47 protein-coding genes (1 of these 47 running past the window's edge) are annotated in these 57,671 nt (G+C 41.9%); 24 read left to right on the forward strand and 23 right to left on the reverse strand.

Annotated features, from left to right (window positions below):
- Positions 1–78: 78 nt before the first annotated feature.
- Positions 79–474, forward strand: a complete 396-nt coding sequence (locus V7K46_RS30660; RefSeq protein ID WP_335120018.1) for a hypothetical protein — start codon at positions 79–81, stop codon at positions 472–474.
- A 288-nt stretch (positions 475–762) separates the two neighbouring features.
- Here the strand turns inward: V7K46_RS30660 and crtR are convergent, their stop codons facing one another.
- On the reverse strand, positions 763–1,662 hold the full coding sequence (gene crtR, locus V7K46_RS30665) for a beta-carotene hydroxylase (protein WP_335120020.1): 900 nt from the start codon (positions 1,660–1,662) through the stop codon (positions 763–765).
- A 370-nt stretch (positions 1,663–2,032) separates the two neighbouring features.
- On the opposite strand from crtR, the gene pyk reads away from it, so the two are divergent.
- Entirely contained in the window at positions 2,033–3,802 is a 1,770-nt protein-coding gene (gene pyk / locus V7K46_RS30670; protein ID WP_335120022.1) for a pyruvate kinase, read from the forward strand.
- A gap of 50 nt (positions 3,803–3,852) precedes the next feature.
- On the opposite strand, the gene V7K46_RS30675 is transcribed toward pyk, so the two are convergent.
- Together V7K46_RS30675 and V7K46_RS30680 are read right to left on the reverse strand one after the other, a co-directional pair.
- Positions 3,853–5,634, reverse strand: a complete 1,782-nt coding sequence (locus tag V7K46_RS30675) for a M61 family metallopeptidase (protein WP_335120024.1) — start codon at positions 5,632–5,634, stop codon at positions 3,853–3,855.
- Between the two features lie 83 nt (positions 5,635–5,717).
- Positions 5,718–7,316, reverse strand: a complete 1,599-nt coding sequence (locus tag V7K46_RS30680) for a cellulase family glycosylhydrolase (protein WP_335120026.1) — start codon at positions 7,314–7,316, stop codon at positions 5,718–5,720.
- A gap of 572 nt (positions 7,317–7,888) precedes the next feature.
- Here V7K46_RS30680 and V7K46_RS30685 point away from each other — a divergent pair.
- Positions 7,889–8,683: a hypothetical protein gene (locus tag V7K46_RS30685; protein ID WP_335120028.1), complete on the forward strand. Its 795-nt coding sequence runs from the start codon at positions 7,889–7,891 to the stop codon at positions 8,681–8,683.
- A gap of 450 nt (positions 8,684–9,133) precedes the next feature.
- On the opposite strand, the gene V7K46_RS30690 is transcribed toward V7K46_RS30685, so the two are convergent.
- Positions 9,134–9,937 (reverse strand): hypothetical protein, encoded by an 804-nt coding sequence (locus V7K46_RS30690; protein WP_335120030.1) that lies wholly within the window; start codon positions 9,935–9,937, stop codon positions 9,134–9,136.
- Positions 9,938–10,257: 320 nt separating this feature from the next.
- On the opposite strand from V7K46_RS30690, the gene V7K46_RS30695 reads away from it, so the two are divergent.
- From V7K46_RS30695 to bcsA, 5 genes are all read left to right on the forward strand, one after another.
- On the forward strand, positions 10,258–11,928 hold the full coding sequence (locus tag V7K46_RS30695) for a porin (protein ID WP_335120032.1): 1,671 nt from the start codon (positions 10,258–10,260) through the stop codon (positions 11,926–11,928).
- Positions 11,925–14,282: a tetratricopeptide repeat protein gene (locus V7K46_RS30700; protein WP_335120034.1), complete on the forward strand. Its 2,358-nt coding sequence runs from the start codon at positions 11,925–11,927 to the stop codon at positions 14,280–14,282. The genes V7K46_RS30695 and V7K46_RS30700 overlap by 4 nt, the downstream gene beginning before the upstream one ends.
- Positions 14,283–14,407: 125 nt before the next feature.
- A complete protein-coding gene (locus V7K46_RS30705; RefSeq protein WP_335120036.1) occupies positions 14,408–15,667 on the forward strand; it encodes a glycosyl hydrolase family 8 in 1,260 nt (419 codons plus the stop codon).
- 182 nt (positions 15,668–15,849) lie between these two features.
- Entirely contained in the window at positions 15,850–18,189 is a 2,340-nt protein-coding gene (locus V7K46_RS30710) for a cellulose biosynthesis cyclic di-GMP-binding regulatory protein BcsB (RefSeq protein ID WP_335120038.1), read from the forward strand.
- A 51-nt stretch (positions 18,190–18,240) separates the two neighbouring features.
- Complete coding sequence (gene bcsA, locus V7K46_RS30715; RefSeq protein ID WP_335120040.1) at positions 18,241–20,853, forward strand: UDP-forming cellulose synthase catalytic subunit; 2,613 nt, start codon at positions 18,241–18,243, stop codon at positions 20,851–20,853.
- A gap of 385 nt (positions 20,854–21,238) precedes the next feature.
- Here bcsA and V7K46_RS30720 read toward each other — a convergent pair whose 3' ends face one another.
- The 4 genes from V7K46_RS30720 to V7K46_RS30735 form a co-directional block, all read right to left on the reverse strand.
- Positions 21,239–21,922: a Crp/Fnr family transcriptional regulator gene (locus V7K46_RS30720; protein WP_335120042.1), complete on the reverse strand. Its 684-nt coding sequence runs from the start codon at positions 21,920–21,922 to the stop codon at positions 21,239–21,241.
- Between the two features lie 717 nt (positions 21,923–22,639).
- A complete protein-coding gene (locus tag V7K46_RS30725; protein WP_335120044.1) occupies positions 22,640–23,827 on the reverse strand; it encodes a HetZ-related protein 2 in 1,188 nt (395 codons plus the stop codon).
- A gap of 865 nt (positions 23,828–24,692) precedes the next feature.
- Positions 24,693–25,043: a carbon dioxide-concentrating mechanism protein CcmK gene (locus V7K46_RS30730; protein ID WP_334792721.1), complete on the reverse strand. Its 351-nt coding sequence runs from the start codon at positions 25,041–25,043 to the stop codon at positions 24,693–24,695.
- Between the two features lie 85 nt (positions 25,044–25,128).
- Complete coding sequence (locus V7K46_RS30735; RefSeq protein WP_335120047.1) at positions 25,129–25,440, reverse strand: carbon dioxide-concentrating mechanism protein CcmK; 312 nt, start codon at positions 25,438–25,440, stop codon at positions 25,129–25,131.
- Positions 25,441–25,742: 302 nt separating this feature from the next.
- Between V7K46_RS30735 and V7K46_RS30740 the strand changes: the two genes are divergently transcribed.
- Positions 25,743–26,636 (forward strand): alpha/beta fold hydrolase, encoded by an 894-nt coding sequence (locus tag V7K46_RS30740; RefSeq protein ID WP_335120049.1) that lies wholly within the window; start codon positions 25,743–25,745, stop codon positions 26,634–26,636.
- A gap of 501 nt (positions 26,637–27,137) precedes the next feature.
- On the opposite strand, the gene V7K46_RS30745 is transcribed toward V7K46_RS30740, so the two are convergent.
- The gene (locus V7K46_RS30745; protein WP_335120051.1) at positions 27,138–27,878 is read right to left on the reverse strand and encodes a hypothetical protein; all 741 of its coding nucleotides are present in this window, start codon (positions 27,876–27,878) and stop codon (positions 27,138–27,140) included.
- Positions 27,878–28,510 (reverse strand): ParA family protein, encoded by a 633-nt coding sequence (locus tag V7K46_RS30750; protein WP_334868116.1) that lies wholly within the window; start codon positions 28,508–28,510, stop codon positions 27,878–27,880. The genes V7K46_RS30745 and V7K46_RS30750 overlap by 1 nt, the downstream gene beginning before the upstream one ends.
- 317 nt (positions 28,511–28,827) lie before the next feature.
- On the opposite strand from V7K46_RS30750, the gene V7K46_RS30755 reads away from it, so the two are divergent.
- The 5 genes from V7K46_RS30755 to V7K46_RS30775 all read left to right on the forward strand — a co-directional run bounded on the left by V7K46_RS30755 (position 28,828) and on the right by V7K46_RS30775 (position 33,560).
- Positions 28,828–30,210, forward strand: a complete 1,383-nt coding sequence (locus tag V7K46_RS30755) for a cytochrome P450 (protein ID WP_335120191.1) — start codon at positions 28,828–28,830, stop codon at positions 30,208–30,210.
- A gap of 454 nt (positions 30,211–30,664) precedes the next feature.
- Positions 30,665–31,297 carry a bifunctional 4-hydroxy-2-oxoglutarate aldolase/2-dehydro-3-deoxy-phosphogluconate aldolase gene (locus tag V7K46_RS30760; RefSeq protein WP_335120054.1) on the forward strand — a complete coding sequence of 211 codons (633 nt, stop codon included), beginning with the start codon at positions 30,665–30,667 and terminating at the stop codon, positions 31,295–31,297.
- A gap of 113 nt (positions 31,298–31,410) precedes the next feature.
- On the forward strand, positions 31,411–31,926 hold the full coding sequence (locus tag V7K46_RS30765) for a L,D-transpeptidase (RefSeq protein ID WP_335120056.1): 516 nt from the start codon (positions 31,411–31,413) through the stop codon (positions 31,924–31,926).
- A gap of 627 nt (positions 31,927–32,553) precedes the next feature.
- Positions 32,554–33,096, forward strand: coding sequence for a L,D-transpeptidase (locus V7K46_RS30770; RefSeq protein WP_335120058.1), 543 nt, complete (start codon positions 32,554–32,556; stop codon positions 33,094–33,096).
- Positions 33,097–33,293: 197 nt separating this feature from the next.
- Complete coding sequence (locus V7K46_RS30775) at positions 33,294–33,560, forward strand: hypothetical protein (RefSeq protein WP_335120060.1); 267 nt, start codon at positions 33,294–33,296, stop codon at positions 33,558–33,560.
- A 64-nt stretch (positions 33,561–33,624) separates the two neighbouring features.
- Here the strand turns inward: V7K46_RS30775 and V7K46_RS30780 are convergent, their stop codons facing one another.
- The 7 genes from V7K46_RS30780 to V7K46_RS30810 form a co-directional block, all read right to left on the reverse strand.
- Positions 33,625–35,223, reverse strand: coding sequence for an Hsp70 family protein (locus V7K46_RS30780; protein ID WP_335120062.1), 1,599 nt, complete (start codon positions 35,221–35,223; stop codon positions 33,625–33,627).
- Between the two features lie 650 nt (positions 35,224–35,873).
- Positions 35,874–36,296, reverse strand: a complete 423-nt coding sequence (locus tag V7K46_RS30785; protein ID WP_335120064.1) for a type II toxin-antitoxin system VapC family toxin — start codon at positions 36,294–36,296, stop codon at positions 35,874–35,876.
- A complete protein-coding gene (locus tag V7K46_RS30790) occupies positions 36,293–36,598 on the reverse strand; it encodes a hypothetical protein (RefSeq protein WP_335120066.1) in 306 nt (101 codons plus the stop codon). Before V7K46_RS30790 ends, V7K46_RS30785 begins: the two co-directional genes overlap by 4 nt.
- A 291-nt stretch (positions 36,599–36,889) precedes the next feature.
- Entirely contained in the window at positions 36,890–37,126 is a 237-nt protein-coding gene (locus V7K46_RS30795; RefSeq protein ID WP_335120068.1) for a hypothetical protein, read from the reverse strand.
- 205 nt (positions 37,127–37,331) lie between these two features.
- Positions 37,332–38,315 (reverse strand): polysaccharide deacetylase family protein, encoded by a 984-nt coding sequence (locus V7K46_RS30800; RefSeq protein WP_335120070.1) that lies wholly within the window; start codon positions 38,313–38,315, stop codon positions 37,332–37,334.
- Positions 38,316–38,648: 333 nt separating this feature from the next.
- Positions 38,649–39,539 (reverse strand): aspartoacylase, encoded by an 891-nt coding sequence (locus V7K46_RS30805; RefSeq protein ID WP_335120072.1) that lies wholly within the window; start codon positions 39,537–39,539, stop codon positions 38,649–38,651.
- Between the two features lie 111 nt (positions 39,540–39,650).
- Positions 39,651–40,712 (reverse strand): glutathione S-transferase family protein, encoded by a 1,062-nt coding sequence (locus tag V7K46_RS30810; protein WP_335120074.1) that lies wholly within the window; start codon positions 40,710–40,712, stop codon positions 39,651–39,653.
- Here V7K46_RS30810 and V7K46_RS30815 point away from each other — a divergent pair.
- From V7K46_RS30815 to V7K46_RS30825, 3 genes are all read left to right on the forward strand, one after another.
- Positions 40,711–40,917, forward strand: a complete 207-nt coding sequence (locus V7K46_RS30815) for a hypothetical protein (protein ID WP_335120076.1) — start codon at positions 40,711–40,713, stop codon at positions 40,915–40,917. The two genes, V7K46_RS30810 and V7K46_RS30815, sit on opposite strands and share 2 nt — an antisense overlap.
- 516 nt (positions 40,918–41,433) lie before the next feature.
- Positions 41,434–42,918 (forward strand): galactose oxidase-like domain-containing protein, encoded by a 1,485-nt coding sequence (locus V7K46_RS30820; protein WP_335120078.1) that lies wholly within the window; start codon positions 41,434–41,436, stop codon positions 42,916–42,918.
- A 214-nt stretch (positions 42,919–43,132) separates the two neighbouring features.
- A complete protein-coding gene (locus V7K46_RS30825) occupies positions 43,133–44,254 on the forward strand; it encodes a hypothetical protein (RefSeq protein WP_335120081.1) in 1,122 nt (373 codons plus the stop codon).
- A 138-nt stretch (positions 44,255–44,392) separates the two neighbouring features.
- On the opposite strand, the gene rbsK is transcribed toward V7K46_RS30825, so the two are convergent.
- The 4 genes from rbsK to V7K46_RS30845 all read right to left on the reverse strand — a co-directional run bounded on the left by rbsK (position 44,393) and on the right by V7K46_RS30845 (position 47,353).
- Entirely contained in the window at positions 44,393–45,325 is a 933-nt protein-coding gene (rbsK, locus tag V7K46_RS30830; RefSeq protein WP_335120083.1) for a ribokinase, read from the reverse strand.
- A gap of 157 nt (positions 45,326–45,482) precedes the next feature.
- Positions 45,483–46,025 carry a hypothetical protein gene (locus tag V7K46_RS30835; RefSeq protein WP_335120085.1) on the reverse strand — a complete coding sequence of 181 codons (543 nt, stop codon included), beginning with the start codon at positions 46,023–46,025 and terminating at the stop codon, positions 45,483–45,485.
- Positions 46,026–46,077: 52 nt separating this feature from the next.
- Positions 46,078–46,350 (reverse strand): hypothetical protein, encoded by a 273-nt coding sequence (locus tag V7K46_RS30840; protein ID WP_335120087.1) that lies wholly within the window; start codon positions 46,348–46,350, stop codon positions 46,078–46,080.
- Positions 46,351–46,630: 280 nt separating this feature from the next.
- Positions 46,631–47,353 carry a tetratricopeptide repeat protein gene (locus tag V7K46_RS30845; RefSeq protein ID WP_335120089.1) on the reverse strand — a complete coding sequence of 241 codons (723 nt, stop codon included), beginning with the start codon at positions 47,351–47,353 and terminating at the stop codon, positions 46,631–46,633.
- 215 nt (positions 47,354–47,568) lie between these two features.
- Between V7K46_RS30845 and V7K46_RS30850 the strand changes: the two genes are divergently transcribed.
- From V7K46_RS30850 to V7K46_RS30860, 3 genes are read left to right on the forward strand one after another with little or no spacing between them, the layout of a single operon-like run.
- Positions 47,569–48,330, forward strand: a complete 762-nt coding sequence (locus V7K46_RS30850) for a TIGR04255 family protein (protein ID WP_335120091.1) — start codon at positions 47,569–47,571, stop codon at positions 48,328–48,330.
- Positions 48,320–48,943, forward strand: coding sequence for a hypothetical protein (locus tag V7K46_RS30855; RefSeq protein WP_335120093.1), 624 nt, complete (start codon positions 48,320–48,322; stop codon positions 48,941–48,943). The genes V7K46_RS30850 and V7K46_RS30855 overlap by 11 nt, the downstream gene beginning before the upstream one ends.
- Positions 48,944–48,952: 9 nt before the next feature.
- Positions 48,953–49,411, forward strand: a complete 459-nt coding sequence (locus tag V7K46_RS30860; RefSeq protein WP_335120095.1) for a hypothetical protein — start codon at positions 48,953–48,955, stop codon at positions 49,409–49,411.
- Between the two features lie 207 nt (positions 49,412–49,618).
- On the opposite strand, the gene V7K46_RS30865 is transcribed toward V7K46_RS30860, so the two are convergent.
- Positions 49,619–50,926: an Nramp family divalent metal transporter gene (locus V7K46_RS30865; protein WP_335120097.1), complete on the reverse strand. Its 1,308-nt coding sequence runs from the start codon at positions 50,924–50,926 to the stop codon at positions 49,619–49,621.
- 255 nt (positions 50,927–51,181) lie between these two features.
- A complete protein-coding gene (locus V7K46_RS30870; RefSeq protein ID WP_335120099.1) occupies positions 51,182–52,864 on the reverse strand; it encodes a SulP family inorganic anion transporter in 1,683 nt (560 codons plus the stop codon).
- Between the two features lie 452 nt (positions 52,865–53,316).
- On the opposite strand from V7K46_RS30870, the gene V7K46_RS30875 reads away from it, so the two are divergent.
- The 4 genes from V7K46_RS30875 to V7K46_RS30890 all read left to right on the forward strand — a co-directional run.
- On the forward strand, positions 53,317–55,125 hold the full coding sequence (locus tag V7K46_RS30875; protein WP_335120101.1) for an ABC transporter ATP-binding protein: 1,809 nt from the start codon (positions 53,317–53,319) through the stop codon (positions 55,123–55,125).
- A 38-nt stretch (positions 55,126–55,163) separates the two neighbouring features.
- Complete coding sequence (ccmS, locus tag V7K46_RS30880; RefSeq protein ID WP_335120103.1) at positions 55,164–55,592, forward strand: beta-carboxysome assembly chaperone CcmS; 429 nt, start codon at positions 55,164–55,166, stop codon at positions 55,590–55,592.
- A gap of 52 nt (positions 55,593–55,644) precedes the next feature.
- Positions 55,645–56,205, forward strand: a complete 561-nt coding sequence (locus V7K46_RS30885; protein ID WP_335120105.1) for a shikimate kinase — start codon at positions 55,645–55,647, stop codon at positions 56,203–56,205.
- Positions 56,206–56,972: 767 nt separating this feature from the next.
- Positions 56,973–57,671: the 5' portion of a metallophosphoesterase gene (locus tag V7K46_RS30890; protein ID WP_335120107.1), read on the forward strand. It continues 132 nt past the right edge of the window; 699 of the gene's 831 nt are visible here — the first part of the coding sequence; the start codon lies at positions 56,973–56,975; the stop codon falls past the right edge of the window.

Raw genomic sequence — 57,671 nt, forward strand, 5'->3', positions numbered from 1 at the left:
AATTCGTAAACAACTCATTCAATTTGACTGTCTTCGAGATGCCATAGAAAATATTCTTCGCACAGCGTCCTAACCGTCTTGGCGATTGCTATATATGGTATTTCAACTGTTATTCTCTTAGCTTTGATGGGTTTTAGTGCGTTCTCGTCTTTGCCGATTGAAAAGAGTGTTTATGCTGCAACAACTTATTCTGCACCTTCGATTGAAACAGCGTCTGTCTCTACACCTGTTGTTGGTAAAACACCATCATACTCAGAACCTGATCTAACCGAGACATGGACTAACGTGAAAAGTGATCGGGCAGTTCAAGTTGCTGGTGTTCAAGCAATTAATCGGATTGTTCCGAACAATAAGTTTATGAAGCCTGTAGAAGCGAAAGGTGGTCAGCTAGTAATTGTTGGTATAAAGGTTAAAAATACAGGGGAAGAGTCTGGAGACGTAATGTGGACAAAGTTCCAGCTTCTTGACAGCTAAGGACGCAAATACAATGAAATTAAGAGTTTTGAGGAGAGCATTAGCGTCAATGCGTGGCTCAAGGAAAATGATGTAGAGGAAGCTGGAAGCCAAATGTTTCCAGGTGAAACGATTAAGACTGCCAAGATATATCGTGTTGCTTCTGATGCGTCTGATTTTAAGTTAGTAGTCAACGGCAAGCTGATTAGCATTAGCTAGAGAATAGGGCTAACAACTATCCACCCCAGTATTTCTATATGAGGTACTGGGGTGTTATCTACCGTCGTTGACTATATAATCCAAAATTATCTATTCTTTGTGGTGATCAAACCGAATTCCTAAAAAAATGTCATAAACAAATTCAAAAAAGTCCTTTTTTTGTAACAATCCTGAAGTTTGATAACATCCTTTTTTATCTAAAAGTGGCTTCATCACATAGTATGCAGGCTGGTAATTATACCAAGGAATAGAAGGCCACAGATGATGAATTAAGTGGTAATTCTGTCCCATAATCAAGATATTCAGAATTGGGTTAGGATAAACGCGAGCATTTTTCCAGCGATCGCGCTCCGCAAAAGGACGATGGGGCAAATAGTCAAAAAATAATCCCAGTGCTATTCCCACCACGAAAGCCGGTATAAACCAAAAATTGAGAATATAACCCAAAAAGTGGTATTGCACTGATATATAAACAATTACACCAACAATCAAGCGGCTGATGAACCATTCTAGTAGCTCATATTTACGCCACAATCGCCGTTGAAAGAAAAACACCTCGTGGTACAAAAACCGCACCGCAATCAGCCACAGCGGACCACCCGTAGAGACATAATGATCTGGGTCGTCCTTGGGATGGTTGACATGGCCATGATGCTGCAAATGCACCCGCGTAAACACTGGAAAAGCAAAAGCTAGCATCAATGCACTGCCATGCCCTAACATCGCATTCATTACCCGGTTGCGATGGGCAGATTGGTGACAAGCGTCGTGAATTACAGTCCCAGCACAATGCAAGGCAATAGTGTTAACACAAAAGCACAACCAGTGCGGCCATTCCCAAAGCCAGTAACCAAAGCTAGATAACACCAGCATTGCCACAGCTACGAAAAACAGCAGTAGCGTGCGATTGAAATCACCAGGAGGCGCTAAAAATTCCTTGGGTGGGATTGTCAGTGGCTTTTGTGCCTCCGATGCGATCTTCTCTAACATTGACTCCTTCTTAACCAAACATTACAAATATACGATAAAGATGAGGGAAGAATAAATTTTTGTAAAGTTTTGTATAGCAAGATTTATCTACAGCTTTGCATATCAGCAGATGAATAACGCTATGATTCCAGACAAAGCCTAGTCTTTACTGACAAGTAGGGGATGAAAATTCGCAAGAAGTTGATCGGATAAACTCCTTTGTCGGGAGGATGGATACAAGATTGATGTACTATATCTAGTCTATCCCACAGCGCCCACTCTCCCATAAACCCTCTCGAACTGCTTATATGTATTGATATAGCAGTGACTGAAAAGGAGATGCCACTCAAGTTACGATGACTTCCCAGATAGCTCCCTAACTTCAGCCCCTATGCAATTAAGAGATTCTCTGCGCCGGACAAAAATTGTCGCTACTATTGGCCCCGCCACTAGCAGTCCTGAAATGCTCAAGGCAATTATTGAAGCGGGAGCCACGACGCTGCGGCTAAACTTCTCCCACGGAACTCATGCCGACCATCAGCGTAGTATTCGCTTAATTCGGCAAACCGCCTTTGAACTAAATCAGCCAGTGGCTATTCTCCAAGACTTGCAGGGTCCAAAAATTCGCTTGGGGAAGTTTGACAACGGGTCTATAATTGTGGCAAAAGGCGATCGCTTCACCTTGACAAATCGTCCGGTGGTCGGTACGCATGAAATTAGCTGTGTCACCTATGATTATTTAGCCGAAGAAGTCCCAGTTGGCGCAAAAATCCTCCTCGATGATGGACGAGTAGAAATGGTTGTGGAGGAGATTAACCGGGACAAAGGTGATTTGCATTGTCGCATTACCGTGCCTGGAAAACTTTCTAATAATAAAGGTGTAAACTTTCCCGGCGTTTACCTGTCAATTAAAGCAATGACCGACAAAGACCGAGAGGATCTGATGTTTGGTCTAGATCAGGGTGTAGATTGGGTGGCACTTTCCTTTGTCCGCAATCCACAGGACATGATCGAAATTAAAGAGCTAATTTCCAGTACAGGCAAGCAAGTGCCAGTGGTTGCCAAAATTGAAAAGCATGAAGCCATCGAACAAATGGAGGCGGTTCTGGCTTTGTGTGATGGCGTCATGGTTGCCAGAGGCGATTTGGGCGTGGAATTGCCAGCGGAAGATGTCCCTGTACTCCAAAAGCGGCTAATTGCTACAGCAAATCGCTTGGGGATTCCCATCATCACCGCCACCCAGATGTTAGACAGCATGGTGAGCAATCCCCGTCCCACTCGCGCGGAAGTATCGGATGTGGCAAATGCGATTTTAGATGGCACAGATGCTGTAATGCTCTCCAATGAAACTGCTGTCGGCGACTATCCAGTAGAAGCCGTGGCGACGATGGCGCGGATTGCCGAGCGTATGGAGCAGGAGGAAGCCCAACACTCAAACCTACGTTCTTTGAGAGATACCCGGCGCTCCATTCCCAACGCTATTAGTCAAGCTGTAGGTCAAATTGCCGAACAATTAGGTGCAGCGGCAATCATGACGCTAACGCAAACTGGGGCAACAGCTCGCAATGTCTCTAAGTTCCGCCCCCAGACACCGATTTTGGCAGTGACGCCCCATGTGAATGTGGCGCGGCAGCTACAGATGGTGTGGGGAGTAAAACCGCTGTTGGTGCTAGGATTACCTTCCACTGGTCAGACATTTCAAGCTGCGATCAATGTGGCTCAGGAGCTTAAGTTACTGTCTGAGGGAGATTTGGTAGTAATGAGTGCTGGCACACTCCAGGGAATTTCCGGCTCTACAGATTTGATTAAAGTTGAGGTGGTGACGGCAATACTAGGTCACGGAATTGGACTGGGACAAGGTTCAGTGAGTGGTCGCGCCCGGGTGGCTAATACTGGCATGGATGTAAGTAACTTTAATCCCGGAGACATATTAGTTGCACCCCGCACTAGTGCCGATTTTGTCGAGGCAATTCGGAAAGCTGCCGGGATTATTACCGAAGAAGAAAGTCTCACAAGTCACGCAGCAGTCATTGGCTTGCGTCTCGGTGTGCCAGTGATTGTCGGCGTGAAGCAAGCAGCGCAGGTGATTCGGGATGGAGCGATTATAACGCTGGATCTGCAACGGGGTTTGATTTACTCTGGGGCGGTGAGAACGCCTTAGCACTGGGGACTGGGGACTGGGAAAAAATTTTCCTAATCCCTAATCCTTGATTAAACAGTTGCGATCGCTACCCCAAGCCATCCAGCAAAGTTTTGCTGCTGCATGGAGTCAGGATGCTCAACAGGTTTTACCTGATATCGAGTCGGACGTGGCAACGCGAGGGTGATGGAATAGATACGCAGTTCGTCTTGGTGGAAAACTGTGACTTCAATTGTATCGCTTGGTCGGTAATCTTTGAGGCGATCGCTTAAACTATTCCCCGTTACCTTAATCCCATCAATTGCTAACAACTCATCACCTGCATCAATTCCCCCTATTTGTGCAGGTGAACCAGTCTCTACAAACTTAATGATTTCCCGCCCGTTCTCTGTATTTATTCTCACACCCAAGTAAGGTTCTTCCTGCTGTTCAACTACCAACTCCAAGCCAAAAAGTTCTAAGTACTGATTCAAGGGCAAATCGTCAGTGCCATCAATATAGCGTTTAAAGAAATCAGTCAAATCGATTCCTGCAACAGATTCTATAACTTCCTGCAACTGTTCTGGGGTATAGCCAATTTCAGCTTGCCCAAATTGCTGCCACATTTTCAGCATTACGTCATCGAGGGAGCGCTGATTATCGTGAGTAGAGCGAATCAGTAAATCCAGCAATAACGATACCATTTCTCCTTTTAAATAGTAAGAAATTTGGGAATTACCGCTATTGGCATCCGGACGATAGAGTTTTATCCAGGCATCAAAACTCGACTCGGAAACGGGTTGTACCTTGCGCCCCGGTGTCGTCTCATATCTGGTAATTTCCTTGCCCAAGTTATTCAAATACGACTGAACATCAAAAATTCCTGCCCGCAAAGGAATTAACAAGTCGTAGTAACTAGTAGTACCCTCACAAAACCACAATGATGGTGTGTAGTTTTCTTGGTCGTAATCAAAAACCTCTAATGCTTTGGGGCGAATTCGCTTGACATTCCATAAGTGAAAGAACTCGTGTGCCACTAATTGGATAAAGCGATCGTACTTATCCTGAGCGCGAAACCCAAAACGCTGGTAAATTAAGGAGCAAGAGTCTTTATGCTCCAAACCGCCAAAAGCTTGGCTAAATAAATGTAGTAGAAACACGTATCGTTCATAGGGCAAACCGCCGAACATCTGCGCTTCTACTTGGACAATTTTTTGGATATCAGCAATCATCTGCTGGGCTTGGAAATTACCTTGCCCCCAGATTGCCAGTTCATGGGGTTTTCCTAAAACCTCAAATTTATACAATTGGTGGCGACCAATCTCAAAGGGAGTATCAACAAGAGTATCAAAATTGCCAGCCAAGAAAGTATTCGTTTCTTCAGCAACGGGTGGCAGGGCAGTAGTTACCTGCCATTCCAGGCGTGGCGGTACGATAGTGACGCGAATGGGTTGCTTCTCACAGCCTGGTATTCTAAAAAATAGTGCCGCACCGTTGAAATAACCGTGGGTGGCATCTAAGTGATTTGTCCGCACCGATAGCTCATTCGCAAAAATACGGTAACGTACAGTTAATTCTGAAACCCCCGTTTTGTCTACCTGCCAGTGATTTTTACTGATCTTGTGCCAAGGTAAAGGCTTATCCTCTGCAAAAGCCACAAAATCCTGTAAATTCTTAGCATATTCCCGAACTAAGTAGGAACCGGGTGTCCACACCGGTAGTTTTAAATCGAGAATCGGCGAGGGGTAATCGACAAGGTGTAAAGTCACCTCAAACAGATGGGTTTCTGGTTGAGACATTTCCACCTGGTAATGAATCGTCGGCCTGGTTTCCTGAACGTTAGTGTTGAGATGAGGTGCTGTTGCTTGAGTCATCTTGTGTGCTGAGTTAATAGTCAATGATTAATGGGATTGGTGATTTCTCCTATCATGACAAATTCGGCTTTTAATTTTTGAGTTCAAATCAAGACGGCGGTTATTTGCTGCGGCTGGTAGTCAGAACCAAGTTTATTGGCACAAAAGCCAGTATCCCGTACTTGATTTGGTTCAATTGTTTTTCCCCACTCCAAAGGAGCCACTAGATACTGTATCGCTCCTTGCTGCTTAAAATCTGCGTTCCAAGAGTTATTAATCTTAGCTTGATTCATCTGAAACGCCAGTTGCCAGTTGTTAACCTTGATATTGCCCTGATTTGTAATTTTGAACCTGACACAAAATCCGGTTTCCCAGTTGGAATAGATGTCAGTAGTAACTTTTAGTTGGGCAGCATCAGTAGGAGATGGAGAGACAGAAGGAATAAGAGTTGGGGAAACAGGAGGATTACTCGGTTGGTCTGGCTGTTGAAGTTGTACAGATGGAAGCAGTTGGGACAGTAATTGCTGCTTGGGTAGATCAACACTTTGCCAATCATCTAGTAAAATTCCGCCTGTATCACTACTATTAGGATTCCAACTCCAGTAAGTAAAGCTCAAGTTATTTTTTTGAATGTATTTCACTAACTCATTTTGCCAAATTCCTTCTTGGGAATTTAAGTCTACTTTCCGTCCCCCAAACTCCCCAATCAAGATGGGAGCAATATTTTCACTAGCGATATAGTTAAATCCTATTTGCCAGCGATCAATTAGATTTTGAGGGAAGTTAGAGGCAGAAAAGTAAGGCTGATTGTATACCCCAGCCCCGTACTCATGAGGAGAATAGACTAGCTTATGAGAACGAGATAAACGTATTGGGTAGCGTTTTACACCTTCTAGATTTCCACCATGCCAATGCTGTGGCAGTTTTTGACCGGGGACATTCTTTTCCACTCCTTCAACGACAATCAGCCAATTAGGATTAACACTGAGAATCGCATTGCCTGCGCGTTCTGCTGCTAATCGCCAGTCAGTATTGATGTTGTTATCACCCCAGCTAGCTTTGCCGTGAGGTTCATTTTTTAAGTCTGCACCAATAACGTTAGCTTGATTTTTGTATCTGATGGCTAACATTTTCCAAGTATCGATCCAGTCTGCTTCCGTAAAGCCGTCTCCATACCACAACTCTGGAATTTGCTGGTCGTTAAGGCGGTGGTTGTCGAGTAGAATTAGCAATCCTTGACGTTCTGCTTCCTGAATAAGTAAGTCCATTATCTCCAAGGGGGTTTTACCTTGAAGTTCTTTGTTGCTGCCAATTTCAAAGTCAATGCCACTTACATTAAGCGATCGCAATCCTGCCACAGAATAAGGTAACCGGATGAGGTTATATCCCAAGCTTTTAATCTGCGCCAGCATTTCTTTATAATCTCGTTTCCATAAACCGTCAGGGGCGTGCGTATCAGTCTCCATACCAAACCAGTTAACACCTCTGGGCAATACAACCTTGCCTTTCGCATCCACAATTCTTCTACCAATTGTTGAAAGTGGTAACTCTATTGGCGTCGCAGCCCTAGAAGCATCTAAATGAATACTAGCAGGTGCTTTAGTCAAAATAATTACTAAAAATACTATTAAACTTAGGGAAAATATCAGTAATTGCTTATGTAACCTCAATCTTCTTGGTTTATTTTTATGGATAACTTGCATACTATTACTTTTATAGGAGGACAATATCTAAGTCAAATTAACAGACAAATATCTAATGGTTTCTACAACAGAAGAATGTTTACAGTATCTTTACGTAATAAGTACTTTTGTAAATCTGATTTTTAGCTGACGATAAATATTCGTAGTCTGATTACAATGCATTTATTTTCCAGCTTTTTATATTACTTAATTAACCTTCCATACGTTTAACCATCCTAATAGTATTAGAGCAATATTTAGCTACTATTGTTTCTGTATTCGCAAAAATTGGATAGTGGAAGTCAAAAACGCTAAAATCTTTGACTGGTAATAGGTATAAATTTCTATCTATATTTTGCATTTCTCTTTATATAATCTGCGGTAGTTGCTTAGTTTACAAAAAGTTTACGTAATTTACTGACTTCTTCATGAGTTGTCTATTGAAAACATCTCGTATCGAGAATAACTTAGATATTAAGGCAGTACAGATATTGACTGACCGTAAAAACTCTATACAAGTTAGATGTGACAAGCGGTAATTAAATCTTCTGCAATCTATCCATAGCCTTTTATTTAACAAAAGTTTTCTGAATATGACACTTTCTGCACTGCAAAAATTCTTAGTACTACCTGCGATCGCTTCTCTAAGTGTATTTTCTTTAATGTCATTTCCCCTTGCTACATTAGGTGATAAGCAAATAGCCATCAAATTCCAGGAAGAACCTATTTTTGACGGAAAACTTAGAGATATCGCTATTCCTTACGTAGTTTTTGCAACTGTACTTAGTATAGGGTCTGGAGTTTCAGCACTTGCTTTCTGTGGTTGGCGAAATTCTTCTAACAAATCAGCAAAAATTCAGCAGGAATTATCTAATCTAGATATGCACTTACAGCAAAAGGAAGCATTACTAAAAGAATGGCAAGTTTCTGAGCCTCGGTTGCAAGTTTCTGGATTGAGCGCTTTTTTAGATGATGAGATGCCTTTTGATCAAGCCTTCAGTTCAAAAAGCGTAATAACTGCATCTCAACCTGTTGAAGCACAAATGCCGATGCACACACAGCTGATAAATCCTGTACCAGAGGTTACAACTAAACAAAATACTACCACCATGACAAATGTTGCTGCTACTTCTGCGTTTACATCTGCCCAAACTTTCCTTGGCTATGCTCAAGAAAATCCGAACAGTACCAAAGAAGTTGCTGCTGCTCGTGAAGTAAATCAAACAGTAATCATGCCATCCGAATTTGAAGATTTGCAAAAACAAATTAAAGAGATGATGTTACAAATGCAGGCAATGCAAGACAATTTGCAACTAACTCCTCAAGCAACAAATGCGGAAGTAGAATCCACAGCTAAATTTCAGATCTACTATAATACTGTTCTTTAAAATCTGCTCAAATCTGTTTATCAAAGTGTAAAAGCTGAAAAGAAACAGGTTTAATGTTCATTACCTACATGTTTGGGTCATAGACAAATAAAAAAGGCAAGGGATTAGAGAAGCAGAGGAGATAATTTAAAGCACTCAAGAGTATAAGAGTATAGAGCAGCCTTTAGGTATGAACTCCCTCTCTGTCTCTTTTGTGAAGCTTCTGAAATTGCCACAACTCTCTTAATGAGGACAAGTACTTTTATCTACAGACAATGCCCACTCAATTGGTGGTTATTGGGCAATTAATAATCTGGATGCCAGCGCTCATATTGAGGCTGGTATTCCAGTTTTTATCTATCAAAAAGAGAGTGATGGATGGCTACAGTACCCCGTCTCAAGTAGTAAGTAGGGTAGGGGTACATAGACATAGACAGGATTATTTTATAGGATTGATGCCCATTTTAATTTTCACCTGAGAAACTCTGAAGGAGTCAGATAGGCATTCGTTTGCCTATTTTTAACTGATGGAAGTAGGGTAGTTTTAGAAGCTATAGATTGCGGCGGGATTTGATATCGGTTTCCCCAACCACCATTTAAGTCTTCCGGTTGCGGACGAGGTGGTATTGTTTTCCCCATAGGTAGGGGTATTGTTAAGGTTTGGCTAACTTGTAAATATTTTTCACCTTCATTAGTAAAACGAATCAACTTGCTTTCAAGCTTTTCAAGCTTTTCAAGCTGTTGATTTTCTGATTTTAACTTTTGAGAGTTTTGATTATCTGGCTGTTCCCACTGACTAGCAGGATCGAAAATAGCTACAAATGTAACGCCATTTTCTGGAAACAGTCGTATTTGTGCTGGATTTGCTTGCCAGACTTCTTGAAAACTACCATCGGGTGAAACTTGCCACAGATTCAGCGCAGCCTCCCATTGTCCCTGTTTCACTTCCACAATTTGACGAGCCAGAATTGAACGGTTAGTATTCGTATCTGAGTTCAGCAAAGCTTCTGCTTGTACTGACACTGGACGCAAATAACGCACAGCAACCACTGTAATCTTGCTAGACTCAGGCAGATTGGTACTACCAACGACGTTGTATACACCTTTACCTGATATAGGTTGTACATTTCTAATTTCCATCCCCACCTTTTCTTGTGCTTTTTGAACACAGCCATAACTGGCAGCTAAAAGCATAAGGCAAATAGCTGCCTGGAGATTAGCAGTAGATAAAGCTTTAAATCTGGGGAAAATAGTCTTTAAATCAAGATTTTTCATGATAAGAAGCAATTTATTGGCGTATTTGCCAATAAATCATATTTTTACCTATTATGCCCAATTTATTTTCATAAATAACAAGTTTTCTCGACTCTTAATCGAATTAGTTGAAAATTACAAAATTTATTGTATGTAGTGGTTACTACTCATTTATTTTGCTAAAGTGGCGACATTCAATAACCTAAATATGTAGTTGTTACCCAACTAAGCTGATGAGGCAAACAGTATTCGATTGTTATAAATTTACTTTTTCAAGTCAGTACTACAAGGTTTATCCACTGCTTTGCACTGTCGTCATCTCGATTTGCTGGGTACTGGCAGTGAGCGAAAAGTCTTCAGCTCAGGTCAACCCATCTCAGCTACAGAGTAGCGACTACCAATTGGGCTTAACAGAACCACTATCAGTACCTAAATTACCTGTCAAGAAGAGTCAATCGCAGTCAGGGTCGCAAACATTGACTCCTCCACCCGTAACGACTGGTGTCGCAGTTGCACCGATCGCCAATCCAGTGGACAAAGTTGTGGAACCCAAACCAGTCAACGATCTCCAACAACTGGAGAGTGTCTTCATCCAGCAGCAGGTAACTGGAAAAGCCCCGGCAGCAGCACATAGTTCTGTTGCACCACGAGTGGCAGCAGGTGGAGACACTTCTGACCTTAATTTAGGATTGCAGGGACAGATAAACGACTCAAAGCCACCAATTAGCTCAGTTGTAACTCCACTGCCACCACTCGCCAACTCGTCTGCAACACAAGAATTCACTGCACCAGCAGCACCAACTTTTAATCAACTACTCAGTTCCCAAACAGCTCCCCTGCCGCCACTTCCCAACTTGCCTGCAACGCAAGAATTCACTGCACCGACAGCACCAATAGCACCAACAGCACCAACTTTTAATCAACAATTACTCAATCCACAGACAACACCATCAGTCCCTAGTCCAACTCCCACACCAAGCACAGCAGTATCAGTAACTACTCAACAACGCCGCCAGCTCACTAGCAGTAGTTTAAGGGAACCCTCTTTACAATTCCAAGGAGTTTATATCACCCAAGGCAGCGACACCACAGCCCGGGCGAGAGTCACGGGAGTCTACCCACTTTCTCCCCAAGCTTTGGTTGGGGCAACCCTAGACTTAACCAGCCAAGGCAGCAGCTTAGATGACTCCCGAAACGAGGGTTTGAATATCAACGAGCTTTATTTGGCGACTTCACTAGCAGGAGTACCTAATCTGCGGTTAGTGATCGGTCAACTAGATTTAACGTCTTATTTTGATAACAACAGTTTTGCTAAAGATGGGGCCAGTCAATTCTTTAATCCGGTGTTTCAAACCAACCCAGCACTGGCGGCGACAGGGATTAGTTCACGCACTGGTTTGTTAGCCGATTGGAGTGTCACCGACAATATTGAAGCCAAAGCAGCAGTCTTTTCGTCAGCAAATAAAATCGGTGAATTTTCTTTAGATGGATTTGCTGGAGAAATCGGCATCCGTTATGGCAATGCAATTATTCGTGGTACTTATGCCAGCGATCGCGACGCTGGTGTTCGTGATAGCTTCCTCGAAAGCTTTAGCATTCCCAGAGGTGACAATCAATTTGGCCCTGAAGCAAATGATCGCGAAGAAGCATATGGTGTCAACGCCGAAGTCTTTATTCCCAATCTGAAATTAGGTTTGTTTGGGCGCTATGGTCGTTACGAAAATCGCACTTTAGGAGAGGGTGCAAATACTTACGTTTTGGGAGCTAGTTTCTTGGATCTGTTTACCCCAGATGACAAACTAGGAATAGCTTATGGACTTCCTCTCTCTAACGATCGCCTCCGTCGTGGAGACCGTCCAGATGTATTAGAAATGTTCTATGATTTTAAATTTATTTCCAATTTCCGGATAGGCTTTTCGGTTCAGGCACGTGATGATTTTTCCGAAACAGTCTTCGGGATCAGGGTGAAATCAGAATTTGATGTCACTCCCAGAGGGAGAATTGCTCAATGAGTCAAAACAATATAAATAAAAGGCAAAAGGCAAAAGCTAAAAAAATTAAATATCGTTCTCTTTTTATTTGTTCATTTTTCCTTTTTACTTACTTATTAACTGTGCCGCCTTTGGGCAGCATTGCCCCTGCTCAAGCACAGAACTTATCAGCATCGGCACAAAAAGGTTTTGCATTATTAAAAAAAGGCTGGATTAATGATGCGATCGCAGCCTTCCAGCAAGCCCTCAAAAGTCAACCGCAATCTTCGCCAGTTAGGTTAGGACTAGCGATCGCTTATCGCAAGGCCGGACGTATTCCTGAAGCTTGGAGTGCTTATCAACAAGTACTGGCGGTAGACCCTAACAACCAACTAGCTTTAAAGACAGTTGGTCTACTGGCTACTTATCGTTCTGAGTGGAACTTAAAAGGAATTGAGGCTCTAACAACTTTATTAGAGTTAAATCCTAATGACTCAGAAGGTCGTGGTTACCGTGCTCTACTCTACTCCTATCAAGGACGATTAACCGAGTCCCTGGCAGACTACGAAATTGCGCTGAACAACAACCCCACACCAGAGGCAGTCGTTGGTGCGGCTCAAACTTATAGTTACAGTGGGGATTTTCCGAAAGCACTGGAGTTATTTAACCGCTATCGCTCCACTGGCAAAGCCATTACAGGATATGCAGCAGTAGCCTACGGTCGCACCTTACGAGAAACAGGCAATCCTGGAGGAGCAGTACAGGTGTTAGAAGCGCAGTTACAGCGCTCCAATAAACTTGACTCAATGGGGATTGAAACTCGTAAAGAACTGGCTGTAGCATACCTTGTCAATCAACAACAAGCCCAAGCGTTGGCGGTCTTAGATGTATTACAGGGAAGGCCAGATGCGATTTTGCCCTTAGCGCGATCGCTCAATGAAATTCGCAAGTACACCAATAATCCTACCCTCACCCAGCAAGTTTTTAATCTCTACAGTCAAGCCCTCCAAACCGATCCCAACCCTTCGCCCAAACTACTGCGGGAAGTCGCTGATGTCTTTAGTGGATTTCCAGAAGGAAGACAAACAGCACTGCAATTGTATCAACGGGTGGCATTAGAATTTCCCAACGATCAAAGTTTGTTAGTCCAGCAACTAGCTTTGGAAAATCAGTTAGGTTTACTCGGTAAAAATGACTTGAGACAGCGTTTAGCGACAGTAATGCAATCATTGCCGAGCGATCGCGTGCAGTTGCAACAGCTAGCTAATGCCTTAGTGAATATTGATCTTCCCGATCCGGAATTTTTACCTGTGTACCAAAATCTTTTACAAATGGGGGTTAACGTACCGTTTTTGAATTTCCGGGTGGCACAAATGTATGTGCAGCACCAAGACTTGAATGGCGCAAGGCTTGCCTTGGCAGCTTACACAGCTACCCCCGCAGGTGCTAAAGACCTCGCACCCCAGTTGCTAGCAGCAGAAATTGAGCGTCGTGAGGGTAGTCTGGAAGCTAGTGCCCAGCGTTACCAAGCTGTGCTTGCTAGCAAGCCAAATAGTAGCGATATTATTAATGCTGCTTTGGGCGGACTGGCTGGAGTGCGACTGCAACAAAAGCGTTTTGATGAGGCTGTGACAGTTTATGACCAATTGATAGCTCGCAATCCTCAAAATTTGTCGATTCAACTAGGGCGTGCTAGTATCGCCTATCAAGCCAAGCGAATCTCCCAACCAGAAGCAGAGGCAGTTCTCAACAATTGGTTAGCTACACAACCTGCAACCAATACTCCTCCAGAACTATACAGTTTGTTAGAAGCGTTGCCTGCTGATCCACAAAGAGAAGCTTTATATAGTTACCTATTAGAAACTGACCCTACTTCCATACCATTACAACTGCGCTTGTTACAAGTGATAGCAAAACGTAATCCAGCCCAAGCACAAGCACGGATGAAGCAGTTGATTGCTCGTATTCCCAACACTCCTGACTCATCCCAGTTGCAGGCAGAGTTGGCTCGATCTGTAGGTGATTTGAATTTGGCTAGCAGTACCTATCAGAATATTTTGGCGCAGCAACCAGATAACATCGATGCCCTAGCGGCTTTAGGCGGAATTCGCTTTGAACAGCGCCGCTTTGAATCGGCACAGGAGATTTATGCTCAAGTGTTGGCACAAAAACCGGAAGACAAAGACGCACGCCGCGCCCTGGCTGGATTGAATGCGATTTTAGATCAGCCTTTGACAGCATTAGCACAGCTAGAACGATTGCAACTAGAAACAGCCGCCGAAGGAGGAACCGATAGTGATGCATCTCGGCAAATACAGCAAATTCAAACAGACTTTTTGCTCCGACGAGGATTTCAACCCCCTTGGCAAGACTATCAACGTCGAAACAGGAATTAGCGATCGCTTAAATTTCTTCATGAAAGTTAATTTTGAACAACTACAAGGGAACAATAAGGGCAGGAAAATGGTACTTTCACACTCTCCCTATCGGCTAATATTTTACAAATCAAACTGTTCTTAGGATGTGGCACTTCCCAAGAGTGGCAGCTATTGCCAGCCTAATTGGTTTATCTGCCTGTGTCTCTAGTTACTGGGCAGCAAAACCCAAAACACCGGATGATCGAACTCCGGTAGCAAACGTCCCCACTGAAGGTAGTAGTCAAAATCTCACTGGATTGTTAACTGATCTTCCTGAATCCACCCCCAACCGGGAATTACTAGCTCAAAGCTGGGATAACTACCGCCAAAGATTTATTCAGTCAGACGGACGGGTGATTGATTACGAAGCAAGCGATCGCTCAACTAGTGAAGGTCAAGCCTATGCTTTGCTACGAGCAGTACTTATTAATGATCCGGCAACTTTTGCCCGGACTTTAAACTGGTCAGAAAATAACCTCCAGCGCCAAGCGGGTGGTAAAGGCACAGATAGTTTGTGGGCTTGGAAATGGGGACGAAAGAAAGATGGTAACTGGGGTATCATCGACACCAACTTTGCCAGTGATGGAGATATAGATGCGATTACTGCCCTAATTTTGGCATCACGGCGTTGGCATCGACCCGAATACTTGGAACTGGCAAAACTTAAACTGCAAGATTTATGGAACCTGTCCACCATCTCAGAACCACAAGGTAAGCGCTACCTGTTACCAGGGCCTGTGGCTGCATTTGTCCCGAATGCATCTACCTTTTACCTGAATCCCTCTTATTTTGCTCCTTATGCTTTTCGCATCTTTGCACAAGTTGACCCCCAACATGATTGGTTGAGTTTGGTAGACAGCAGCTATCAAGTGCTAGAAAATTCGGCAAAGCTTTCTAGCGTGGGTTTACCCAGTGACTGGGTAGCTCTAAATACCAAAACAGGACAATGCCAAATCCTCCCAGCATCTAGTACTCTCAAGAGTTTGTATGGCTTTGATGCCTATCGAGTCTGGTGGCGTTTGTCGTTAGATGCTGCCTGGTTCAACTCACCCCAAGCGCAACGCTATCTAGCGACATCCACTCAGCACCTGCAAAAACTGTGGAGTAAACAATCGAGTCTACCAGCACGCATTGATCTCCAAGGGAAACCATTAGTGGATTACGAAGCTACATCCCAATACGCTATGTTGTATGCCGCCATGCAGTTGGTAGAACCAGGAATAGCTCAAGAACTGCTTGTAAAAAAAATACTGCCTGAATACAAACAGGGAATTTGGGGAGACCAATCTGCTTATTATACCCAGAATTTGGCTTGGTTAGGATTGCTACCTCCAAAGACAATTCCCCAGCGACTGCTTAAATGACATTGCCTGACACTGAGTTAGAGCACAGGCTTCCCAAATAAGCTTTACTCTCAGCAGACTGACTCTGGTTGATTTCGTTTAAAAAATCCGATGGGAGGATTTTTAAGTTCTAAAAGCAACTAATTAATTGTGCTTTGTACGTAAATATTTTGAGTAAATTAACACTAAAATCACGCTCTACCATGAAGCAGTTGTTTCATCTTTCCCAACTTAGTAAAAAAGCAATTATTGTTACTTCGTGCTTTTTTTTGTTTCCTAATTCATTATTCAGCGCTCAAGCTCAAACCAAAGGCGATCTGCAACAGCAAGTAACTTTATTAGCTCAAGCAACGACATCAGAAAATAGTAGTAAAGCAGACTTAAAAGCTCCTAGTGCCAAGAACCTGGCAACTTACATCCTAGAATTTAATCGTAGTCCGATTGTGGGCAACCGAATGCGCTTGCGTGGGGTCTACTCAGAAGGTCGTCTTGCCTTTACTCGTCCTCGTGGCTGGAAACTAGATCGGGGTAAGGTACAAGCTTTAATCCGTTTTCAACACTCACCAGCACTGTATGCCAATCGCTCCAACCTGACTGTGCTAGTCAATGGCACCAGTGTCGGTAGCGTACCACTCAACCGCAAAGAGTCCCAAGTAGGTCAAGTACTGTTCAATATCCCACCAAAGCTGATTCAAGACTATAACGAACTCATATTGGTGGCACAGCAGAATAACACCCTCGAATGTAGCGACCCTAGTAGCCCCGACTTATGGACAGAGATTCTGCCAGATTCTAAATTAATCTTGAACTATGAACGGCAGCCGACTCCCCTGAATTTCAGCCGCTATCCTTATCCTTTCTTTGACGAACTCGGCTTAGAAACTAACCAAATTGCTTACTTGCAACCGAGTCAAGTTAATCAATCCTGGTTGACAGCAGCAGCTCGTTTACAAGCGGCATTGGGGAGAATCGCAGATTTTCGCCCGATTCAGACGAGCTTGGTGTCTGATGTTGCAAGTGTGAAGGCAAACGATCGCTTGGTAATCATTGGGACTCCAAATGAGCAACCATCTCTAAATACTTGGAAGAATTTGCCCCTGAAAATCATCAGTAATCAAATTATTGATCGTGATAACAACCCTGTACCAGATGAAACAGGGGTGTTAATGATCACTAAAACTGAAAAGAGCGGGGTTCCAGTTTTAATTGCCACTGGCAACAGCACAAAAGCTGTGGAAAAGGCAACCCAATTTTTATCACAGCCAGACTTGCTCAAAATAGGGACTGGTCAGGTAGTTTTCGTCAATACTCTCAAAGAAGGTTTGACACCAGGACTCCGCCAGTGGCCTCGTTATTTGCCAGAGCAAAATTCTTTTAAACTGGGCGACATCAAAACCCAGGTAAATGGTGAGCCGTTTAGTGATGTTACTGTACGGGGCATGGGAGCACCGCCAATTGAAGTTGATTTTCGCGCTTTACCAGATGATAGGTTTGTTCGGGGTAGTTCCATGAATCTGGTGTACAGCTACGGGCCGCAGGTTAATCCTAGAACTTCTGCGATCGAAGTTTTACTGGATGGAGTTTTCATTGGTGGGGCCCGTCTTGATTCTGAGTCGGGAGAAACTCACAAAAACCTCAAAGTCAATTTGCCGGAAAACTTGGTCAAACCTAACTCGAAACTACAAGTTTTTTTCCGGATGAATCCTAGAGAACCGTTTGACAAACAGAACTGTCTTCAGCCACCAGATCAACAACTTACAGGCACGGTGCATTCTGATACTAGCTTCGACCTGAAACGGGAAATCTCTACACAACTACCAGACTTGAACCTGCTGAAATTCGGTTTTCCCTTTGCTGCACCACAGGATTTGTCCCAGACGGCGATTGTAGTCCCACAAATCCCCTCGAAGACAGATGTTTTAACCTTGCTAGCCTTTAGCGAACGCTTAGGAAGGCTCAGTCAAGCAGATGCCGTCAAACTAGAAGTTTACACGCCAGATGCCTTGCCGACAAAAGTCCGTAAAAATGACCATTTGGTAGGAATTGGAACGCGAGAAGAGTTTCCTTTTCCTGAAGTGTTTAATTCCAGTGGCTTTAACTTGAGTCAGGCATTTTCCCGCTCTTCTGCCTATGCTGTGGTTCAGACCCCACAGGACACACAAGGCATGATTAAGCAAATTATCTCTCCTTGGAACAGCGATCGCGTCGTTCTGGCTTTAACATCTCAAACTGAAACTGGTTTAGAGCGAGTGCGACAAGTCCTCAATCAAGATCCGTGGTTCTTTCAACTCAAAAAGGATACGGTGCTAATTAGTAGCGATCAAAAAGACCCAGTTTCCTACGATGCTGATGCCTATCAACTACAGTTTTTCCAAAGCGCCCCGAACACTCGTCGTTGGGAAAATACTAGTCTCCTCAGTAAGGCATCACGCTTTTTACAAGAAAATTGGCTATTGCTACCTGTAGGCATTTTGAGTATCTCTCTAGTTCTTTACGGCATTGTTCAGTTGTATCTGAAGCGGCTAACTGCTGACAAAAAGTAGACTCTTTCGGTTAAATATCGCCAATTTTAAATTTCAAAATTTAGATCCAAAATGTCTTCTTCCCCAGATATATCGTCTCGTAAATCACGCGATCGCCAGCGCTTCAAATTGAGCAGTTGGCTGATTGATATTACCCCCCGATTTTTTGACCGCACTCTCCAAAGGGTGGGTGTGAAACACTTTAAATGGTTTATCCTGCTGCTATTGTTGCTCTCAGTGCCACTGATTGTTACCCCAATAGAAGTTTGGCAGCAGGGATTGGTAGCAGTGTTTCTTGTGTTACTTGGTCAACTGATAATACACGCAGAGTTTCAAGAGGACTCTTCAGAAATCAGCCAGTATTATCACTTATTTCTGCTGTGGCTGAGTATGGTAACAACGCTGCGTTATTTATACTACCGTACCAGCTATACCCTTAACTTTGATGGTTGGCTCAACAGCATTGCTTGCCTATTATTGTTCGCTGCTGAACTTTATGCCATCCTCACCTTAGTACTGGCGTACTTTCAAACCCTGAAAATTCAAGAACGCCAACCAGTTAATCTCACAACCATTCCTGTTGAGGAATGGTACAAAGTTGATATCTACATTCCCACTTACAACGAAGACGTGGAGATTGTTCGTAAGACTGCCGTGGCAGCCTTGGCTTGTGATTATGCTCCTAATAAAAAACAGGTTTATGTCCTTGATGATGGTCGTCCAGAAAAGTATAAAGAGAACGACCCACGTCGAGAACAGTTTAGCAGCCGACGGGAACAGCTACGGCAAATGTGCCAAGAACTCGGCTGTATACACATGACACGGGACAATAACGACCACGCTAAGGCGGGTAACATTAATGCTGCCTTTTACAAAACTGGCGGCGATTTAGTGTTGATTTTGGACTGCGACCATATCCCATCACGGCAAATTCTCCTGCATACAATGGGTTTTTTCTTCGATCCCAAAGTATCGTTTGTCCAAACTCCCCACTGGTTCTATAACCCCGACCCCTTTGAACGTAATTTGGTCACCAAAGGTAGAATACCCGCAGGTAATGAACTGTTTTATAAGGTACTGCAAAAAGGTAACGATTTTTGGAATGCCGCCTTTTTCTGCGGTTCTGCAGCATTAATCCGCAAATCCCACGCTTTAGAAGTTGGGGGAATTGCAGTGGAAACAGTGACGGAAGATTGCCACACTGCCTTGCGATTGCATTCGCTGGGTTACAAATCTGTCTACTACGACAAAATTATGGTGGCTGGTTTAGCACCAGAAACGTTTTCTTCTTATGTAGGGCAACAAGTGCGTTGGGCAAGGGGGATGGCGCAGATTCTGCGATTGGAAAACCCCGTTTTTAATCCGAAGCTGAACCTGACAGTTGCTCAGAGGATTTGTTATTTCAGTGCAACTTCACACTTTTTGTATGGCTATCCCCGTCTAATATATGCGATCGCTCCTCCGCTATTTTTATTATTTGGCATTAACTCTGTCCAAGGTTTGGGTTTAGAAACTCTAGCCTACGCCCTACCCCATATTCTCCTCTCGCTTTTTACTAACTACATCATTTACAAAAACGTCCGGTTCTCGTTCTGGAACGAAATTTTTGAATTTGCAATGGCTTTCCAGGCTGGGTGGGTGACCATGTTAGCACTGTTTAATCCCAAGCTGGGTTCATTTAACGTTACCGACAAAGGAACATCTATAACCAAACGCACCTTTGATTGGGAATCGATGCGTGGTCTTTTAGTGGTAACAGGACTTGTAGTCTCTTCCTTGCTGGCTGTTCCCTATTGGCTGCTGCTACGTCCTGAAGATTGGCAAGCAGTCTTAGTTAACACCATGTGGTCTATTTTTAACCTGGTTTTACTGATAGCTGCTTTGTTGGTTGGTTTTGAACAACCGCAAGTACGTTCTGCCCACCGTTTACAGCGTCGTCTCCCCATCTTAATTACCAGTAACAGTCAAACAATCATGGGCAAAACGGTGAATATATCGGAAACTGGGGCATTAATTTCCTTGGAAACCTGGCCCAATTTACTGGATGAAGTGGAAGTTGAGGTGATGGGAGATTATACTGCTAGCGCTTCCCTAACGGCGCAGATTGTCCGAGTCTCCCCTATTAATGATAGAGAAACGCTTTTAGCAGTTGATTTTGTGAAGCTCAATAACGCCCAACGCGATGCTTTAACTCTAGTTTTGTATTCTGATGTGCAGGAGTGGTATTCTCAAAAGGGGCAGTATGTAGACCGACCCATAGCTTCCCTTGGATTCCTCGCTACGAGTCTGACTCGGGCCTTGCGTGACATCAAACAAACTAGCCGTAAAAAGGTACGCAAGCAGGTAAATAGCAATAGCCAACTCTACTGGGATGGTAACTTCTTTTTTGGAGTAGCCACAGAACTAGGAACAACAGGTTTGCGCTTGGAAATAGAAGATAAAAAAGCCGTGTCTTCTCACAAAATGCTAGGACAACAGGATTTGCACACGATGCGAACTGTTAAACCATTAGTTGGTTTACTGTTGAATGAGGATGGGGATAATGTCTCATCTAACCGATTCGTTGCCGAAATTTATGTAGTAGAAGAAGAGATAAATGGCAAGATTGCGATCGAGTTAATTTTTCCAGATAAATTCAAAGAACGCCAAGACACCAAAATTAAACAACTGTTGCAGGTTCTGTAGCAGAAGTATTTGACTAGATTTTGATTAGCGCAAGCTTCATTTTAGTCCAGATGTTGCTTGCGCTTGGGAGTGTTTTAAACAGAACTAGCCCTTTCAAGGTCATCCGTGAGAGGTTAAAATAAAGCGCATTTTGTCAATCAGTTAAAATACCGAAAATCGTCTTATTTGAGTCTTATTGAAAATGATAATCGTGCAGGGGTGAGGGTTGTACTTGACTACGAATTTTAGATAAAAGATTTTTTTGTTCATGCCCCGCCCCGGACAACTCTTGGAGACGCTAACGCGTAGCTTGCTTCCCCGTAGGGGTACGTCCCGCAACGCTTTCGTGGGCAGAACAAATCAAAAATTCTCAATTTAAAATTCGGCTTGCCCCATACCATAGCAATCACACTTTGCCAGCCAAGTTCATCAACTGTTTGAAGTTCACAAGATAAGTAATATTGTTAGCGCTGTCAATGTTAATCCACCCTTTTTCATGCAGCTTTTCCATGATTTTGGTGGTTTCTTCAACACCAATTTCTGTTACCTCTGCTAAATCTTTAAAGGGAATGTTAAAAATTTCTCTTCCTAAGTCTGATTCCTGACCATAGTTTTCGCCTAAAGTCACTAGGGTATGGGCGAGTTTGACTGCTGGTGGTGAAGACCGCATTTGTAAGCGCAGGTTAATTTGCCGCAATCGCCGCACCATCAGTTGCAACATGCGGTGATGTAACTGCGGGTCTTTAAACAATATTTGAATAAAACGCTCTCTGGAGATACTAAGCAACTTCACGGGTGAAAGGGCAATGACATCGGTTGAGCGTGGAGATTCATCCAAAATTGCCATTTCTCCAAAAAAATCGCCACGGCCAAAAATTGCCAGAGCTACTGAATCTTCCCCGACGGTACGCCGGACTTTGACCCAACCAGAAACCACGAAGTAAACGGCGTTACCCCAGGCATCTTCCATCACAACAGCTCGCCCAGATGGGTATTCATGTTCAATTGCAACGTTGAGCAGCCATTCCAAAGTCTGTGGATTGGCTGTACTCATTAAGGGGAAAAGTTCACTAAAAACCTCAGTTAGCATGAAATATTTGCAAAAAATGGATTCAAGAGTGGGAAACTAACTTTGCTACTATAAGTTTGTTTAAATCGTAATCTTACTCAGAATATGATCGCAAAATCTGTATTTATTTGAGATGAACCTCTAAGGTTGATCGGTCTAGGGTTCCATTACAACATAACAATTATCTATGTGATCGAAATCAGCAGTTTTACTGACAGACTTATGATTTGGTGTTTGTTGATGGATTGCTATCTAGTGCCAGTATTTTGATCTATTTATCTAAATTTTTTACTAATTCATTCAGGGCAACCAAAGCCTCTAATTGCTGAAAGTCAAGGGTAGGATTCAGTAAAAGCCGTTTTTGTAGTTCATGTAACTTGAAGCTTAGTTGCTGAGAAATTCCTCAGGCATGGCGAATCATTTAATTCACCCTCTGAAGACAACATAGATTTGATTGCCTAGTGTTTATTTATATACTACTTCGCCTTTAATTTAGTAGGTAGTTAATAAATTGGACTTTGTTCGATTGTTAAAATTTAAATTATATATACCTAAGTAGAAGATGAATTTCAGATGTGGATTGGGGATAATATTGAGTTACGATCTGCTGTAGTAAGTGAGGGATGAGGGGATGAAGATGCTCCAAGAGCAGAGGGGAGGAACTTGTGATGAATTCCCCTCTGCTCTCCTGCTCCTTGTGTCCCACGGTTTGAATTGATCAACTAGATGCCTCACAGCCTACTCCTGAGTTCTTAAAGCTTGGGCAGCAAGATAGACTTTTGTCCATTCGCCTAGCACTTGATGGGTTTTGAGTTTTAAATTTTGGGCTATTGCTTCTATTGAGTTACCTGCTCTTTGCAAATCTAGAATCTGCCGCTCCAGAGGAGTCAATTTTTCATAAAGTTGCTGCCATTGATTTTGTGTTAATCCCAAGTTATGTTCTTGTAAGGAAATTGAGAGCCAGCTGTCTACGAGTTCTGGTTTACCTTTAAGAGCAAAAACCCGCACGGCGTGGTAACTAATTTTTTCTCGCAGACGGTATACTTCTTTAGTCTGCTTATTTAATCTGTGGGCGATCTCTTCCTGGGACTTACCTTGTAAATACAGTCGTAGCCACTCCACTGCATCTGTCCCCAGATTTTCTTGTAAATAATTTTCAAATTCTTTTTGTACTGATTGACGCAGCGCTTGTTGTTCCTCTAGTTGTTGTGCTTGTTGATATTCTGCGATCGCCTGACTATCCACTAAGTTAACTCGATTCTCACTGTCGTCTGTGAGAACTTCTTCCGACACCAGTCTAATTAAGTCACGGCTTGGCACTTGAGTTAAGCCACCGCGCTGAGTGCGACGCAAGTAATTTACAAACCGATAAGCTAATAGGGGTTGATTGCGTACTGGCCGCAGACAATATTCTTCTACACTGGCAAATAGCAGAGCATCCCCCAATCGTCGATCGGTTGTATATTTGGCAATATCAGCCATTTGCTGTTGCATGTGGCTATCGCTTTGCAGTAATTCTTGGAGTACTTCTTGCAAGACATCGATCACGCTGCGCTGGCGATCGCGGCTCAGGGCAACCCATGTCTGAATTTTATTTCGTAATGTGACTAAACTTCCCAGTCGCGTTATCAAGTTGCGATAAGCACGCTCTCGCCCCAGCCCCAAGTAGCGTTGACGTAAAATCCTCCAGCGATATTCCATCGCTTGCTTGGCGATATCTAGTTCCTTAGGGTTAAACAGATCAAACCGTTTTGAGTCAGATCCAAATAGCCAGAAAATAATACTTTGTCTAGCAGCTTCACTTTGTTCTGGACATTCCGCAGCCAAGCGCTTTCGCCAATCTAGAGCTAGTTTTTCCACATCCTTTGTCATAGCGAGATTGCGCTCCTCGAAACTCAATTTTGAAGTTTGCATCACAACCCCCATTTGTCCCACCTAATTGTTTAACTGGCAGTTGCCCCGGATTTCATGAGTTTCATGAAAACATCTCAGTGATTCCACTTTTATTACGTCTTAATTCACTAGAATTATGCAAAAATTTTTGCATTGGTGTTTTGCTTTCAATTTCAAAGTGCTCTAAATCCATGAAAATCAAGCATTTCTGCCAATTCTGTTAATTTAAATTTTTTGTTAAGTTATGTTGTTTAACTGAAAACAGAAATCTGCCTCCTAGAGTGGTGAGGATACACCTTTGCAGGAGATGGGTTGCAAAAATCTGATATTTTATAACCGAGCCGAGGAACGAATCTAATTTTACTCAATGTCAGACGTTATTTCACTCGTATAAGTTTCGACCCTCTATAACCTCTTACGTAGTTATATATTTAGTTTTATTTTATACTACATTCTTTTAAATAAGAATTCAGAAGCAGATATGAAACTCTGCTTCTGAATTCTTATTTGATAATAAATTTTAGATAAATCCGATCGCTATAGCTTGGAATTAACCCCAGTATGCCACGTAGCGATGTCTACGACGGGCTATGCCTAGGCTATTCTAGTAGTAAGGATATAATGATCGCTTATTTATCCTCTGTGACGTACCTACACTTCCTGAGTACAGGTAAGTGTAGGTACGTCACCTTATGCAAAATCTAAAAACTGTAAGAATGTAATCCTCTAAAGTTTTGATAGTCATAAGCCTCGCAAGAGACTTCTCTTTAAATTCATTGATGGGGATTCTTCGTTTTGAATTTTGAGAGAAGTCATCGCGCTGGCTTCCAGCGAGATGAACTTGGGTAATTTTGAATTCTCTGTTCGCGTAGCGCCTTTGCAGGAGAAGGGGTTGACTTTATCGCCCGTTCGATGATCTAACAATGGGACTTTCTACAGATTCTCGATACTGTTGAACTTGTTCTGTGTAAGCAATTGGCAGAACAGCTTCAACGTTTTCATGGGGACGAGCAATAATCACCCAGGATTCCAGTGTACCGCCAAAAACATTTTCTGCGGCTTCAATACCAGCAGCCATAGCTGTCTTTACTTCAGAAACATCACCACGAATATTAACTGTAAAGCGAGCACTACCTACTCTGATATAACCAACAAGGGTGACTCGACCAGCTTTTAGCATAGCATCTGCTGCTGCTAGCACCGCAGGAAAACCTTTAGTTTCGAGTGCTCCAACTGCTTGTAATGACATTATTAATCTCCTGTATGAATAAACGATATGGGGGCTACAAGTTAATTGTACGAAGCTTCGCTACAGATTTTGATAGCAAAATTGCTTAGGATATACGGAAAGGTTCTGATTCTTCAGTGAAATGGATTGGTAATATGGTTTCCACATTTTTCGGAGGATTAGGAACGATGTAGTGGGTAATTACTGCACCAACCTTGACTTGCTCTCCAGCTGCGATTCCGGCTTCAACAGCTCTTTTTACCTCAGCAACGTGTCCCCGGACGGCGACTAACAAACGAGCGCTTTCAGCTTGACCATAGTACACAATTGTGACTTCGCCAGCTTTGACCATTGCATCTGCCGCTGCTAAGACACTAGGAAAACCTAAAGTTTCAATTACGCCAACCGCCATTGGCATGGCATTAGCTCCTGGATTAAGGGATAGGCGACTTTAATTGTACGTGGCTTTAGTCCCAATTTTGACATTTTGGAAAACTTTCTTTGATACCAGGATTCTGTGGGAGTGGGGAGTTAGGAGTTAGGAGTAAAGCCGAAGACGCTCCGCCTCCGGTTAGGAGTTGGGAGTTAGAATGTTTTGATAGCCGCTGGTCTATGTTTTATATATTATAAGTAATATCTCAGCGTGTTAGTTTGTGTAATTTTGTTGTTTAACAAAATCAGCAATGCATGGAAGCAAACTAGTACGATAAACTAAAATTTATGTTTCCGAATTTTCTTCCTACAGCAGTTGGGCAGCTGACAGAATCTGCCTCGATCGCACTAGCTCGGAGTATTCAAACAACTGCAATCGCTACTCCCTTAACTAATCAACCAGTTACCACAACCTATGTCAAGCAAGGGAGTGGTGGAACTCCTATTTTATTAATTCACGGCTTTGACAGTTCCGTATTAGAATTTCGTCGGCTTTTGCCACTACTCTTTGGAGATAATGAAACTTGGGCAGTAGATTTGTTGGGTTTTGGGTTTACAGATAGACTCTCAGAAATTGCTTATAGCCCAACTGCGATTAAAACCCATCTTTATTATTTCTGGAAAAGCTTGATTAACCAACCTGTAATTTTGGTGGGTGCTTCGATGGGGGGTGCGACGGCGATTGATTTTACACTGACTTATCCGGAAGTAGTAAAAAAGCTGGTGTTAATTGACAGTGCTGGTTTAACAGGTGGTTCACCATTAAGTAAATTAATGTTTCCCCCGTTGGATTATTTAGCAACTCAATTTTTGAGTAATCTTAAAGTGCGCGATCGCGTTTCACGCATTGGATATAAAAATCAAAGTCTTGCCTCTATTGATGCTCTGTGTTGTGGTGCATTACATCTACAAATGCCCAATTGGCATCAAGCTTTGATTGCTTTTACTAAAAGTGGTGGTTATAGTGCTTTTAGATTTCAAACTTTATCACAAATTGTACAACCAACGCTAATTTTGTGGGGCGATTCTGATAAAATTTTAGGTACTGAAGATGCCACAAAGTTTAAAAGGGCAATTCTACACAGTACTCTCGTCTGGATTCAAAATTGTGGTCATCTCCCACACTTGGAACAACCACAAATTACTGCGCAGCATATTTTAGACTTTCGAGTTGAATTGTAGTTGAAACCCAAAAAATCTGATGCATCTATTGCAACTTGTTGGGTTTATTTGGGAAGAACGTGTCAAGACAGCACAACTATCAATAATTTTTATGTAACGCCCAAGTGTAAAGTTTTTCATCTATTGCTAATGGCTTTTGTCAAAGTTACTATTTTTCTTTTTAATAATGTCACTTTCACATAATTTTAAGGAACTCTGTAGCTAGAGCGATCGCAAATCTGTCTTTCAAACAGACAGCAGATCATTAGGGTAATACTGGCAATACTTATTCTTCTGGTTAGTTAAGCATTATCAAGTTGCCATAAATACAGGAATTTTTGGAACTCCTTTGAGTAAAATTTTTATAATTGAAGGATTTTTTGTTGTATTCTTTACTGTTTTATCAATTTATTTATTCAGGTTAACTCGTTTAAAGCAGTTTGTTACCTAGAGCAACGATTCAGTAATCAAAAACCTAACCCCCAACCCTACAAGGGTTGGGGGAGCAAAGATTAACTGACTTTAGTCAAGTAACCACATCTCATTAGAACTTTCAGGATACTCATTTGGTTGATTTTGAGGTTGATTTTGAGCTAGTGTTTCCGATGACCGATGTGATTTTTTATAACTAAGTGGATTGTAATGGTCTTTTACTGGTTGTATAGCACTAGTTTCTTTTACAACACTATCAGTATACTCACCTGGTTGATTTGGAGCTAGTCTTTCCGATGGCCGATGTGATTTTTTGTAGTTATATGGATTGTATTGTTCTTTTGCTGGTTTTATCGCACTAGTTTGTTTGACAACAAGTTTAGAATTATCTTCTGCTGTTTGTTTTAAAGCATTAATTTCTTCTATCAGATGGGAATTTGCTTCTGCAAGTTGCAGTGCTGTTTTTTTGGTTTCGTCAAGTTCTTTTGTTACCTGTTGTACTAATAATTTGTGTTCGGATGCTAATGTTTTTTGTTTAGATAATTTTGATTGCAAATCAGCAATTTCCTGCCCAAGAGATGCTTCATTTTCGTGGCTTTTTTCCAAATTACTTGTCAACTCTTTGACAGTTGCTTCTAAATCAGCCTTAGTGGGACTTGTGCGCTTAATAGAAGTTGACTCAGCAGTCTGTGCTGAGGATTCCTCATCAGACGAAGCCTGTTCTTCGGCAATTTTTTCTGCTGTAACTTCGATCGCAGATTCACCTTCTGGGGGTGTAAATTTTTGCGCCTCTTCTTGTAATAAGTCAGAGAGACTTTGTTTCTTAACCATTATTTTCTCCAATCACGCTGTAGTTCATCAGCTGCGCGGCGATAGTCTAACTCCGCCTCCCGTGCGTTTCCTCCTCGCCATTGAGTAATTGCTACACCTTCAAGTGCCGCTCGTTCATGAGCTTTATAGGCACGGATGAAGGTATTAAAAGCAGGAATACCTAGCCGAGTCAGAGTGTTTTTCGCTTCTAGTGCTTCCCCGATACTGCGCGTATCAACTTTGGTGAGCAATACCCGATGGGGGGTTCCCAAGGGGATGACGGCTTCCTTGACTGTTTCCACGAGGATGGCTAAATCCATTGCGGCTGGGGGTGTAGGCAAAACTAGATAATCTGCGATCGCAACTACCGTCACTAATGCTTCAGAGCGCAGTGCGGGAGGCGTATCCACCACTACTAAATCGTACCCTGTTATCTTTCCTAAATCACCTAAAAGTGTGGGATCAGTTTCTTGAGATAGATCAAATCCCATTCCCTGCTGACTGCGCCCAAACCACCAACTAGCAGAACCTTGAATATCTGCATCAATCAGCAGCACCTTTTTTTTCTTCGCAAAGTTTGCAGCTAGATTGACTGCGGTAGTCGTTTTACCGACTCCTCCTTTACCGTTAAGAATAGCGATGATTTTTGGCACTGCTTGCTTCCGATTCTGCCTCTTGAGTGCTGAGTGCTGAGAGACGCGATTAATCGCGTCTGTACAGGAGTTAGGAGACGCGATTAATCGCGTCTGTACAGGAGTTAGGAATTACTATTCTCCTTTTTGTCCCCCTGGTCTCTAGTCCCTAGTTCCTAGTTCTTAGTCTTTAGTTCCTAGTCCCTAGTTCTCAGTCCCTGGTGATGAAACATTTTTTATTGGGACTGCCTTACAAAAATATAGCGCTTTATGTGACCCTCAAGAACATGAAAACTCGTAACAATAAAATTCAGAAGCCATCAACTCCACAAAATTCGATGACAGCAACTTACAATTTGCCTGATGGGCCTCAAATGCCGCGCTGGCTGCGGATGATCAAGTTTATTAGTCAGCCAGTGAAATATATGGATGATTTTGCCAAAATCTATGGTGACACCTTTACTATCAGGAGTAGTCGCGGGGATAACCATCTTATTTACTTTAGTCAACCCCAAGCACTTGAGCAGATTTTTACTGCTGATTCCAGCCATTTTGAGGTTGGGAGGGGCAACAGAGGACTAAAATTTTTACTTGGCGATCGCTCCTTTATGTTATCAGATGGCGATCGCCACCAGCGTCAACGGCAACTATTAGCTCCTCCTTTTCATGGCGAAAGGATGCGGGCTTATGGTCAAGAAATCTGTAAAATAACCCGACAGGTGAGTAATGAATGGCAAATTGGCAAGCCTTTTAATATCCGTGAGTCGATGCAAGAAATCACCTTGCGTGTTATATTGCGGGTTGTATTTGGTTTGAATGAAGGACACCTTTTTGAGGAACTGAGGCGATCGCTAAGTGATTTACTAGACTTCATCACTTCGCCCGTAATGTCCAGCGCCTTCTTTTTCCGGTTCATGCAAAAAGATTTCGGTGTGTGGAGTCCGTGGGGTTGGATTTTGCAACAACGGCAAAAAATTGATCAACTGATTTATGCTTTGCTTCGGGAACGTCGGGCTGAATCTGATCAAAATCGCCAAGATATCCTGAGTTTGATGATGGCTGCTCGTTACGACGATGGTCAAGGGATGTCAGATGAAGAATTACACGACGAGTTAATGACGCTGCTAGTTGCAGGACATGAAACTACCGCTTCTGCGTTGACATGGGCTTTTTACTGGATTGACCATTTACCAGAGGTGCGTCAGAAGTTGCTACAGGAACTTAACACCATTGGAGTTAACCCCAATTTGAGTAATGTAGCTAAATTGCCCTATTTGACAGCAGTTTGCCAAGAAACATTGCGAATTTATCCAATTGTCATGAATGCTTTCGTGCGGATTGTGAAGACCCCAATTGAAATTATGGGCTACGAACTGCGAGAGGGAACGGCAATAGTCCCCAGTATTTATTTAGCGCATCATCGGGAAGAAGTCTATCCACAATCCAAACAGTTCAAACCAGAACGCTTTTTACAAAGGCAATATTCACCATACGAATATTTACCCTTTGGCGGCGGTAATCGTCGCTGTATTGGGATGGCATTTGCCCAGTATGAAATGAAAATCGTCTTGGCAACTGTTTTGTCAGATTTTCAACTTTCGCTGGTGAACAAACGTCCTGTGCGTCCTGTGCGCCGTGGTTTAACTCTAGCTGCACCTGCTGGAATGCAGATGGTTGCAACACCTCAAGTTAAGCGTGCAAATACACCAGCCCTAGTTTAGGTAAGTAGGGGAGGCAGTTATCAGCGGCGGCTTCCACCGCTGATAACTGCTATTGCATTAGACGGAACCTCGTAACGCACCATCCATCATCTTGATCTGTGGCGGTGCCGTATCCGTGCTAACACACCCTACGATTAATGAATATTTTTTTAATTGAAGTTTATTAACAGCGATCGCACGGGATTAAATTACCACCAATTATTATTTTATTTATCAATAATTAAAAAATATACCGCCTACCTGTTATTAGGCTAGCGCTGGTTTCTTGATTTAATTTACAGTTAAAAATACTTAAATGAATTTACTAAATTTTCCTAGCTCATTGTCCGCAATCTTATTTAAAATCAGGCGATGTCTACGACGGGCGTAGTTATTGAAAATTAGGTATTAGGAAAACTATTCTCTAGTGCCCCGTCTCCAGTTCCTAGCCCCCAATCCCTAATTGCCAGTGAAAATGCTTAATCAAATTTGGTTATCACAGTTACAAAAACATCAAGCGATCGCAGTCATCCGCGCCCCTAAAATCGAAGTGGGACAGCAAATGGCAATGGCTGTAGCATCTGGGGGAATACAGTTGATTGAGATTACCTGGAATAGCGATCGCGCTGGGGAATTAATCAGTCAACTACGCTTAGAATTACCAGATTGCACTATTGGCACTGGTACGCTATTCAATGTGCAACAGCTACAAGAAGCGATCGCATCGGGGGCACAATTCCTCTTTACACCCCACTTTGACTCCGCAATGGTTCAAGCAGCACAAGAAAAAAATGTACCCATTATCCCAGGAGCGCTGACTCCTACAGAAATTGTTACCGCCTGGAGTCAGGGCGCTAGTTGTGTAAAAGTGTTTCCCGTGCAAGCAGTGGGAGGGGCTGATTATATCAAAAGTTTGCAAGGGCCACTCGGTCAGATTCCCTTAATTCCTACTGGCGGCGTCACTCTGGAAAATGCTAAAGAATTTTTACAAGCAGGAGCGATCGCTGTAGGTTTGAGCAGTGAATTATTTCCCAAAAAGCTTGTCACAGAGGGAAATTGGGAGGCGATCGCATCTGGGGCAAAAAACCTAATGCGACAGTTAGGTTAACTTAGAATCAAAGCATCAAAAGTTCACGTCTATTAAAGTAATAGATAGGGAAATAAAGGTGAAAACTGATAAGTTTCTCAAGACTTCATGATTAGAGTGTGAGTGTATCTAAAATGAAAAAACTGATTTATTCTGACTGGGTACGTAGCTTAAAAATACTCTTCACTGGTACAGCACTGTCCTTAAGTGTTTTTACTACTACTGGAACGAGTGAAGTTTGGGCGAATTCCAAAAATCAAGTGATTGCACAAACAATCCAGACATTACAACAATCGGATCAGCGCTGGATTCAAATTAATCTTTCAAAGCAACGATTAATAGCTTGGCAAGGTGACAGAGTTGTTTATGGAAGTGCTATTTCCTCTGGCAAAAAAGCTACTCCTACTCTTGTTGGTACTTTTAAAATTCAATCCAAGTTCAAAACGACACAGATGCAGGGAGAAAACTACAATGTTCCCAATGTTCCTTATGCGATGTTTTACCAAGGTAGTTACGCTATTCATGGAGCTTATTGGCATAAGAGATTTGGTACTCCAGTGAGCCACGGCTGTGTGAATCTTGCACCTAAACATGCAAAATGGCTATTCCAGTGGGCATCGGTAGGGACACCAATAGTCATCCAGAAATAGTAGGTGAAGCAGCCAAAAGGCAATTTAGCACAAATCATAAATAACAACAAATCAAGACAATTGAGTGATTCCCAGCAATATTTTATGCTGGGAATCTTCGGAGTCGGAATCACTAAATTTGAAATAAAATATAGAAGAGGGCATTCAACGATTTGCCCAAAGAAATAAGCGTAAATCCTGACAATTCCTGGGTGAAATTACAAATGCAAATATGAATTCGGGGGAAATTTGCATTTAGGCATATTAAATGACAGATTTTTTCTAGAGGTTGTCCTTTGTAATTAGTCATTAGGAATGCGGATTAAACAAAATGCAAAACTTCTGTTTCGTAGGGTGCGTTATGCTCTTGGCTAACGCACCATCCCAATATTTTGGGATGTTACCGAAGCCGTAAGACTACGAAAGTTGCTCTTTACTCTTTATTTAATTCGTGTTCCTTAGTAAATAACAAAGCACAAATGACAAATGTGCTTGGACGCAGATTAGCTTAGGACTTGTCTTGAGAAGCATTAGCGGATGAATTGCGTAAATCCTCTACAGGAAGCTAGAAGTCGCTCTGGAAATTTGTAGTTTTCCAGAAAATTACTTCACTTGATGATTTTTGCGTAGTTTAGAAGATGAAGCATAATGCAAACCTGGATTCGCAGTGGTGGGATTCGTTCTTCAGGAACTTTTTGTACAGGCGTGGCGCTGATGATGGTGACTTTATTCTCTTGGTCATCACCGTTAGCAGGTACACCCGACTCGACTACAGCAACAGCCACGTCAGTTGATGAAAACAGCATCACTGTATTTAATAATATCAGGCAAACATCCCAACCTCGCTGGATTGAAATTGACCTGTCAGAGCAACGCTTACGTGCATGGAAAGGTAATAAACTTGTTTATTCATACCGCATTTCTGGAGGTAAGCGATCGACCCCCACACCCATAGGTAGATTTCGGATTAATTCTAAGTATCGCACTCACCGGATGCGAGGCAGGGGCTACAATATTCCTGACGTTCCTTACACAATGTATTTTTATGAAGGCTATGCCATCCACGGTGCTTATTGGCATAACCGTTTTGGGACTCCAGTCAGCCACGGTTGCGTAAATTTACCTGTTAAGCAAGCTCGCAATCTTTACAACTGGGCTTCAACGGGAACTTTAGTAGTGGTGCGGAAATAATTCGTAATTTGTAATTGGTAATTGGTAATTAAGAGTTCCAATTACCAATTATGGTGACGATGAATTGATTATTATGGCAATTCTTAACTGAATAAATGGATGGACAGGTGCGGTCACAGACATAAATCATATTTATAGCTCGACTTTATCCAAAATTAAGAACTCCGTTTTGTTTATCCGGCAAAAACCCTGGCTTTTTGGCAAATACTTTTTCCACGTCACAGATTATTGATGAAGTTAACGTTATTTACGTCCCATCGCAAGCGGTAGAAGAAAAGAAGGCTTTTGATACAGAGGTATGCAGCCTGGCAGAACAAGGCAAGATAGGTCACTATGAGGCTTGTCCCGAATATGATGACCAAAGTTTTATTCCATCTAGAATAGTAGTTAAAGCATCTGGTGAACAATCAATTCAAAAAATCATTGAAATAATGAGAATGAACGACGAAGAAATCAGGCTTTAGGACAGTGGTTTGAATGCCAGCGCACACGGTCAAAATTTCATTAAACACTTAAACGCGCAGTAGTTTAACTCAACTGCGCCACCAGTTGATTTTCCAACAACGTGTCATTCGTTAACAAGTCTTCAACGGTGATTCGCAAAAAGCCTTGCTCATCAACTTGAAAGAAAATTTTGATGCGATCGCTTCCAGGATATCCAGCTGGTGTCAGTTGGGCAATTGTTCTCGCGCCTTCTTGATCGTTGAGGGATTTGACGCTGGTTTCACTATTTTCCAGACGGCGAGTAATTAGGCGATCGCCATCAAAATAAACTTCGGTATTGCCTGTATCTGCTCCCAATTCTCCGATAATTAATTCAATACTAGGCTGATTTTCCATAGAAGCGCCTAAGACTAATTCCACTGGCTGATTCATCGGGTATGCAAGTCCTGCTTTAATCAGAGAATGCCATTTGTGACGCTGGTTGCGGCGATCCCAGTAGCGGATACCATAACTATGATACAGAAAGTCTTTAATTTGTATCCCTTGAGTTAGCTGTAATGCACCTTGAGCGATCGCTTCAAAGGGTCGTTCGCAACGGATTTTTTCTGGCTCAAAATACTGTTTTATCCATGTCTGCACTGCCGGCAATTGCACTGTCCCACCAACTAACAAAACTGCATTAATATCTGGAAGTTCTATCCCTTGGCGTCTTGATTGCTGCAACAGTGTCGTCATCGACTCATCTAGTAATTCAAAAAATGCGTGTTCTTTGAGGATATTTTCAAAAGTGTCGCGGTTTAGTTCCAGTTCATAGCTTTCAAATGTCTCATCATCAAAATAAATTTCACTTGCTTGGTTTTGGGTTGATAGCTGAATTTTCACCCGTTCCGCCAATCGTGTTGTCAAGGGACTTATCGTCAGTTCTTGAGTTTTGGCAAAGTAATCTACCAACCAATTATCAATATCAGTACCGCCCAAATTTTGCCCAGCTTTCGCCAAGACACGGGCAGTTTTGACTTTTTGTTTTGAATCTTCAGCCAGGGATTTATTACCCCATTTGAGGATAAATCCCAGCGGCTTTGTGGTTGCTTGCCCGCCTTGATCCAACCGGACAAGGGACAAATCCAAAGTACCGCCACCAAAGTCAATTACCAAGAGAATTTCTTGATCTGCCAAGCCATAACCCAAGGCTGCGGCTGTGGGTTCATCAAGCATTCGCACCTGTTCGACGGGAAGGGCTTGACACACGTTCCCCAACCAATGACGATAAGCTTCAAAACTGTCTACGGGTACAGTTAACACTAGAGAATCTAACCCACCTTCCAGGGGCGCTAGTTGTTCAATCACCTGGGTGAGGAACCATTGCCCTACTTGTTCAAAGGTGACAATTTGCCCATCTAATTCGGGTAAGAAACCTTGGATATCTGCACCAATACCCCGCTTAAAGCTGCGAAAAAATCTAGTTTCGCCCTTGAGGTCAAGACCGCGATCGCGTACTTGTTGCCCGACTAATACTTTATTTTGGGTTGCGTCTTCAACATAAACCAAGCTGGGAATCAGTGGCGGATTGAGACTTTGTTTAATTGATAAACCTGGTAGATTCAGGGTTTCTGGCTGCTGGGTTACAGGGTTCCAACGAGCAATGACTGTGTTGCTAGTACCAAAATCGATTGCGATCGCCATATTTTATATTTATTCTCTCGCAGGAAGACGCCAAAGTTACTTTATTTTTGATTATTCTCTATAACCCACCAAGAATGCAAATGCGCCCAGACTTTTGCTTCTTTGCATCCCAACCCAGATATTGATTCAGTCTGTTGCAGCGAAGTGTTAGCATAGTTAGACAATTGGCTTGTCAGAAAGCATGGAAATCATTGGCTGTAAATGTATAAAAGGAGCAATAAACTCAACAGCAGGCTTTATCATAGTTCCGTTCCAGTCTTTTTCTTATTGGCATGAGGTGCTTAAAACTCACTTCACACGCAGATGCTAAAATGTCATAAATCGCCCCAATCAAAAGAGATCGCACCTCAGTTGGTGTAAGGTATTCTCTAGATATGTAATGCTTGTTGGGTAGACGAGTTGGGGGTGGCAACCTCATTTACTCTCGCTGGTAGTGTCCGGTGTACGCGACTTATTATAATCCTTCCTAATGCACACTCTTACATATCGAGGAAAGCCACAGCACTCATTCTTAAAATTTACATTCCAGTATTATTGCAATTAACCAAAATCCCTATTAGGGATTGAAACTGGTTAGGGGGATTGTTTGCCGTCTGCCAGCGCAAATTGCAATTAACCAAAATCCCTATTAGGGATTGAAACTTGTAGGCTCACAGTTCTTCTGGCATAATCACAGATATTAATTGATTCCGATTCTTCCTATAAATCCTAAAATCACTATCAAATGTGAGCAATTCACGAGTAGGATACAGTTGTGCCATCCTCACCAAACAGGCATCCGCTAATGACATCGGTACAGACTGATAACGCAGCATCAACTCATAAACCGCTCCAGCTTCTTCACTCAAGCTCAACGGGAGATGGATAATTCCCTTTTGTACAAAAGAAATTACTGCTGCTTCTCCTCCATAAACATTCTGTAAGAGAAAACAAGCCTCTGTAACTACCGCTTCACAAGTTAACAAAGGTGGTTCAATCTGTCCAAACTGATTTGTCACCCATTTATGAAACTGCTCTCTCCGATTGACTAAAGCTACTAATGGGCCTGTATCTAGCAGTACCGATTGCTTCATTCTGTTAATGGTCTTTTAAGGTACTCCTTGTTTGTCGAGAGATCCCCAGGGCCAGAATCCACGCAGCCAACTAAGTTTCCTGCTGCTTCTAAAGCAGACATTGGCGTGCCATCATGGTGCTTAAACTCCACTGTTGGTGATTTCAATTGCAGAAATTCTACAAAGTGAAGTACTTGCTGCTGCTGTTCTTTTGATAAGGTAAGAACCTTTTGGGCAATAATTTGCTCTAGACCAATTGCTCTCGTCACCAGTCTTTCCTCCAGTCCCATCACTTCAAGTCTAAATCCAACTGCCTCAGTCACACAGAAACCAACAGAGCGTTGAAAATTTTGAGATGACTAGCTTTTGTCAATAAAACAACGTAAGTGACCAAAAAGCTGATTATTTCGTTCACCAATCCAGGCGATTAACCCAGACTTATGAATAAGACACATAGCAAACCTACTTACATAGATTATATTGTTAAACTTCCTGAGCGATCGCTGGAGGAGTTTTGTCGCTGGGTCTAAGTGGATACACTGTCTAATGAGTATTAGTACAGAAACTTGGTCTAACCCGGTACGCCGGGTTAGTGGTAGGTAGTTCATGCTCAATCATTCACGCCGTAACTGCCATGCTGCACCGCAAGCCGCCCCAGCCCCAGCTAATAATCCGGTACTCATTCCTTGGATAGTTTTTTGGATTGGATCTTGGATTAAACAGTCACTTGTAACCTTACTGTCTTCCAAGCAGAGACTACTTTCTGCCCAACCGGCAGTACCTCCTAAAATTACACCAGTTATACTACAGGAAATAACTAGCAGCAAAAGACGCTGGGTTTTTCTAACCATAGATAGATGTGTCAAATATTAGAGATAATGATTAACTCTCAATTACTTTACACATTCTTGCTAGTAAATGTCAGCTGCTTTCAAGAGAACTGATTACTATTCAAAACCTAGACAAGTCTTAAAAATCTGATTGGACATCGCAAAAGTTAATTTTGCCTGTAATTAAGGATACAAATTACACTGATAAATCCTATAGATCATATTTTTACCTCTTTTGAGGCACTAATACAGGTAGTTGACGGACGCCTGCTACGAATTTGGCGTGTTGTCCAACAGTCAAAACATTGAACTGACTGGATATAAGTTCCAAACTTTTGTTTACTACTGCTAGCTTTTTGTAGGTGGGAACACTCATTCCAGGGAAGAATGATAGTTCTGGCACATCCTCTTGACTTAAAAAGTCTGTAGGATGGAGTAGCAAAGAAGGCTGGACGCGTGTTATTTTACACAGCCATAGGGCAATTCGCAGGTAGAGTAACGCCACTTCCGAAGAAAATGTACTCAGATACATTATGTAACTGAAGTGAATTGGCACCTTAAAAATTGGCATTGTGGTAACGGGAATCTCAGTGAGTTTATCCTTACCCATGTGCCACTGGTAAGCTTTCAAAGGCTGCAAACCGTCTTTGAAACTGCCAAACAGGGCTTTCCGTTTCTTGCGTTCTTCCTTGCTCAGTTTACAGGTCATCAAATAATACGCTCGTGCTATTGGCCCTAAAAATGTGGGAAAAGTCGAAGCATCATATTCGTATCCCCGTCGTGCTAAGACTCTCAATACCGCAGGAGAAAAACTGTATCCAGGCCCTCGGAAGCCAATAGGATGTTGACGAGTGACACGCTTGATATGTTCTTCAGCCAAAGCCACCTCTTGTTCAATCTCATCCTCTGAATACAGATGTAGCCAAGGATCATGGTAAAATGAGTGATTGCCAATTTCGTGACCAGCGCTAGCGATCGCTTCTAATGCCTTGGTGTTCTTTTCCAGCGCTGCATCCTGACCCACAATGAATACTGTGATTGTCAAATTCCATTGCTGGAGAATATCTAAGAAACGAGGGACTGCAATATCTAAGTAAGAGGGGAAAGTCTCCCAACCCAAAGCGCCCTGATTTTTTAGATAAGACCAAATATTATCCAAGTCTAAAGAAAGACTGGCTATTGGTTTGTTTCTTGGTCGCTTCGTTTTCATTATGAGTTTAAGTATTTGGACGATTTTAAGCGTAAATTTAAGTAAGTCTTAGGAATACGGATTTAATCTTCAGCAACTTTAGTAGGGTGTGTTAGTACGGAGAGTCCGACACCGAAAGTATTGAGATGGTGCATTATGTATTAGACTAACGCACCTTACTAAATAGAAATTTGGGATTTTGTTTAATCCACATTTTTTAGCGATGTTTATGACAGGCTATTGGGCGGCGCACCAGCTACAGAACTTATAAATTAGAAGCAGCATATTTTCTAGATTCTGATGTTCAATTTATATCATCACTTTCAATAAAAAGCGATTATACAAAAAATTTTCTCAACATCCTAAAATATTGATTTGCTGCCTCTGAGTCAAACACATTGCAATTCCCTTTTCGTAGTAAGCTGCCTCATTAATAAAAATCGGCCAAACGGTAGATGTCCCTTCATAAAGAATTGTTTTATTATCAAAAGTTAAAAATATTGGCTCTTTTGGATTTAAGGCTTGATAATCCTTGTCCTGAAGTTCTGGATGAATCATCCCAAAGATTGTCCCATCCTGTTTTTTTGGATAGTCCACAACTGATAAATGATCATAGAGAATCAACGTTTCCTCAGTTGATGGAATTTCACCCTGATTAAACCTTTCTAGATAGTCGAGAATCGCATAAACAAGTTCCTGTGTTTGTTGGAACAGTGTCGCTTTTAAAATACCTTGGGCAATGGGGCCAACCTCGATCGCAAAGCCTAATTCGCACAGGGAATTTACAAATGGGTTTTCTTCAACTGATTTGAAAGAGCAGCGATAAACCTTAACCAAAGGATTAATCTGGCTTAAATAAGCAGCCAATTTCAAGTTTAAGGGATGACTGTTCACCAAAATAATTGTCAGACCCATATTAGCTGTAGTGCTGTGCAAGTCTAAAATGAAATCTGCTTTATCTACAGTTGATGCTAGTCTATTTTGGATTGATTTAGCTTGCAATTCTTCATAACTGCTCAGAGTCGGATCTTGTAAATCTTGCTTGAGAAAACAGCGATTTAAATCCTTCTCTATATATCGCCTCCCCCCCGCAAAAGCGTTAGGATTTGCTAACAGAGCAACTGTCTCAAAACTTGGTCTAGTAATCAAGTCGGGAAACTGGGCAAATTTTTGGATTAAGTAGGCCCCCGTAAACTCATTGCCATGAGTTCCACCGACAATTGCAACTCGATTAATCTGGTTCACGATTACACCAACTTTGGAATGCAGCCATTGAGGTATCAGTTTTCAATCTACCTTATGAGGCATTCACCGAAACAGTGCTAAGTGGGAAGATTCATAAGTACTACTTCTTACTCAGCCCTCAGCCCTACTGAATTTGCCAATGCGATCGCGACCATGTGGTTGATCAAGATAAGACATATCAGGCCCATCAGGAATGATTCCGCCTGGATTGAGTGGGAATAGGTTCCCGTAGTAGTCCCGCTTCACACTCTCGACATCGCAGGTGTCAGCTACACCTGGAAGCTGATATAGATCACGTAAGTAAGCTCCAAGGTTCTGATAGTCTCGAATTCGCTGCCTATTGCACTTAAACAACCCATAGTAGGCACTATCAAACCGAAATAACGTCGTGAATAAACGCACATCTGCGAGTGTGAGATTGTCCCCACACAGATATCGATTATTCTGCAATGCTATGTCAATCTCATCGAGAGTTGCGAACAGTTCATTACAGGCTTGATTGTATGCTGACTGGGTTTGGGCAAAACCGCAGCGATACACACCGTTATTTACCGCGTGATAAATCTTTTCATTCCACCAGTCAATCTTTTCTTTGAGTGCTTCTGGGTAGAGATCGAGTGTGGGATTATTGGCAAACTCGTTAAACTGAGAGTTCAGCATGATGATAATCTCTGAACTCTCATTATTGACGATAGCTTTTGTTTGGTTATCCCATAAAATTGGAACTGTAGAACGTCCACTGTAACCAGGTTCTGCCAGCTGATAAAATTCAGCCAGTGTGCGACAACCTTCTTCTTCCTCGTTGAATATCCAACCGCCTTCAATGGGAGAAGGAGAGACGATACATATTGATATTACCGCTTCGAGTTTTTTGAGCGATCGCACTACTAAGGTTCGGTGCGCCCAAGGACAGCCCAGCCCAACATAGAGTTTGTAGCGTCCCTCTGCTGGTGGGTGCGGATTTCCCTCTTCTTTACCGATGAACTTCCGAAACTGGCTATGAGGACGAATATACGCTCCCGACTGATTGCTAGGAGCAAGCTTTGACATCATGATCTGCCACATAGTCGTCCAAACAAACTTTCCCAGCCAGATGCTCAGCTTGGGAGGGAGTGTCTTGCCCTTTTTCTTTGGGGGATTTTTCTCGTTATCCATTGGAGTTGAGTTGCTCATGGCAACAATCTTGCTTTGGCAGCGATTGACGTTACCACTGTTTCTCCTAAGTAGGTTTCCATGCTTACAACCCACTCTGAGTTTTACTACTTTACTTTACTACGCTTTCCCTATACTTTGTATCATGCTGATTGCGAAAAATTTCTCAGCTAATCGTCTCAAAGGAGCGATCGCAGCCAAAAGCGATCGCCACATCTCAAACTGAGTCTAAGCATTGCTTCCAAAAAACCTCCTTTCCCCAGTTTAATTCGTGTATCTACTGTAGTAAATTACCAATCAATTTAGTAAAGGTCTTAATGCGGATGTCGTGATCCTCTTAATTCTATAAAATTTATGTATAAAACTATACTGATAATAAATTTAAGATTATCAACCATTTATCAATAAGTAATAGTGTTTAAAACCTAGTCATAAATCGAGGTCGGAAACACAATTTTTAAGCCAGTGATGTGCAATGGCAGGCTGTTTGGTGTTTATGCATCGTATTTAAAAGCATCGTTCAGTCTTACCTCAAAAACCCAGTGAAGGCTTAATTAGATACTCGACAGCATGGATGATTAACAGTGTAATTACTATTAATTAAACGGATTTAACATTATCTTGTTATAAAACACATCACATCTTAATATTAAATAAGCCTAAAAAAGGATAAATATAATAGTGAAATTACTGAAATAAAGAACAAAAACATAGAACTTACGTAGGAATAATTGTAAATAAAGTGACTCAACCTAATAAAACTGACCTTCAAGAGAAAACGGATGTAGGGACTTTCATCGCTCAGGCTACTACCACAGACAAATGGCAAGTATTGTCGTACAGCGCTCCAATCCTACCTATGCATGCCGCTTTACTTCGCACTGGTAAAATATTCTTTTTCTGCGGTTCGGGTAATGATCCAGCTCGGTTAAATACTCCTTATGACAGTGTGGTTTGGGATGTGACTAAAGGAACCTTTTCCCGTCAAGCGCCTCCATTGGATGATAATAATCAACCTATTGACCTTTTTTGCGCTGGTCACTCCTTCCGTTCTGAGGGTCTGTTAATGGTTGCGGGTGGAACTCTGCGCTATGACCCATTTTGTGGTTCACCCTCTGCTCTAATGTTTGATCCCATTACCGAAAAATGGGTCAAGAAGCCATCAATGAATAATGGCCGGTGGTATCCTACTGTGTTAACACTTGGCAGTGGTCGGATCTTTGCACTGTCTGGACCGGATAAAGATGGCAAGCTCAACAGACAACCAGAAATTTATTCTGTTACATTTCCAAATGGTTGGAACGCTTTTCCAGCAACTAGTTCTATCGCAGAATACGCGAACTTATTTTTACTAAGTAATGGAAACATCTTTTATTCAGGTGCTCAGATGGGCGGCAACTATGGAGTAGCGCCAAGGATACTAACCGTGCCAGGAACATTTACGCAAAGCATGACAGAAAAAGTGGTGCCAGGACTGCAAAACCCAGATTACGGTAACCAAGCTACCAGTGTGCTTTTACCACCAGCACAAGACCAAAAAGTCATGATTATCGGTGGGGGTAATAATACTACAGCAACAAACAGGGTAAATATTGTAGATTTAAAAGCTACTAACCCAACTTACGTAGCAGCAAAGTCTCTAAACTATGCTCGGATGCATCTGAGCGCAGTTTTGTTGCCCGATCGCACAGTGTTTGTTTGCAATGGCAGCAAAATGAGTGAAGACACAAAACAATCAATGCTGCCAGCAGAAATCTACAATCCAGCCACAAATACTTGGACAGTAGTAGCTAAACAAAATGTCCCCCGCGTATATCACTCAGTGGCCTTGCTTCTGCCAGATGGTAGGGTAGCCACAGCTGGAGGTAACCCCGCGCGGACTGTCAATGAACTGCGATTAGAAATTTACAGTCCTGCGTATATGTCGCGGTCACGACCAATCATTCAGAGCGCTCCTCAAACATTGAGCTACGGGCTGCAATTTACAATTCAGACACCCCAGGCTGGGAATATTAAATGGGTTAGTCTAATTAGACCAATGGCAACCACTCATTCCTGCGATACAGAACAAAGGTTAGTGGATCTACCGATTAATTCTCGGAACGCGACTTCTCTCAATGTCACGGTAACAAACAATCGAAATATAGCGCCACCAGGCTGGTACATGCTTTTTATTAGTGACAATAATGGAACACCATCAGTAGCAACCTGGACGCGATTATTTTAGCATTAGAGGATATTTTAAAAGGGTCTTTTGCTCTCCTAGTTAGCACAGCAAGGTATCTCAGTACATGGCGAAAAGCTTGATTTATCATCGAAGTTAACCCAAGTGAGAACAGCAAAATTATAGCTTTTAGGACTTTTAAAATATCCTCTTAGACGTTAATGTTCAATACACTGCATTTTACTCAATAAAAGTCATTAATTCTAGGAGTAGAAATATGAATTACAAGGTATCACGTCGAAAGTTTGGCCAGTTGGCACTTGCTGGAACTATAGTATCTGGACTTAGTTATATAACTAACAAAGCCTTGGCGCAAACACCAAGTTTTAAAATTATAGGTATAGGTTCTGGCTCTATCATCAGCACTGACCAAACGGCTATTCCAGAGGTAAACACCACTGAATTAGACAGCACTGCCTCAGACAATGTAGTCACAGATATTAAGCCTGTAGGGCAAGGACTAGTTTTGGAATCCTTTGGTTTGCAATCCTCAAATACAGGAAAGGTTCAGCTTGTAAGTCCACTAGTCTCTCAGATACTTGCCCAGCACGGTACAGCTTTAGTAAAGTCTAATGATGCATTGAATGTCTTCACTTCTTTAAGCGATGGCACACTTACCGATCGCATTACAGATTTGACTAACAAGATAGTGAGTGGCATCACTCCTTCAAGTAATGGCACAGTTAGCGATCGCGTTAAACCTTTAGTAGAGGCTAACGAGACATTGAGTGGCTTCACTTCTTTAAGCGATGGCACACTTGTTGTAGCCGTTACTCCTGTTAGCGCTAGTAAGAGAGAGAAGACACCTACTCGCATTACATTTTTGAGTACGCCAGTAAAAACTTTGATAGTTTCAGGACTTAAACAGACTCAACAGCTTGGGAGCTTGGTAGGCACTAATGATGGGCGACTCCTCGGTCTAGTAAATAAGAAGAACGGTACACCGCCGATCAAATTGGTAGATATTGACCTTGAAACAGGAGAGATCAGTGTTATTAGTAAAGTAAAATTACCGAACGATGAGCGAGTCAGCAATCTAGCTGAATCCCCAGATGGAAAACTCTATACGTCCTTAGTTGGATCAGGTGGTGAAACAACTCTGGTGCAGCTAGATTCAAATCAAAAAAATCCGATCAGACTGGCACAATTGAAACTTAATGGTAAAGTATGGAATAATGGCTTACAAAGCTTAGTTTGCTCTGCAACAGGTCAACTCATCGCTTTTGGAGCGCTGAGGTATGAGACACCTAATGTTGTGTATAGCGTAGATAAGAACAGTGGAAACATGACTCGGCTACAAGACTTTGACGCTGCTCAGATTACGCTTGCTCGTGGATAGAAAGGATTGAGCCGATATCTAGCAAAAAAGTGCCAAGCCCTCATCTTGCCTTGAGGGCTTTTTATTGGCATTGATTGGTACATCTTATTATTAAGAATATTTTGAGTATTTTAATTAATTGACAAAAGGCGCTTTCTTCTAACTTCTTACAGATGCCCTTTCCTTAAGAAACGCATCAAATGTAAACCTATCCGGTAGCGAAGTTTGTGCGCCTGGTTTTGTTGTCGCCAAAGCACCTGTTGCTGCACCCCAAACAACTGCCTGATGTAAAGAAAGTCCTTCAAAAAGTGCTGCCGTTAAGCCGCCATTAAAAGCATCGCCAGCAGCTACTGTGTCAATCGCATGAACTGGAAACGCTGGTACAAAAAACTTTTCCTCAGCAGTGGCACAAAAAACACCTTTAGCACCCAGTTTAACGATCGCACATTTCACACCCCGTTGTAATAAAACTCCAGCTGCTTTGGCTGCAAGTTCTTCTCCATCCACAGGAAAACCGACTAACTGCGCGGCTTCAACTTCATTTGGTGTAATAATGTCCACCAACGGGTAAAGTTCATCTGGGAAATCAGATTGTGCGGGTGCAGGGTCGAGAATTACGGTTATTTTAGTTTTTCTTGCGGCTTTAGCGGCTGCAATCACGGCAGTAATCGGAATTTCTAATTGTAAAAGCAGTGCTGTAGCTTCTGGTAATAAATGGGACAATCGTTCTACATCTTCTTGATTGACACACCCATTTGCACCAGGAATTACAATAATTTGATTTTCACCAGCATGATTTACGGCAATGATGGCAACTCCAGAACTAACAGTCTTATCCACGAAAATATTGTCAATCTGCACACCAGATGCTTGCAAATTGTTGACAAGTTCCACACCAAAACTGTCTGCACCTACACGCCCCACCATTTGGGTAGGAATTCCCAATCTTGCTAATGCTACGGCTTGATTGGCTCCTTTACCTCCTGAAACTTGAAAAAAGTCTTCTCCTAGCAACGTTTCTCCTGCGACTGGCAACCGGGGTGCTGTTGCTACCAAGTCTATATTTATGCTGCCGAAGATGATAATGCTCATAATGCTTATTTTTGTTGATTTTAAAGTCATTTAGCCTAATATTACAGTCAGCGATCGCAACTGTTGTTTTGCCAATGGTAGAGGTCGAATCTTTGCGATCCCATTTTTTGATTTTGATGTGAACATTATTTGGTATGAAACTAAAAAAACAATCTTGTTACAAGTTACTTTCTTGCTCTAGACAAATGAATGGTTCTAACAAATCATATTCTTTCCAATTGTCAATATCAATCATTATGCCGTCTAAAAATTTCTGCTCTTTTCGCAACCAACCTCCAAGCTCGAAGAAGACGATTAGCGGTTCGTAGGGATCGGGGAGATTAAACTGACTAACCTCTCTTTGGTTTTTAACACCTGACCAACGTACATACCAAAGAGATGCAATAGTAGTGTAAATGTTCACACGTTCTTGCAGAAACACAGTAATTTCTGCAAGAACGGATTCGGAAATTTCCTGCTCACTAAATATTTCGATCATAACTGGTTCGGAAATTTCCCACTCGCCAAATATTTCATCAACTATGCTGATAAATGGCCATTTCTGAGTCGCATTTAAAGCTTTACCCCAGAGAGCCATCCGACGCAGCCATTCACGCACCAGAAGCTTACAAGTTTCTTGATTGTAATCATATGAATCGTTAAACCACTTTACTTGCTTAAGCCGTTGAATAGCTTTATTAATTTCGTTTTCACTATCCATATCTAATTACTTCTATCTTTTATGCGGCATCTTAGTTTTCTTCAAAATTGCTTTAATCTAATATATCTACATCTTCCAATATTGGGTATTTCTGAGATTTCCAATGTGCAAATGGTGATTTAGCATAGTCTGCATGAGGTGCAAGTTCATGAACTCCTGGATTTTGCGGAGTGCCTTTATAAGGAAGACCATTTTTCATTAAAGCTAGCTCAACATACTCGTGTGCAACAATTCGCTTAAATCCTGCAAGCTCGTTGCCATGTAATTCTTGGTTACCAGCTTTTACCCATAGTTGTGAAATTGTTGGATCTGCTTCAAAACGCATTATTCCATCTGGAGTAACATGTTCTTATAAGAATAAATGCGTCCTGACAGACTCGATTATATTTACTGGTATACCAGTATTAGAACTGATGTTATTTACATCCTGTTGATGATTAAGCTCTCTTTATAACTTTATCTTGGAAGCTCTATTCTATGCAGCTTCATATTAAATTGGTATTACTCAGTTAAATCTAAATCACTCTGAGCATTTAAATTTATCTGAACCTGATTTGCAAGGAAAGCGGGTTTCTTAACGCTTCTATATTACCCTGAACAAATTACTAACGCTGAACTTGCTGAATCAGGGCTTGTGTTTGTTGATAAGCTTGGGTATCACCTTTTTTAAGAAATAATCTTGCAGCTTCTTGAAGGTCTGTGATCGCACTCTTACTATCTCCTAAAGCATATTTTGCCAGTCCTCGATTGCCGTAAGCATCAGCTAGGTTGGGATTTATTTTTAGTGCTTGGTTAAAGTTTGCGTTAGCGAAGCTGTCCGAAGGAATCACTTGTTGATGATTTCCCTGTCTAAAATGGGCTAGTCCTAGATTGTAATAACCATCTTGTGAGGTTGGATCAATTTTCACTGTCTGATTAAAGTCGGCAATGGCTTTCTGAAAATCTCCTAGTTCTACATGAGAGATTCCCCGACCATTATAAGCATCTATATGGTTGGGATTTAAACGCAGCGCTAGGTTAAAGTCAGTAATTGCTGCACTGAAGTCTTTTAATTGAGATTTAGCCAAACCTCGAAGGCAAAAACCTTCATAGAATCGTGGATTCAGCCGCACTACAGAGTCAAAATCTGCGTAGACGCGTAGCGGCTTGTCGTCAGACATCGCTCCTTTGAAGTTGCCTTGCTCAAGCTTTTGCACCCCTTGGTTATAGTAATCTTGAAAGTTCGCCCGATTCAGAGGTATTTGTGCTTCTTGTGCATAAACAGCAGGCATTACACTCAGTACACTCGTTATTCCCAAGAGGGCTATTGTTCGCTTGATATGGTTCATGGCTTTACCCCTTCATAACTTGCAGCACAACATTGGATTGCTAAGGAATCTGTTCAATCTGTTCCTTCACTCTAACAATTGGGCATTGAGGAGCGTGAAAAACTTTTTATAAGGACAGACTTAGATATCTTAAGATTAGTAAACAAGAATCGTTATTTTTAGTCTTAAATTTGTAGCTTAGTAAAACGTGAGGTTATACCGCACTTGAGTAATTTATGACACGCCGTCAGTATTTTAATCCACCAATAGAAGAGGCGGTCTGTGAGTTTCGCTTTGCTCCTGGACAAGTATGGAATTTTACAGTGCCAGGCTTGTTCTATGAAAAAATAAGAGATTTATACACAGGTGAGCCACGCGAGCAAAACTCAATAGCAACGGAATTTAAATTTTCGCGGATGCAGGCTGTAAACCCTGAAGTTACGGTAACACAAGACTTGCCCAAGTTTTTGTTTCCTTCCGCCGATGGCACAAAATTAGTAGGCGTTGGGCCCAATCTACTGAGCATCCATAGCCTTCGCCCTTATGAAGGCTGGGATGAATTTAGTAAGAGAATCGAGCAGGCACTTCAATTGTATTTAGAAGTTGTTAAACCTGTTGGCATAACCCGTATTTCTCTTCGCTACATAAATCGAATAGTTATTTCATCTCCCGATCAGGCAATTGACCTTAGTGATTATGTCAATATATATCCTCAGTTACCGGATAGCGTTCCAAGTCACATCTCAGAATTTGTGACGCGAACTGAATTAATTTATGAAGATATTCCAGCTAGATTAGCAATAACCTTATCGGATTCCGAACCGCAACCTGGAGAAGTTGTATTTATACTTGATTTGGACATTTCTCAAGCCTGGGTAGAAAAGCCTCTATCTTTTGAGGAAGTACTTTCTAATTTACATGAATTAAAGAGTAGAGAAGGACAAGTCTTTGAGAGTTTGATTACCGATCGCACAAGGGAGTTATTCGATGTCAAGTAAAGCCGCCTATTACATAAAAGACGATCGTCGCAATTCCGAGACAACAGCGCTATCTCAGATACGCGGCAAATTAACCCTACTTCCGCTTTCTCAATCAGCAGAAGGCTTACAAAGTGCATCGGTTGGACAAAACTCCAATCTTGTTATTCTTGCGACAGACAGAACATCAACCGTGGGGAGTTGGAAATATCGGTCTAAGATAGCTGCTTCTTCAGTTCAAAGGGTCCAAGCTATCTCTGAGCAATCTGATAATTATGCAGTCCTGGAACTTTCAAGCTGGAGCTATTCACCAGCTCACAAAACTCACGGAAGAATTGCTGAACTTGGATCTGACAATGAAACTTATAAATACGCCATAGAATGGTTGAAGCAACTACGCACGATTGTTGCTGCTAATCAAATGTGGTGGGGTGAACCACTGGTAAATCTGAGCTTTGACTCAGAAATAGTTTTTGAATGGTGGCACGAAACCAAAAAGTTAACTGTTTATATTCTGGGAAATACCGCAGAGTACATCAAAGTTTGGGGGACTGACATTGACAATGAAATGGAAGACGGCACGTCTTCATCACTTGCTGAACTTACGGCTCTCTGGAAATGGCTAGTTTCATAGAGGTTTGCAGTGAGCGATGTGGTTACAGATGATGAGCTATTGTATCGGTGCATTTTCCGTGGATTAGACAAATATTACCGTATTGGGGAATCTGGATTAGAACTTAGCTCACAAGCGTTTACAGATAGAAATCAAGCTCCTTCTGTTAACAGAGCAAAGCTTTGTGGTTATGACCCGCAATGCACACAGAAAAACCAAGATGATGGTGTCGTGAGTCTAATTACTGGCGAAGTTCGGATGATAAATATTTCTCAAAACGATCAAAAAGGAAAACCGCTTTTTGATTACAAGATTGATGTTTGTCCAAGGGCAACTGATGACAATCCATCTCACGCACAAATTGAGCCATCTCCTGATTACACTAACAGAAATGTTTTTAGGAAAGTTGCAGAAAAGCTGGCACGGCTTGCAAGTGAGAGAATTAAGAAACAGGATTGGGAGATTAAGCCACAGGAATTACGAACTTAGACGATGACGTATCACCTCAGTGTGCCTAAATACGGGAATTAAAAACTGTATCACTTTCAAAGAAGCATAATGCCTTAAGATAAAATGTTGTGGACGATAGGTCATTTTTAATGAGTAGCATTTGAGTAGCGCAATTGCAATGCCTGATCAGCCCAATTCTATAAGTGCGATCGCTAAAAATTCATCTTAACTGGGAACTTGGAACAGTCATCCCAAAATACTTTGTAATAGCAACCAAACATTTAAGCCAACGATCACAATAGCAACTAACCAGGCTAAAGATTTTAACCACAAGGGATTCACAAACTCACCCATCAAGCGGCGATTACTTGTAAATATCACCAATGGAATCACTGCAAATGGTAACTGTAAGCTGAGGATAACTTGACTGAGAACTATGAGCCTACTTGTACTCTTTTCACCAAAAAGAACGATTGTAATTAACGCTGGAATGATGGCAAGCAGACGGGTTATTAAACGGCGTAACCAAGAGGGAAAGCGAAATTGCAAAAAGCCTTCCATAACAATTTGTCCTGCCAGAGTTGCAGTCAGCGTTGAACTTTGCCCAGAAGCAAGTAAAGCGATGCCAAAAATAGCACTGGCAGCACTAACTCCTAATAATGGTGAAAGTAATTTATAAGCACCTTGAATTTCTGCCACATTCCGATTACCAGAAAAATGAAATGTTGCAGCAGACACAATTAAAATCGCTGAGTTGATAAATAGTGCTAATGACAAAGCAAAAGTTGAATCAATTGTGCCAAACTTAATTGCTTCCCATCTTTTTTCAGTATTAGGTTGCCAATCACGAGTTTGCACAATTGAGGAGTGTAAATATAAGTTGTGAGGCATTACTGTTGCCCCTAAAATGCCGATAGCAATGTAGAGCATTTCTGGATTCCGTAAAATCTCTCTTTTGGGCAGATATCCCAACAAAATTCCCCCCAAATCAGGGCGGGAAAACAGAATTTCTGCTGCAAAACAGATGCCTACTGTTGCTACCAGCATTATTACCAGGGCTTCTGTGTAGCGAAAGCCTTTATGTTGCAGAACTAGCAATACCAGGACATCCAGCGCTGTGATGCAAACACCCCATATCAAGGGAATACCGAATAAAAGTTGCAGTGCGATCGCACTTCCCAATAGTTCTGCTAAGTCACAAGCGGCGATCGCAATCTCACACAGTACCCACAAACAAAAGCTTACCCTTCGGCTGAAATAGTCCCGACAAGCCTGTGCCAAATCTCGCCCTGTAGCAACTCCCAAACGTACACACAAAGATTGCAGTAATATCGCCATCAAGCTTGACAGCAGGATAACTGTTAACAGAGTGTACCCAAACTTTGACCCCCCAGCAATGTCTGTTGCCCAATTTCCAGGGTCAATGTATCCGACTGAAACCAGATACCCTGGTCCTGCATAAGCAAACATCTTGCGCCAAAAGCCGCTGCTGTTAGGGACTCTAATACTGCGGTGAACCTCTGGTAAGCTAGGTTTGTTTTCTGGGGGAGTCATTTACTTTGCCGTTAAATCTTCTCATATTTTTTTCATAATCTCCTAAAATATAGAATAAACATCAACCTTTAGGCAAGTATGGATGTTGTAGTACCTCAGTAGATTATTATCAGTACTCCTAACAGCACAATGTGTGAGCCTAACGGTTCTGATTGGGTAATCTAATCACACACCCTAATCTAAAAACGATAATAAGTATTAGGTTTTAGTTATGATTACAGGTATCTATTTTGCTATTTTGATGGGAAAATATTGTCATTCATTTAATTCCATCAATTCTTTGGTTTTCAAATCAGTTGCGACAGGTTGAGAACATCCTTCAATCTGAGGAGAGATAGAGCAAATTGCATCTGTCGTTGTTTCAAAACAATTTGATAACCCAATTGTTTTTAACAATCCTGAACGTTCTAGTAGTTGTTTGACTTCGAGTTGTAAACCTGTGAGAATTAAGCGGCAATTGTGCCGTTCCAAGTCGTGGTAAATATCCTCTAAGGCTACTAACCCAGTTGTGTCCATATTTGGCACAAACCGCAACCTTAGAATTAAATACTTCACTTCCGGTTGATGGCGGACGAAGGTAACAAACCGTTCAGCAGCACCAAAAAATAGAGGGCCATCTACCCGATAAACGGCAATTTCCTTACCTAATTCCAGAGGAGTACCAGGGGGAAATACTTCGGTTTCAGGTATTTTGACTAGGCTCAATTCACTCATCCGTTTGATGAATAAGACTGCGGCTGCAATCAATCCCACTTCTACAGCCAGAACTAAGTCAAACAAGATTGTTACTAGCCAGGTGAGAATCATCACAGCAAAGTCGGAGTAGGTAGCATGTATTAATAAACCAATGGCTTTCCATTCAATCATCCGCGTGCTAACCACTATCAGAATACCAGCAAGTGCTGCTAAAGGAATCTGTGCTGCTAGGGGTGCTAAAGTTAAAATAAAAATGGCTAAGGCAACGCCGTGAATTACCCCAGATAGTCGGGTTTTAGCGCCAGAACGGACATTGATAACAGTCCGAGCGATCGCACCTGTTGCGGGGATGCCACCAAAAAATGGCACAATGATATTTGCCAATCCTTGACCAATTAATTCGCGATCGCTATTGTGTTTTTCGCTCACCGTCATCCCATCAGCCACTACCGCCGATAGCAACGATTCAATACTTCCCAGTGCTGCTAAAGCCAAAGCCGGATTAATCAGTTCCCGAATCAACCTAAAATTATTCCAGTGGGGAATACCGTGGGGCATCGGTAAAGATTGCGGAATGCTGCCAATTGTGGGTACAGCCAGATGGAAATAAGCAGCGATCGCTGTTGCCAACACCAACCCCATTAAAGAACCTGGTATTGTAGAATTAATCTTGGGCCACAAAACCGTGGTTGCAATCACTACCATTGCCAACCCAACAGCAGCCCAGTTTAAAACTTCTACATGACTTAGACTTTGCCAAACTCCTGGCAGAAAATGTTCACTACGCGGTAGTTGTAAACCAAAAAAATTATTTAATTGACCACAAAATATAATCACGGCAGTACCATTGGTAAAGCCTGCCGTCACTGGATAGGGAATAAACTTCACTAGCTGTCCCAGTTTGGCAACCCCCAAGGCAATCTGGATAATCCCAGCCATCACCCCAGCAATCCAAACTTTCTCAATGCCGTACTTGGCGACAATTCCCACCAAAATCACAGCCATTGCACCTGTTGGGCCTGTAATCTGGACTGAGGAACCACCAAAAATTGCTGCTACAATTCCCGCCACAATAGCCGTATAAAGTCCAGCTTTTGGTTCTACTCCACTTGCCACTGCAAAAGCTAAAGCCAAAGGCAAGGCTACCACTGCTGCTGTCAGTCCTCCTGTCAAATCGCCACGCAGTCCACTAAATAAGCTACCTAGACGCTGTGGTTCTTGGAGGATATCAGATATTGCCATATTCCATTTCAACTCTCATAGACAATTTGTTGATACACAGATAGATGTCATATGATATCCGGGCAATTAAGCATAATACCCGCAACCTCAAAGAGCCTGGAGGGAAAAGCTCCTTTATTATAGACATCTCTAAAAAAAGCCAAAATTATATTGTTATTAATTTGTATCGTGCTGTCTTGAAGAATCCGCCCATTTGGATTTTAGATGAAGCTATTTTGGCAGTGGTTAATGAGAGGATGTTTTAAAAGTCCCGGAAGGTATAATTTTGCTGTTCTTCACTGGATTAAGTGCGACGAAAAATTAAGGTTTTAGTTATGTACTGAGATACTTCGCTGTGCTAACTATGAGAGCAAAAGACTTTTTTAAAACATCCACTAAGTCTTTAATCTTCCGACTCAGCACTTAGGACTTTGTTCTGTGTTAATATCAATTGCACGAAACCGCAAAAAGCCGTGGCTACTGTATTAAAATCTCATCGGGTATCAAGAAAGCGTAAACATTCAAAGTATCCTCTCCAGCGTTTGCTTGAGTATGGACACCAGTATCGTAAACAAATTTGGCTGGCAACTACTTATTCTATCCTCAATAAATTTTTCGACTTGGCACCACCCGGCTTAATTGGCGTCGCCGTGGATGTGGTAGTCAAGCAGCAGGATTCGATAATTGCCCAGTTAGGGGTACGCGATGTCTTTCAACAATTTTTGATTATTTCCTTCCTCACTGTGATTATTTGGATACTAGAATCTGTTTTTGAGTACGCCTACGCTCGACTTTGGCGGAATTTGGCTCAGAATATTCAGCATGACTTGCGTTTGGATGCATACAAACATTTGCAAGAGTTGGAATTGGCTTATTTTGAAGAACGCAGCACTGGCGGTTTAATGTCTATCCTCAGTGATGATATTAACCAATTAGAGCGGTTTTTGGATGGGGGAGCAAATGATATTATCCAAGTTTCCGCAACTGTTATAATTATTGGCGCTGCTTTTTTCATTTTGGCTCCTGATGTGGCGTGGATGGCTTTGTCACCAATGCCATTTATCCTTTGGGGTTCCTTTGCCTACCAACGACTACTTGCACCTCGCTACGCTGATGTCCGGGAAAAGGTAGGTTTCCTAAATTCGCGTTTGTCAAACAATATCAGCGGAATTACTACTATTAAAAGTTTCACAGCCGAAACTTATGAAGCCTCTCGTTTGGAATTAGATAGTGACGCTTATCGCCGCAGTAATAGCAAGGCAATTATTCTTTCTGCTGCTTTTGTACCGTTAATTCGGATGCTGATTTTGGTGGGGTTCACGGCATTACTGTTGTATGGCGGGATGGCAGCAGTTTCTGGAAGAATGTCTGTAGGTACTTACAGCGTACTAGTATTTTTAATCCAGCGCTTGCTGTGGCCTTTAACAAGATTAGGCGAAACTTTTGACCAATATCAAAGGGCAATGGCTTCTACTAATCGAGTCATGAATTTGTTAGATACTCCCATCACTATTCATACAGGTGATGTAACGTTACCTGTGGATAACGTGCGCGGTGAAGTACAATTTAAAAATGTTTATTTTGCCTATAAAGATAGATTTCCAGTTATTAAAAATCTGTCTTTGGATATTCCGGCGGGGAAAACCATTGCAATTGTCGGTTCAACGGGTTCTGGGAAAAGCACTTTAGTCAAACTTTTGTTGCGGTTATACGAAGTGCAAACTGGAAGCATTACTCTCGATGGCATTGACTTGCAAAGTTTAAATTTACAAGATTTACGCCGCTGTATCGGTTTGGTGAGTCAAGATGTCTTTCTATTTCATGGCACTATAGCAGAGAATATTGCTTATGGCAGCTTTGAGACTACAGAGCAAGAAATCATCACGGCGGCGAAGATAGCCGAGGCGCACGAATTTATTATTAACCTGCCCCAAGGTTATGAGACAATTGTGGGGGAAAGAGGACAAAAGTTATCTGGTGGACAAAGACAACGGATTGCGATCGCCCGCGCAGTCTTGAAGAATCCCCCGATTCTGATTTTAGATGAAGCCACCTCAGCAGTGGATAATGAGACAGAAGCGGCAATCCAGCGATCGCTCGAACGGATTACAGTCGATAGAACTACAATTGCGATCGCTCATCGTCTTTCAACTATCCGCAATGCTGATTGCATTTATGTTATGGAACATGGGAAATTAGTAGAGTCGGGAACCCATGAGCAATTGCTGGAGAAAGACGGTATTTATTCCGGCCTCTGGCGTGTACAGTCAGGTTTAAGATAAGTTTCGCCTATTGTCTGTGTCTTCATTACGAATTATTTATGTTTTTTGGTAATAGTCAACCAGAATCAGGTGATACTAAGTGGCGTCGCCAGTTGGATAAGTTTGTCAAAGCAAATCAGCAAGAATTGGCAGCGCTGTTTTGGGGATTATGGTTAGCAAATGGTGACAGTCAGGGTACTGTTGGTATTGATTTGCAACCAACGCCGCATTTTGTTTATTGTCCGAAAGAGCAGATAGAGAATTTAAATAATAAGGTTGATAATCGACTTCAAGAAATTTTGGGAATTGTCGAGAATCACAAGCCGGAAATGGAAGTTGTGATGATTGGGATTGGGAAGGGTGAAATTAAGTTAATTCAGTTTGTACCGGAACCAGCACCACCGATTTGTTTTGAGCAAGCTGGGAAGGATGTAGATGGGTTATTGGATGTGCTGGAACAACGGATGAGTGAAGAGTTGAAGTTATAACTAAGCCTTATTTATTTGAGCAGAGTTGTTTTTAATCTTCAGGCTTTTTAAAATGACTCGTAAGATTTTAGATATTATTCTTATTGGGCCAATTAGTACAGGTAAAAGCACCCTTGGAAGACTCCTTGCTCAAAAGTTAGGGATTCCACAGTGTTCTATGGACGATGTACGACTAGATTATTATAAGGAAATAAATTATGATGAGCAGTTGGCAAAGCAAATAAGAGAAAAAGAAGGATTTCAAGGTATTTATCGTTATTGGAAACCCTTTGAAGCCTACGCGGTTGAAAGAGTACTTTCGGAATATAGTAGTTGTATTATTGATTTTGGTGCAGGCCATTCTGTTTATGAAGATGACGAACTTTTCAGACGGGTGCAACAAGTTTTAGAGCCATATATAAATGTTGTGTTGATTCTTCCTTCTCCCGATTTAGAAGAATCTATCCAAATACTTAACGAACGCAATGGTGGGATTGTCAGTAATGGGTTTGATTTGAACAAATATTTTGTTAAGCATCATTCAAATTATGACTTAGCAAAGTTCGTTGTTTATACAAAAGGGAAATCGCCTGAAGAAGCACGTGACAAGATACTTAAAATTGTAAAAATTTAAAACTGATTACTTGTTATCTAATTTTAAGTGTATCTTCTAGCTGGGTCTAATGCAGCGATCACAATTGAATTACACACAGCAATTTTTCCTAAATCCATGATTGCGAAAAAATTTATTTCTTCGCTCAATGTTGTTTCTATGGTTTGGACTAACGAGGCGATCGCAGTTTCATCACCAACTGGTATTTCCCCAAGATTTTGACTTATCTGACAAAATGTTTGTTTATTTTCAACTATTGGTGTAAGTAGTGTTAAGGTTGCGATCGCACTTTTAGCGGTAAGTGCCTTGATTTAGATTGCTGCGATCATGGTTAAAGAAATACTGCCAATTATGCATTGCCTCCTACCCACTTCGAGATGTGGGACGAAAGGGATTTAAATGAATCTTGCTACATCAGTTGGCTTTTTGTCAAGTCTACATGTGATGAGTATCTATAAAGTTTTCCCTCTTATAACTTAAAAAAAGCAGCTGAGGAAATGTGAAAAAACTCTGCGAACAAACCCTGACTGTAGAGTTTATTTATATACGTAATATCAATCACTCCTGTTCATAATCACAGGGTTGAATCTATATCTCCCCTCTTAAGAGAAATACACTATACTCTGACATAAATTAACAGCAAAGTGATAAATCATTTAAATAAGTATAAATACGCTAATATCTACAGCTTTCATGAAATTTTCAAGAAGTTGCATTGGTTACTACCCACAATCCGATAATTTTTAGTTAAGCTGTAAGCGCTATGATTGAGCTTTATTGAACGTCTTATGCATTGGTTGTTATCTGGACCGTTGAGTACAGAGAAATTGACGGTTAAGATTGCAGGGTTGCCTGCACCGTTACAAAGTAAGAAGCTGGTGCAGTTGTCAGATTTTCACTACGATGGTTTGCGGCTGTCGGAAGACATGTTAGAAAAAGCGATCGCAGCTACTAACGAAGCTAAACCAGATTTAATTCTATTAACTGGTGACTACGTAACTGAGGAACCGACGCCGATTCACCAACTGGTACTTCGACTCAAACATCTGCAAAGTCGCAGTGGTATCTATGCTATTCTTGGCAATCACGATATATATCACAGACACGCAAAAGCAGAAGTTACAGATGCCCTTACTAGCATTGGAATTCACGTCCTTTGGAACGAAATTGCCTATCCACTTGGAAAAGAATTGCCACTTGTAGGACTGGCGGATAGTTGGTCACGGGAATTCCACCCCGCACTAGTCATGAATCAACTAAACCCCGACACACCCTGCATCGTTTTATCCCACAACCCAGATACTGCGGAGATACTGCAAGCATGGCGAGTTGATTTACAATTATCTGGTCATACTCACGGTGGTCAAATCGTGATTCCCGGAATTGGCCCTGCGACCTTGTTTTACGAAAAGGTTGTAAAAAAAATACCCAAAAAAGTGCGGCGTCTAATCCCATTTTTAGAAGTAAATGTTTCTGTAGTCAGCCAT

The organism is Nostoc sp., assembly GCF_036917395.1.
Lineage (GTDB): Bacteria > Cyanobacteriota > Cyanobacteriia > Cyanobacteriales > Nostocaceae > Nostoc.

Bases quoted from the DNA above. Each gene is read 5' to 3' on its own strand.
- crtR (WP_335120020.1), bottom strand. From the start codon at position 1,662: ATGTTAGAGAAGATCGCATCGGAGGCACAAAAGCCACTGACAATCCCA.
- pyk (WP_335120022.1), top strand. From the start codon at position 2,033: ATGCAATTAAGAGATTCTCTGCGCCGGACAAAAATTGTCGCTACTATT.
- V7K46_RS30675 (WP_335120024.1), bottom strand. From the start codon at position 5,634: ATGACTCAAGCAACAGCACCTCATCTCAACACTAACGTTCAGGAAACC.
- V7K46_RS30680 (WP_335120026.1), bottom strand. From the start codon at position 7,316: ATGCAAGTTATCCATAAAAATAAACCAAGAAGATTGAGGTTACATAAG.
- V7K46_RS30685 (WP_335120028.1), top strand. From the start codon at position 7,889: ATGACACTTTCTGCACTGCAAAAATTCTTAGTACTACCTGCGATCGCT.
- V7K46_RS30690 (WP_335120030.1), bottom strand. From the start codon at position 9,937: ATGAAAAATCTTGATTTAAAGACTATTTTCCCCAGATTTAAAGCTTTA.
- V7K46_RS30700 (WP_335120034.1), top strand. From the start codon at position 11,925: ATGAGTCAAAACAATATAAATAAAAGGCAAAAGGCAAAAGCTAAAAAA.
- V7K46_RS30705 (WP_335120036.1), top strand. From the start codon at position 14,408: ATGTGGCACTTCCCAAGAGTGGCAGCTATTGCCAGCCTAATTGGTTTA.
- V7K46_RS30710 (WP_335120038.1), top strand. From the start codon at position 15,850: ATGAAGCAGTTGTTTCATCTTTCCCAACTTAGTAAAAAAGCAATTATT.
- bcsA (WP_335120040.1), top strand. From the start codon at position 18,241: ATGTCTTCTTCCCCAGATATATCGTCTCGTAAATCACGCGATCGCCAG.
- V7K46_RS30720 (WP_335120042.1), bottom strand. From the start codon at position 21,922: ATGCTAACTGAGGTTTTTAGTGAACTTTTCCCCTTAATGAGTACAGCC.
- V7K46_RS30725 (WP_335120044.1), bottom strand. From the start codon at position 23,827: ATGGGGGTTGTGATGCAAACTTCAAAATTGAGTTTCGAGGAGCGCAAT.
- V7K46_RS30730 (WP_334792721.1), bottom strand. From the start codon at position 25,043: ATGTCATTACAAGCAGTTGGAGCACTCGAAACTAAAGGTTTTCCTGCG.
- V7K46_RS30735 (WP_335120047.1), bottom strand. From the start codon at position 25,440: ATGCCAATGGCGGTTGGCGTAATTGAAACTTTAGGTTTTCCTAGTGTC.
- V7K46_RS30740 (WP_335120049.1), top strand. From the start codon at position 25,743: ATGTTTCCGAATTTTCTTCCTACAGCAGTTGGGCAGCTGACAGAATCT.
- V7K46_RS30745 (WP_335120051.1), bottom strand. From the start codon at position 27,878: ATGGTTAAGAAACAAAGTCTCTCTGACTTATTACAAGAAGAGGCGCAA.
- V7K46_RS30755 (WP_335120191.1), top strand. From the start codon at position 28,828: ATGACAGCAACTTACAATTTGCCTGATGGGCCTCAAATGCCGCGCTGG.
- V7K46_RS30760 (WP_335120054.1), top strand. From the start codon at position 30,665: ATGCTTAATCAAATTTGGTTATCACAGTTACAAAAACATCAAGCGATC.
- V7K46_RS30765 (WP_335120056.1), top strand. From the start codon at position 31,411: ATGAAAAAACTGATTTATTCTGACTGGGTACGTAGCTTAAAAATACTC.
- V7K46_RS30770 (WP_335120058.1), top strand. From the start codon at position 32,554: ATGCAAACCTGGATTCGCAGTGGTGGGATTCGTTCTTCAGGAACTTTT.
- V7K46_RS30780 (WP_335120062.1), bottom strand. From the start codon at position 35,223: ATGGCGATCGCAATCGATTTTGGTACTAGCAACACAGTCATTGCTCGT.
- V7K46_RS30785 (WP_335120064.1), bottom strand. From the start codon at position 36,296: ATGAAGCAATCGGTACTGCTAGATACAGGCCCATTAGTAGCTTTAGTC.
- V7K46_RS30795 (WP_335120068.1), bottom strand. From the start codon at position 37,126: ATGGTTAGAAAAACCCAGCGTCTTTTGCTGCTAGTTATTTCCTGTAGT.
- V7K46_RS30800 (WP_335120070.1), bottom strand. From the start codon at position 38,315: ATGAAAACGAAGCGACCAAGAAACAAACCAATAGCCAGTCTTTCTTTA.
- V7K46_RS30815 (WP_335120076.1), top strand. From the start codon at position 40,711: ATGGCAACAATCTTGCTTTGGCAGCGATTGACGTTACCACTGTTTCTC.
- V7K46_RS30810 (WP_335120074.1), bottom strand. From the start codon at position 40,712: ATGAGCAACTCAACTCCAATGGATAACGAGAAAAATCCCCCAAAGAAA.
- V7K46_RS30825 (WP_335120081.1), top strand. From the start codon at position 43,133: ATGAATTACAAGGTATCACGTCGAAAGTTTGGCCAGTTGGCACTTGCT.
- rbsK (WP_335120083.1), bottom strand. From the start codon at position 45,325: ATGAGCATTATCATCTTCGGCAGCATAAATATAGACTTGGTAGCAACA.
- V7K46_RS30835 (WP_335120085.1), bottom strand. From the start codon at position 46,025: ATGGATAGTGAAAACGAAATTAATAAAGCTATTCAACGGCTTAAGCAA.
- V7K46_RS30840 (WP_335120087.1), bottom strand. From the start codon at position 46,350: ATGCGTTTTGAAGCAGATCCAACAATTTCACAACTATGGGTAAAAGCT.
- V7K46_RS30845 (WP_335120089.1), bottom strand. From the start codon at position 47,353: ATGAACCATATCAAGCGAACAATAGCCCTCTTGGGAATAACGAGTGTA.
- V7K46_RS30850 (WP_335120091.1), top strand. From the start codon at position 47,569: ATGACACGCCGTCAGTATTTTAATCCACCAATAGAAGAGGCGGTCTGT.
- V7K46_RS30855 (WP_335120093.1), top strand. From the start codon at position 48,320: ATGTCAAGTAAAGCCGCCTATTACATAAAAGACGATCGTCGCAATTCC.
- V7K46_RS30865 (WP_335120097.1), bottom strand. From the start codon at position 50,926: ATGACTCCCCCAGAAAACAAACCTAGCTTACCAGAGGTTCACCGCAGT.
- V7K46_RS30870 (WP_335120099.1), bottom strand. From the start codon at position 52,864: ATGGCAATATCTGATATCCTCCAAGAACCACAGCGTCTAGGTAGCTTA.
- ccmS (WP_335120103.1), top strand. From the start codon at position 55,164: ATGTTTTTTGGTAATAGTCAACCAGAATCAGGTGATACTAAGTGGCGT.
- V7K46_RS30885 (WP_335120105.1), top strand. From the start codon at position 55,645: ATGACTCGTAAGATTTTAGATATTATTCTTATTGGGCCAATTAGTACA.